Raw genomic sequence first — 42,101 nt, forward strand, 5'->3', positions numbered from 1 at the left:
CGACACCTCCAGCGAATAATAATGGAGGTCAAGGAACTCCAACCCCACCTGCAACAGTACAACCAAATAATGGTGGAAATGCAGGAGAGGTTCCTGCCAATAATGGACAATAAGAAAAATTTATAGAAAAGTTTTCAAAAGAGCACTTAAGATTTGTAGGAATTTACAATCTTAAGTGCTCTTTTCATTTTGCTACAGAAAATGTAATGTTAAGGGCTGGATAGAAAAAGAGTGAATGTAGTTTATGTGAAATATAACGTAAAGAGAGAAATGATTGTACGTGCGGGTTATCCCGGAAAGGGACTAACTGTGATGGATTACATAAACCATTAAATGAGTGGGAATTATATTCAAATCTTTAATAAATGTCTTTCTTTAACGGTTACTTTAGTTTGGAAAACAATTAAAAAGTCGAATTTCTTATTTAAGGAATTCGACTTTTTATGTTGAAACTGGATTAAAGGTTCGCCTTATTAAAATGTAGGGGTAATACAGTGATAGCTATTAAATGTTAAACGTACCATAAAAATTTTGAAAAAAAATTGAAGGGAAATGATAAAAGACTTGAGTCGGAGGTAGTGGAGGATAACTATGGCTATGAATGGGAGTACTACTGGGGTGTGTACCATGATGCCAAAATGATGGGGTAACTTGACCGGGAATTTGATATTGCTGCCAAGTTGCGGGAAGTTCAATTCCTACATCGGAGCTAGCTGTATGAACTGCAGGAACATGTATTCCAGGAGTCGAAGGAACTACGGCAGTTACTCTTAATAATACCCACATGAAATATTCACTCCTAAGTTGTGATAATAAATTAGTATATTCTTTTCACACATATAAAGGCACATATATAGGACTTTCGTTTAAAACATGCGTACAAAGTCTTAAGACTAATGTAAGCTGATGGTGGACTATTTAATATGAAAAGATACGTCTATTTGCGGAGGGAAAAGAGATAAAAAAAATGTACAATGAGGGTGTTAATCGTAATATTTTACGAGTGTATGGAGGTATTTTTATGGAACGATTATGGACGAAATCATTTATTCAAATGACTTTCGCAATGTTATTTTTATTTACAGGATTTTATTTACTTGTTCCAACGCTCCCGCTCTTTATTAAAGAGATAGGTGGCAATGAATCGCAAGTTGGACTCATGATGGGAATGTTTACAATAGCTGCTGTTGTAATACGACCGATTATTGGAGGAATGTTAGATCAATATGGTAGAAGATCCTTTATTATTTTCGGACTCATCTTTTTTGGATTAACGATGTATTCCTATAATATAGCATCGACTATTGTCCTTTTAGCTGTTTTACGTGTTATTCACGGAGTAACATGGGCTGTTTCTACAACAGCTGTTGGAACAGCAATAACGGATATTATTCCAGATTCACGCCGTGGTGAAGGTATGGGCTGGTACGGGATGGCGATGACAATTGCAATGGCGATCGGACCAATGATTGGACTATGGGTTGTACAAAATTATTCATTTCATGGTCTATTTTTATTAGCGACGTTGTTATCTTTTATGGCAGTCGTATTATCACTAATAACGAAGATGCCATTTACGCCACAAAAAGAAAAAGGGAAAATTCAGCTATTTGAGAAATCTGTATTAACAATCACGATTGTAGTATTCTTTTTATCGTTTGCATATGGAGGAATAACAACCTTTTTACCGTTATTTGCATCATCAATTCATGTGAATCCAGGAACTTTCTTTCTTGTATATGCAATTGCATTAACAATTGTAAGACCAATTTCAGGGAAACTATTAGATAAGTATGGAGAAGTATTCATCATACTCCCAGCATTATGTATTACTATTTTAGCTATAGTTGTTTTAACTATTTCAAATGGTTTGTTAGGTGTAATTATCGCAGCAACATTATACGGTATTGGATTTGGTTCAGCGCAGCCAGCTTTGCAAGCGGCAATGCTTACAATTGTCGATCCGAGTAAAAGAGGAGTTGCAAATGCTTCATTTTTTACAGCGTTTGATTTAGGAATCGGGTTAGGTGCTATTTTACTTGGAGTTGTTTCACAAATGTTTGGTTATCGTATTTTATTTTCAGGGAGTGCAATTTCGGCATTAATAGCCTTAATCATTTTCGTCTTCTTTGTAAAACAACGATTAGGAAAAAAAGAGTTTGCGTAAACTGGAGGAATAAAGATGAGAATTTCAATTGATCGTAAAGCTCTGCAATGGTTCCAGGAAGAATTACGTATAAAGCACGGTGAATCTGTACGTTTTACTGTAAGGTACGGAGGGGATAGTTCAATTCAGCCCGGATATTCTTTAGGGGTTGTTGCTGAGAAACCAGATGGGGAAATAGTGTCAGTTGAGAAGGAAGGTATTATATTTTTTGTAGATTCTGATGATCTTTGGTATTTTCAAAACTATGATTTATTTGTAAGTTATCATGAGGAAATGGAAGAAATTCAATTTAATTATGTAAAATAATAACTTTATTAAAAATGAATAAGTTTTATATAAAAATTATATTTAAGAGATAGTGAAATAAATATCATATAGCAACGAGCTGTATTTATGTACAGCTCGTTTTTTTTATTTCTCAAATAAAATTAGAATAATTGTATATTTGGCGGTGTTATATGAAAAATCTTTATATCTTGTTTTTGAAAATACGCAAAAAAGTCTATTCTTTCTTTATAAAATATAAGAATTATTTTCAAAAAATTGTATTGTTACAGTAAGAAAAGTGTAGGAAACTTATCATTATAAAATAAATTGAAATCTTCTAAAAACTCTGATACATTGAAATAGAAATGTAGTTTCACAATATTGTAAAGGCTTACAGTTATGTGCACGAAGATCTATTAGGATTGGAGGAAATAATGATGAAAGCTGAAGAAAAATTTTCCCCGGGATTAGATGGTATAGTGGCAGCGGAGACGAAAATCTCGTTTCTTGACACAGTAAAAGGTGAAATTGTAATTCAAGGGTATGACTTAATCGAACTCTCAAAAACAAAAGAGTATTTAGACATTGTGCACCTTTTATTGGAGGAACATCTACCGAATGAAGATGAAAAAGCAACACTTGAAAAGAAATTAAAAGAAGAATATGCAGTACCAGAAGGTGTATTCAACGTACTAAAAGCATTGCCTAAAGAGACGCATCCTATGGATGGATTACGTACAGGTGTGTCAGCGTTAGCTGGTTACGATAATGATATCGAAAACCGCTCGTTAGAAGTGAATAAAAGCCGAGGGTACAAGCTGTTAAGTAAAGTGCCAAACATTGTAGCGAATAGCTATCATATTTTAAATAATGAGGAGCCAATTGAACCTCTTAAAGAATTATCTTATAGTGCGAATTTCTTCTATATGTTAACTGGTAAAAAACCAACTGAACTTGAGGAGAAGATCTTTGATCGTTCCCTTGTTTTATATAGTGAGCATGAAATGCCAAACTCTACATTTACAGCGCGCGTTATTGCATCAACACAATCAGATTTATACGGTGCTTTAACAGGTGCAGTTGCATCTTTAAAAGGAAGTTTACATGGCGGTGCAAATGAAGCGGTTATGTACATGCTTTTAGAAGCTGGTAATGTTGAGAAATTTGAAGAGTTATTACAGAAGAAACTATATAACAAAGAAAAGATTATGGGCTTTGGACACCGTGTTTATATGAAGAAGATGGATCCAAGAGCACTTATGATGAAGGAAGCTTTAAAACAGTTATGTGATGTAAAAGGTGATTATACACTATATGAAATGTGTGAAGCTGGAGAAAAGATTATGGAAAAGGAAAAAGGAATTTATCCAAATCTTGATTATTATGCAGCTCCAGTATATTGGATGCTAGGTATTCCAATTCAACTTTACACACCAATCTTCTTTAGCTCTAGAACAGTGGGATTATGTGCGCACGTTATTGAGCAACATGCAAATAATCGTTTGTTCCGTCCACGTGTAAATTATATTGGCGAGCGACATGTACTTAGTAAATAAGAACAACTGGGGAGTTGTTAGCGCCGCCCGCCAGATGGGTGTTTGACCGACACCCATCATTAATAATAACGAATTTTCGACAGAAAGGGAAGGATAGCATGATTAAAACAAATGAAATTAAGCAAAAAGATGCATTATTAGAAGAGATTACGGATTATGTATTAAATAAAGAGGTTACTAGTGCAGAAGCATTCAGTACAGCTCGTTACGTATTACTTGATACACTTGGATGTGGAATTTTAGCACTACAATATCCAGAATGTACGAAATTATTAGGACCAGTTGTGCCAGGAACAGTCGTGCCAAATGGTACACGTGTACCAGGTACGTCTTATGTACTAGATCCAGTAAAAGGTGCATTTAATATCGGATGTATGATCCGTTGGTTAGACTATAACGATACTTGGCTTGCAGCAGAGTGGGGACATCCATCTGATAACCTAGGCGGAATTTTAGCGGTCGCAGATTATATTAGCCGTGTTCGCATTTCAGAAGGAAAAGAAGCTTTAAAAGTACGTGAAGTATTAGAAATGATGATTAAAGCACATGAAATTCAAGGCGTGCTTGCTTTAGAAAACAGCTTAAACAGAGTTGGTCTTGACCATGTATTATATGTAAAAGTAGCAACAACTGCAGTAGTTGCGAAAATGCTTGGCGGAACACGTGAAGAAATCTTTAATGCATTATCACATGCGTGGATTGATAATTCTAGTCTTCGTACATATCGTCATGCTCCAAATACGGGCTCACGTAAATCATGGGCTGCAGGTGACGCAACGAGCCGCGGTGTTCATCTTGCAATGACTGCTCTAAAAGGTGAAATGGGTTATCCAACAGCATTATCTGCGCCAGGATGGGGATTCCAAGATGTATTATTCAATAAACAAGAATTAAAATTAGCAAGACCACTAGAGTCATATGTAATGGAAAATGTATTATTTAAAGTGTCATATCCAGCAGAATTCCATGCACAAACAGCTGCAGAATGTGCAGTGAAGTTGCATCCGGAAATTAAAGAGAGATTGGATGAAATTGACCGCATTACAATTACGACTCATGAATCAGCAATTCGTATTATTGATAAAGAAGGCCCATTAAATAACCCAGCTGATCGTGATCATTGCTTACAATACATTACGGCAATTGGTTTATTAAAAGGAGATATCGTTGCAGACGATTATGAAGATGCAGTAGCAAACGATCCACGTGTAGACGAATTACGTAATAAGATGGTTGTTGTTGAAAACAAACAGTACAGTTTAGATTACCTTGACCCGAACAAGCGCTCAATCGCCAACGCTGTTCAAGTTCACTTTAAAGATGGCACAGTAACAGAAAATGTGGAATGTGAATATCCACTTGGTCACCGTTTCCGTAGAGACGAAGCAATTCCAAAAGTTGTTCAAAAATTCACTGCAAATATGGCAGGTCATTATTCTAGTAAGCAACAAGAACAAATTCATGAAGTTTGTTTAAATGAAGAAAAGCTAGAAAATATGAATGTAAATGAATTTGTAGATCTATTCTTAATTTAATAATAGGGGGAATTTAGAATGGCTTGGGTTGTGAAAAAGCAGTCAACACAAGAGGAGCTTGCGAATCGATTCCGAGCTTTAGTAGAAGCAAATGAAATTTTGCAAATTCCAGGTGCTCATGATGCAATGGCGGCTTTAGTTGCAAAAAATACAGGTTTTTCAGCTCTTTATTTATCAGGAGCTGCTTATACTGCAAGTAAAGGCTTACCAGATTTAGGTATCGTGACGTCTACTGAAGTGGCTGAGAGAGCAAGAGATTTAGTAAGAGCTACAGATTTACCTGTTCTTGTTGACATTGATACAGGATTTGGTGGTGTACTAAATGTGGCGAGAACAGCTGTAGAAATGGTGGAAGCGAAAGTAGCAGCTGTCCAAATTGAAGATCAGCAATTACCAAAAAAATGTGGGCATTTAAATGGTAAGAAACTTGTTACTACAGAAGAATTGGTTCAAAAAATTAAAGCGATTAAAGAAGTTGCACCGAGCTTATACATTGTAGCACGTACTGATGCTCGTGGCGTTGAAGGATTAGATGAAGCAATTGAAAGAGCAAATGCATATGTAAAAGCAGGTGCAGACGCAATTTTCCCTGAAGCGCTTCAATCAGAGGAAGAATTCCGTCTATTTAATAGTAAGGTAAATGCACCTTTGCTTGCGAATATGACTGAATTCGGAAAAACTCCATATTATAGTGCAGAGGAATTTGCGAATATGGGTTTCCAAATGGTTATTTATCCTGTAACTTCACTTCGCGTTGCAGCGAAAGCGTATGAAAATGTGTTTGCTTTAATTAAAGAAACAGGTTCTCAAAAAGATGCACTTTCTAATATGCAAACGAGAAGTGAATTATACGAAACAATTTCATATCATGACTTTGAAGAGTTAGATACTGGTATTGCAAAAACAGTATTATCAGAAGATCAATAGATAAAGCAGCGAAGGCGATGAAAATACATCTTTGGCAAAATAAAATGCTTGATGTGAAAAATCATCGCCTTCTATTTTCAAAAAAAGATATTCCACTCATCGTAGACGAGCATAAGCAAAAAGCTATGAAAGCCGAATGATAGGGGGATACATATGGAAAAAACGAAGTTACCATGGGATGAATTTTTTTCACTTAATAAAGGTATAAATCATACTTACTTTACACCAGAAGATTTTTCAGGTGATGAAGATTTAATCGCAAAAACGACAGAACAATTCGTTAAACAAGAAATTGTTCCACAAATGGAGAATATTGAACAACATAACTATAAAGTTTCTCGTCAATTATTTGAGAAAGCTGGGGAACTTGGATTATTAGGCATTGAGGTACCAGAAGATTATGGTGGGTTCGAGTTAGGAAAGGCTGTCTCAGGTCTTGTAGCAGAGAAAATGGGTTACGCTGGTGCGTTTAGCGTTTCTTTTAATATACACGCTGGTGTCGGTACATTGCCTTACATATATTATGGAACGAAAGAGCAAAAAGAAAAATATTTACCGAAAATCGCATCGGGAGAATGGATTGGTGCTTATGCTTTAACTGAGCCAAATGCTGGTTCGGATGCATTAAGTGCAAAAACAAGCGCCGTATTGAATGAAGAGGGAACAGCTTGGAAGTTAAATGGTGAGAAGCAATGGATTACAAATGCTCATATGGCAGATGTATACGTTGTTTTTGCGAAGACAAATAAAGGAATGACAGCATTTATTGTCGAAAGAACATGTGAAGGTGTATCTATTGGATTAGAAGAAAAGAAAATGGGGATTAAAGGTTCTTCAACAGCGACTCTTATTTTAGAAGATGTTGTCATCCCTGCTGAAAATGTTTTAGGGGAAGTTGGGAAAGGGCATCACGTAGCCCTTAATATTCTTAACTTTGCTAGACTTAAACTTGCTTTTGGAAATATTGGAACAGCAAAACAAGCAATTGGTTTGTCGGTTCAATATGGAAAAGAGCGAAAACAGTTCCAAACGGAATTAGTAGACTTTACGATGATTCAAGAGAAAATTGCAAATATGATCATTGCTACATATGGAGCAGAAAGTGCAGCTTATCGTACGGCAGGTGTAATCGATGAAGCAATTCATGAGAGCGATGAAGATCTTATGAAGAAAATGTCCCAATTTGCAATTGAATGTGCACTGAATAAAGTAAATGCTTCTGAAACACTTGCTTATATCGTAGATGAAGCTGTACAAATTCATGGTGGTTACGGTTATATGCAAGAGTATGAGGTAGAACGATTATATCGTGATGCTAGAATTAGTCGTATTTTTGAAGGAACGAACGAAATTAATAGATTAACAGTTGCCAAAATGTTAATCAAGCAAATCGAACAATTAGAAGATACTGAAGTAGAAAGTGATGTAGCAAATGTAGGAAGAAACCCTCGTTACATTTTATTAGCGAAAAAATTGTTGAAACAATCTTTGAAAACGCTCTCTAAAACTCCAGGCCTAAAAATTGACCAAGAACAAGAATATTCACGTGTAATTTCAAATATGTTGACGGACGTGTACGTCATGGAATCAGCGTTTTTACGTACGAGAAAAGCGGTAAGTAAAAATGGTGAGGAAAAAGAACGTACGAAGCAACTCATAACGGATGTTATTTGTGAAGAAGGATACCGTAAAGTAGAAGAAGCAGCGATTTCTGTACTTTCGGCGGCTGTCACAGAAGAACAAGATAGACATGTGATTTTAGCTGAAATCCGTCAATTATTAGTACCTTTATACACGAACGTATTTACGAAGAAGAGAGAAATTGCGAAAGCTATTATAAATCGCGGGAAATATATTGTGTAAATAGGAGGAAAGTGATATGAAAAAGATTGGTTTTATCGGTTTAGGTAACATGGGTCTTCCGATGTCAAAAAATCTAGCTAAATCAGGTTACACAGTATATGGCGTGGACTTAAATAAAGAGGCAGAAGCGTCCTTTGAAAAAGAAGGCGGAATTATCGGTCTATCAATCTCAAAACTAGCAGAAACATGTGATGTAGTTTTTACAAGTTTACCTTCACCTCGCGCTGTTGAAGCGGTATATTTTGGAGCAGAAGGATTATTTGAAAATGGTCACTTGAATGTAGTTTTCATTGATACAAGTACGGTATCGCCGCAGTTAAACAAACAATTAGAGGAAGCTGCAAAGGAAAAGAAAGTAAACTTTTTAGCAGCACCTGTGAGCGGCGGTGTAATTGGAGCCGAAAATCGTACATTAACGTTTATGGTTGGTGGATCAAAAGAGGTATATGAGAAAACGGAATCTATCATGGGCGTTCTAGGCGCGAACATTTTCCATGTTAGTGAGCAGATTGATAGTGGTACAACTGTTAAGTTAATTAATAACTTATTAATTGGTTTTTATACAGCTGGTGTAAGTGAAGCTTTAACATTAGCGAAAAAGAACAATATGGATTTAGATAAAATGTTTGATATTTTAAATGTAAGTTACGGCCAAAGCAGAATTTATGAACGTAATTTTAAAAGTTTTATAGCACCTGAAAACTACGAGCCAGGATTTACTGTGAACTTATTGAAGAAAGATTTAGGGTTTGCAGTTGACTTAGCTAAGGAAAGCGAACTCCATTTACCGGTAAGCGAAATGTTATTAAATATATATGACGAAGCGAGTCAAGCTGGATATGGTGAAAACGATATGGCTGCTTTATATAAGAAAGTTAGCGAGCAATTAATTTCTAATCAAAAATAAATTATACAAAGGAGAGAATACAATGATTACAACTGAAATTAAACGAGTGAAAAATCACATTAACGGTGAGTGGGTTGAATCGACAGGTACGGAAGTAGAAGCAGTTCCAAATCCAGCGACTGGAAAAATTATCGCTTACGTTCCACTATCTCCAAAAGAGGATGTTGAAAAAGCTGTTGAAGCGGCAAAAGCAGCATTCGAAACATGGTCTAAAGTACCAGTTCCGAATCGTTCAAGAAATTTATATAAATATTTACAGCTATTACAAGAAAACAAAGATGAGCTTGCAAAAATCATTACGCTAGAAAATGGTAAGACGCTAACGGATGCAACAGGTGAAGTACAGCGTGGTATTGAAGCGGTAGAACTTGCCACATCGGCACCTAATTTAATGATGGGACAAGCGCTTCCGAATATTGCTAGCGGAATTGATGGATCAATTTGGCGCTACCCAATCGGAGTTGTTGCTGGTATTACGCCGTTTAACTTCCCGATGATGATTCCGTTATGGATGTTCCCACTTGCAATTGCTTGCGGTAATACATTCGTATTAAAAACATCTGAAAGAACGCCACTTTTAGCGGAGCGACTTGTAGAATTATTCTATGAAGCAGGTTTCCCAAAAGGCGTATTAAATTTAGTACAAGGCGGAAAAGATGTTGTAAATAGCATTTTAGAAAATAAAGATATTCAGGCTGTTTCGTTCGTTGGCTCTGAGCCGGTAGCTCGTTACGTATATGAAACAGGTACGAAACACGGAAAACGTGTACAAGCGTTAGCAGGTGCGAAAAACCATGCGATTGTAATGCCAGATTGCAATCTTGAGAAAACAGTACAAGGTGTAATTGGATCTGCATTTGCAAGTAGTGGAGAGCGCTGCATGGCATGCTCAGTAGTAGCAGTAGTGGATGAAATTGCTGATGAATTCATTGATGTATTAGTAGCAGAAACGAAAAAATTAAAAGTAGGCGATGGCTTTAACGAAGATAACTATGTTGGACCATTAATCCGTGAATCTCATAAAGAGCGCGTTTTAGGCTATATTAATAGCGGTGTAGCAGATGGGGCAACTTTATTAGTAGATGGCCGTAAAATTAATGAAGAAGTTGGAGAAGGTTACTTTGTAGGTGCGACAATCTTTGATGGCGTGAATCAAGAAATGAAAATTTGGCAAGATGAGATTTTTGCTCCAGTATTAAGCATTGTACGAGTTAAAGATTTAGAAGAAGGTATTAAACTAACAAATCAATCTAAATTTGCAAATGGTGCAGTTATTTATACGTCAAACGGTAAACATGCCCAAACGTTCCGTGATAACATCGATGCTGGTATGATCGGTGTAAATGTAAACGTTCCAGCACCAATGGCATTCTTCGCATTTGCAGGAAATAAAGCTTCATTCTTTGGTGATTTAGGTACAAATGGTACAGATGGCGTTCAATTCTATACACGTAAAAAAGTTGTAACTGAGCGCTGGTTTTAATATAGAGTAAATAACCAAATCAGTTATTAAATGAAACCACCACTATTAATAGTTTCGTCTTGTTAATTATTTTTTTCAAAAGCTAGTTTAATACCAAATGTAACTGAGCGCTGGTTTTAATATAGAGTAAATAACCAAATCAGTTATTAAATGAAACCACCACTATTAATAGTGGTGGTTTTCGTCTTGTTAATTATTTTTTTCAAAAGCTAGTTTAATACCAAATCCAATTAGGACGACTCCTGTTAGCCCTTGAATATAACGTTGCGTCTTCGGTTTTTTCATAAAAGCACTAATTTTATCAATTAAAAATATATAAAATGCAAACCAAATGACTGTTAAAACGAGGTAAGTAAGGCCCATTACAAGAAGTTGAATAAATGTATTATGATTTGGATTTAAAAATTGCGGTAAAAAAGTTAAAAAGAAGACTGCAACTTTAGGGTTTAATAAATTTGTAAGAAATCCTTGGCGAAAGCAAGAAGTATGTTCGTTTTCATTATTCAAAGATAGATCATTTGTATCTAAGTTTTCTTTGTTTCTTACTGCTAAAAGGGCTTTAATACCGATATAAATTAAATAGAGAGCCCCAACGTACTTGAAAATAGAAAATAATAGAGCTGACTTTACAATAAGTGCAGAAAGACCAATTACAGCAGCTAAAGTATGAATTAATAGTGCAATACATGTACCAAACACTGTTTTCACTCCACCGACTTTACCAGCAGCCAATGTATTTTTCGTAGCCATTGCTGTATCTGGACCAGGTAAAATGATAAGGCAAATAGACATAATGATGAAAAGAAGATAATTTTCTATCATAGCCGCCCCTCCTTTTTATTTTTAGAATATTTGATTAAAAATAGTGTAGCACAAAAATGGATTTAATAAAATTAAATTTTGTTAAAAATAATTAAATAAAAAAGGCTATATAGTAGCTGTAATTACACTACTATATAGCTTCGATTTTATACCGCTATTTGCGGGTAGTAAGATTTTCACCGCACAAGATTTAGCTGAAGCAAAGAAGTTAGGTAGGGGATGAACAAAACATCCCCTCATGACAATTTCATTTTATGCATTAAGTAAGTTAAAGAAACGATTCACATCTTCTTCTGAAACGTCACTTAACTGTTTATATTTATAATTCGGATTTTGATCTTTATCAACGACAACGGAGCGTACTCCTTCGAAGAAATCTTCATGTCTCATGAAATTTTTAGCAAGTATAAGGTCCGTAGCGAAACATTCTTCAACGGATTTATCTTTTCCATCAATAAACTGTTTTAATGTTACTTTTAGTGAAATAGGGGATTTTGATAACAGTGTTTCTTTCGTTTTTAGAGCAAAGGAACTTTCATCTTTCTCCAATGAATGGATGATTTCTTCAATTGTATCGAAAGCAAAATGTGAATTGATTACTTCTAATGAAGGAGCGAGCTCGCTTTCTAAGTTTGGAGCAGTTGCAAATGTACGAATAACTTCTTTTAAATTAGTATGTACATCATCTTCTTTATGCCAATTTACACTTTCAAGTTCAGTAAGAAACTTTGGTAATGAATCAGATGTCATAAAGTAATCAGCAGCATTAATAAATAATACGTCAGAAGCTTTTAAAATAGATGCTGTTAAAGCAACGAATCGTCCTGTATATCCAGGCGCTTTATTTAAGAAATATGCAGCTCCGACGTCTGGGAAGAAGCCGATATTCATCTCTGGCATTGCCCATTTCGTACCCTCAGTTACAATGCGATACTTCGCACCATTTGTAAGACCGACACCACCGCCCATTACAATTCCATCTAAACAAGCAATAATCGGTTTTGTATATTGATAAATATATGTATCAATTTCATACTCTTCTTCAAAAAAACGTTCTGCATGTTGCAATGCCACTTCATTGGAACGCGCTTCATAAAGAGTTTTAATGTCGCCGCCTGCACAAAAACCTTTTGTGCCAGCTCCTTTTAACACGATAAGTGCAATACGCTCATCGTGTTCCCACTCTTTAAGTTTTTGTCCGATAGGTTGTAACATGTCATAAGATAAAGAATTAAGTGCTTTTGGACGGTTTAAAGTAATTGTCGCAACGCCGTTTTCACTAACAGAAAATAAAACTTGTTCAGTCATAATGCATCCTCCCTTACATATCTTCTTATTCTTAATTCTTGATATGTACTGAAATGTCCTTTATAAATTTTGTCAAAAGTTGACGGTAAATATTAATTTGGTCACCGCATATTTTGACGAGTTATCTTTGCAGGATTTCAGAGACTGAGGGGGAATATTACAACATTACTGTAAGTGTAATTATTTGAAGTTATAATGATAAAAGCGCTATTATATAGGTGTGAATTGTTCATTATCAATTCTAAAAAGAGTGTTTGAAGAAAAAATGAATCGTACAATTGTAATAAAAAATTTTACACTGAATTAGAAATAGAGAAAGGAGAAATCGGAATGCCAGGACCTTTACTATTGTCGGTTATTATTTTGTCTTCTTTAATGATAGGGATAACGCAGTATTTTCATCATACAGATACGACAGAAGAAGTGAAGGATAAAGTACGTCTCGTATTTCCGATTTTTATAATATCTATTTCATTCTGTATTTTATTAAATAAAGATGGGTACATTGTCGCAGTGTTCTCATTTTTCGTCGCAATCGTTTTAATTACCGTTTTATATTATGTAATGAAAGACTTTATACAAAAATAAAGATGTCACAATAGGCATTTTTATTTTGGAGAAAATATAAAATTTCACATACCGTATTTTATATAAAATACATAAAACATATAACCATAGAAAAGTGTGTACTTTGCTGTGTATGTACTTGTCAATCTTGCATAGCCACTATACTATTAAAATGTAGAGATTATAAAAAGGGGTTGTATCTATCATGAAATTTGAGATGCACACAAAAATTATTTCAAATGAAAAAGAAGTAAGATTACATATTGAAGAAAATATATTTCAATTAATATTGGATGGTTATCACTTATTTACAATTCAAGAAATATTGCCTTTATATAAATCAAATGAAGAAAGAATTGGAAGTGCAACGATATTGAAGCTAGAGTGGGAGAACGGAAAAACTACAATAAACTATCAACTCGTTTCACTAAAATCAGTAAATTAAAAGGAGTAGAAAAATATGAAGTTATTTCATACAGCGGATTGGCATTTAGGTAAGCTTGTTCATGGCGTGTATATGACTGAAGACCAAAAGATTGTATTAGATCAGTTTGTACAGGCTGTTGAAGAAGAAAAACCAGATGCTGTAATTATTGCAGGGGATTTATATGACCGAGCAATTCCACCTACAGAAGCAGTAGACTTATTAAATGATGTGCTGCAAAAAATAGTTATTGATTTACAAACACCAGTTATTGCAGTAGCTGGTAATCATGATAGTCCGGATCGTATCCATTTTGGGAGTAGTTTAATGAAAAAACAGGGATTACATATTGCAGGCCAATTTCAATTCCCGTATGAACCTGTTGTACTAAATGATGAATATGGAGAGGTTCACTTCCATCTAATACCGTATGCAGACCCAAGCATAGTTAGACACGTGTTGAAAAATGAAGACGTACGTTCTCATGATGATGCGATGCGCATTTTTATGAATGAGCTCTCTGAAACAATGGATAAAGAAGCTAGACATGTATTTGTTGGACATGCATTTGTAACTTCTTCAGGAGAAGCGGAGGAGAATACAAGTGATGCAGAACGACCACTTTCAATTGGTGGTGCTGAATATGTAAATAGTCATTATTTTGATAAGTTTCATTACACTGCGCTTGGACATTTACATCAAGCGCATTTCGTACGTAATGAGACCATTAGATATTCAGGTTCACCACTTGCCTATTCAATTTCTGAAGAGAAACATAAAAAAGGTTATTACATTGTAGAACTGAATGAAACTGGTGAAGTAGCAATTGAAAAAAGGTTACTTTCACCACGTCGTAAAATGCGAACAGTAGAAGCGAAAATAGATGAATTATTACAGCACCCAGTAAGTGAAGATTACGTATTTGTAAAATTATTAGATGAAAACCCTGTCTTACAGCCAATGGAGAAAATACGATCTGTATATCCAAATGCAATGCACGTTGAAAGAGCGATGCAAAGGCGAGAACTCACAGATACAAATGAAGTAACGGTTTCAAGACATAAAACGGATGATTTATCTCTTTTAAAGGCTTTCTATAAAGAAATGAAAGGGTTAGATTTATCAGAAGAGAAAGAACGCCTATTTATAGATGTATTACAAACAGTGCAAGAACGGGAAGGTGAACGAGGATGAGACCGATTCAGCTTATTATGACAGCATTCGGGCCATATAAACAGAAAGAAGTAATCGATTTTGAAGATCTTGGAGAACATCGTATTTTCGCTATTTCTGGGAATACGGGAGCTGGAAAAACAACGATTTTTGATGCGATTTGTTATGTGTTATATGGTGAGGCTAGTGGAGAAGAACGTAGTGATACGAGCATGCTTCGAAGTCAATTTGCTGATGATGATGTTTATACAAGTGTAGAATTAACCTTTCAATTAAAAGGGAAACGCTATGAAATAAAAAGACAACTTGGACATAAAAAACAAGGGAATAAGACCATTACAGGACATGCAGTAGAATTATATGAAGTTATTGATGGAGAAAACGTTCCAGCCGTCGATCGTTTTCATGTAACAGACGTAAACAAAAAAGTGGAAGATTTAATTGGTTTAAGTAAACATCAATTTAGTCAAATTGTTATGTTACCACAAGGTGAATTCCGAAAACTATTAACATCTGAGACGGAAAACAAAGAAGAGATTTTACGTCGTATTTTTAAAACGGATCGTTATAAATTAATGCGTGAGTTACTTGATCAAAAGAGAAAACAATGGAAAGATGTTTTACAAGAAAAACAAAAAGAGAGAGAGCTCTATTTCCGTAATGTTTTTAAATTACCAATCCGTGATGGAGCATTATTAGAGACATTAGCGGCACAAGAACATGTAAATACGCATCAAGTAGTAGAAGCGTTAGAACAAGAAATAACAGTGTATAAGGCAGAGGTTGAGCAATTACAAGTAGAACAAGATGTTCAAACGAAGCAATTAAAGGATGCAGAAACACGTTTTCATGCAGCAAAATCTGTAAATGAGAAATTTATAGATTTACAACAAAAGAATGAGAAATATAACACTTTACAAGAGAACCGTGCAGCAATTGAAAGGAAAGAAAAATCCTTTAAACGTGCGGAACAAGCAAAGCGCTTATTACCATTTGAACAATGGTATGAAGAAGCGATGCAAAATGAGCAGAAAGCTGAAAGTTTGTTAAAACAGATAATCGTCAAACAAGAACAGATAATGAACAGCTTTGAACTTGCTCAGGAGAAGTATGAAGTAGTAAAGAATAAAGAAGCTGAACGAGAAGAGGCTAAAAAACTTGTTCAAAGATTAGAAGAGTTACAAGCAATCATTGAATCATTAGCTGAGAGAAAGCTGAATTTACAAAATGCCGAAATTCAAATAGGGAAATTAAAAGAAAGTATGCAAAAGTTGGATCAACAACTAGAAGAGCATACAAGCCAAAAACAGAGAATGTCTGATGAATTGCATCAATTAGAACAAGCACTTGAGCAATATGTAGCTAAAGTAGAAGAACTAACGAATATGCGAGAAGATGCAAAAGTTTTAAAGCAAGCATACGATGTTTGGCAAGAAAAACAAAAATTCGAGCAAGAAAAAGAAGTGGCAAATAATAAAATGCACGTGGCAGTTCGTGCATATGAAAACATGGAGCGCCGCTGGTTAAGTGAACAGGCTGGTATATTAGCTCTTCATTTACATGACGGTGCATCTTGTCCGGTATGTGGTAGTACGAATCATCCGCAAAAAGCTACAGAGCAAAGTAATGCGATCGATGAAAAAGAGTTAAACGATTTAAGAGATAAGAAGAACATTGCTGAAAAATTACATGTGCAAGTAGAGGAGAAATGGAATTTTTATCGACTACAATATGAACAAGTGATAGAAGAAGTTGTGAAGCGTGGCTATAACTCCGAAAAATTAGTTGAAACATATAGTGCACTTGTTCAAAAAGGAAAACAATTAGCAGCAGACGTTAATACGTTAAAAGCAAGTGAAGAAACACGTAAGCAGATTGCTGCGAACATGAAAAGCGTAGAAGAAAAAATAGAAGAACTTCAGAAACAAAAACGGGAAGTAGAAACAATGCAGCACCGTACAGAAATAGAGTGCATGCAACTTCGTACGTCATATGAACATGATAAACGAAATATTCCAGAAAACTTGCAAACAGTACAAGCTTGGAAATCACAGTTTGACCAAGCTATGCACGAACTTAGGTTAATGGAGGACGAATGGAAGAAAGTGCAGGAAGCGTATCAACATTGGCAAAATGAAAATATACGTATTCAAGCAGAACAGAAAGGTGCTTCTAATCAATTTGAAAGTGCAAAATTGAAGAAAGAAGAGACTTTCGCACGCTTTATGAAAGAGCTAGAACAAAGCGGATTTACAGATCAATTCACGTATAAAGAAGCCAAATTAAGCGACGCCGAGATGGAGATGTTACAGAAAGAAATTCAAGGTTATTATTCATCTCTTGAAGTGCTTGCAAAACAAATTGAAGAGCTAAACTCAGAATTAAAAGATAAAGAGTACATGGATATTACATCTTTAGGTGAACACATAAAAGAACTAGAAATTAATCTCGATATCATTAAAGAAAAACGTCAACGTGCGCAAAATGCGGTAACATATATTTCTGATTTACATGAAAACATTAGACGTATTGACGAACAAATTCACGAGGAAGAAAAAGCCTTCCAAGAACTTGTTGATTTATATGAAGTAATGAAAGGTGATAACGAAAGTCGTATATCATTTGAACGTTACATTTTAATTGAGTATTTAGAACAAATCGTTCAAATCGCAAACGAACGACTACGTAAATTATCAAATGGACAATTTTATTTAAAACGAAGTGAACGAGTTGAAAAAAGAAACCGTCAAAGTGGATTAGGCTTAGATGTGTACGATGCATACACTGGCCAAACGCGCGATGTAAAAACATTATCCGGCGGAGAGAAATTTAACGCATCACTTTGCTTAGCGCTAGGAATGGCAGATGTCATTCAAGCATATGAAGGTGGTATTTCCATCGAAACGATGTTCATCGATGAAGGGTTCGGTTCATTAGATGAAGAATCATTAACGAAAGCAGTAGATGCCTTAATTGACCTACAAAAATCAGGCCGATTTATCGGTGTCATTTCACACGTACAAGAACTGAAAAACGCAATGCCAGCTGTATTAGAAGTAACGAAGCAGAAGGATGGATGTAGTCAGACTAGGTTTGTGGTGAAGTAAGCTTAGAAAATGGAGTAGGGAATCTACCGATACTTTTAGTGTCATATGTATGAATCATAAAACGTCGTCTCTTCATATTGGAGGCGACGTTTTATTTTATAAAATATCTATGAATTATCTGTAGAAGGCGGCGTATTCTCCAAACGATTATAAGTTTTAAAGGCTGAAATTGCTGAGATAACCCCGCCTACTAAAAATAAAGCGGATCCTCCAACTAAGATGATACGACTGACATATGTTTCCCGTGCTTCTTCGACTTCTTCTTGTAACGCTGTAGGCATATGAATTCCCCTTTATAAAAGTTGTTTTATAAATAGTATATACAAACGCCTAAAATGTGTTAAAATAACTGATGATTTTATGCAGTGGGTAATTAGATGAGTAGGATGCGAGTGGCTAAATAAATCTTCATCACAAATTTATGCGAACTTCACATAGAGCACATATTAACATTGTATTATGTATATGTACCAAATAAATAAAGTGAATGTAAGTTCTGTTTTCAAAAATTTAAAATCCTTTTATTTCTATATGAAAGTTTTAATCGAGGGTTTTAAAAATTTTGGAAATAGATCTTATAAAAATGGAATTCATATAAAAGGGGAATGTCTTATGACAACATATACAAGTGAAATGAAAAAAACTTTAGTTTCAGAAGAAGATGTAGATATTTTAAAAATTATGGCGCATCCAATCCGACTGCAAATTGTAAATGAATTAAGTACAAGAAAAACTTGTAATGTAACACAATTAACAGAGTTACTGAACATCCCGCAATCTACTGTTTCACAACATTTATCAAAAATGAAGGGTAAAGTGTTACGAGCAGAGAGAAGAGGTTTAGAAATTTATTATCATATTAACAATTTAAAAGCGAGTAAGATTGTTAATGTTTTAGGGTATATAAACTAGTGAAATATTTTTATATAAAATAGCCCCTGCTGTTTAGCAGGGGCTATTTTGTGTTGTTTTATGTATTTGTATTTAAAACTTTATAGTTTTTATGATTTACAATTGTTCGATCAAATTCAAAAGTACCACCGCTTACATTTGTAATTTCAACTAAGACCGATTCAGTATAAAGTTTTAGTACAGATCCTGTAATCTTTAAATTGTTTCGTTGAAAAAGTATAGTATCCCCTACGTTTGCTTTCATAGTACCTCCTCATTAAAGACAGAAATATTTTTTTATTATATATATTAAACCACGGATAGATATATTAGTGAATATTTAGTTTTATTTATTGGAAAAAAATTTGTGATTTTATAAAAAATAAGGTGAATCGAAGTATAAAAATTTTTTTCTATTGTATTTAATCAGTAGTTTTTTGTATTTCATCCTTCGTTTTTTGTAACTGATTCCATGTTTTTGACGCTCTATCTTGTAAGTGCTTACATAAACAAAAACATCTTATACAATGAAGGTGTCAAATCAAAAGAGGTGACCAAAATGAACATAAAAAAAGTAAATTTAGCGAATAGCATTGAAATAGAAAGAGGAGGCGGAAAGGTATGAAAAAATCAACTGTTAATCCATGGTTTGTTGTCCTTGGCACAGTCATAGTACAAATGGGGCTTGGGACGATATATACATGGAGTTTATTCAATCAGCCTTTAGTTAGTAAATACGGTTGGAGTCTTAACGCTGTTGCGATAACTTTTTCAATTACTAGTCTTTCTTTAGCATTTTCAACTTTATTTGCGAGTAAATTGCAAGAAAAATGGGGACTTCGTAAACTTATTATGATAGCTGGATTAGCATTAGGACTAGGGTTAATACTTAGTTCACAAGCTTCTTCATTAATATTGCTTTATGTACTAGCAGGAGTTGTTGTAGGTTATGCAGATGGTACAGCATATATCACTTCACTATCAAATTTAATAAAGTGGTTTCCAGAGCGTAAAGGTTTAATTGCTGGTATTTCTGTCTCTGCATATGGTTCAGGTAGCTTAATCTTTAAATACGTTAACGCACAGTTGATTGAATCAGTTGGTGTATCGCAAGCATTTATATACTGGGGTTTAATTGTTACAGCTATGATTGTAATTGGTGCTTGTTTAATCCATCAAGCTGCAGATCAAGGAGCAGTTCATGAAACAAAAACTAAGGAATACACAACGAAAGAAATGTTAGGCACAAAACAAGTATACTTATTATTTATCATGTTATTTACATCATGTATGAGTGGCTTATACTTAATTGGTATGGTAAAAGACATTGGTGTTCAACTTGTAGGACTTAGCGCAGCAACAGCAGCTAATGCGGTGGCTATGGTTGCAATCTTCAATACATTAGGTCGTATCATTTTAGGACCGTTATCGGATAAAATTGGGCGTTTAAAAATCGTTACTGGTACTTTTGTTGTTATGGCGAGTTCAGTCTTAGTTCTAAGTTTTGTAGATTTAAATTATGGTATTTACTTCGTATGTGTAGCAAGTGTAGCGTTTTGCTTTGGTGGAAATATCACTATTTTCCCAGCTATTGTTGGTGATTTCTTCGGTATGAAAAACCATAGTAAGAACTACGGAATTGTGTATCAAGGATTTGGATTCGGGGCGCTTGCAGGTTCCTTTATCGGTGCACTTCTAGGTGGATTCAAACCAACGTTCATGGTGATCGGTGTATTATGTGTCGTGTCATTCATTATCGCAATTTTAATTCAAGCACCTAAACAGAAAAAAGAACACGAAGAAGAGTATCGCAGCGTAGCGTAAGTATACAAATCTTCTATAACGCTATGATTACGAAAAAGCATCCTATTCTATTAATTAGGATGCTTTTTTTATGAGTTATTTTAACAAGGTTAAATTATTTTTGGGATTTTTATAGATGTAAAAGTGAGTGGGATATATTGGAATATAATGAATTGATACATCGCATTTGAAATATATATTAAATCTTAAATGATAAAGAAGACATTCGTTAGTATTTGTAAGATATATTTTCAGAAAAATATTGAGAAAATATATACTTGAGTTTTTCATAAAGCATTGTAAATGAACGTATCTCTAGTTTGTCTTCTTCAATTTTAAAAAGAGGATTTGGAATTTTATTTATAATATAAGTACATTTAATACGTTTACATATGATTTTATTAAGAAGCATTAAAATACTTTGTCTGAAAAATAAAAAAAGATTGACAAGTTTATTGAGAAACATTATCATTTCGGTGTAAGATAGTAAATGAAAAACATTATCAATAAAATGGATTTTAAAGTAATGCGCACTTGACCAATTAGTTTAGTAAGTGTATTATTTTTTACAACACCACTGATAATGAAAATCAATATCAGTGGTGTTGCTTAATGAAATTAATGTTTATGTGAAAGGATAGAGAAAATGAACTTAGGGGAATTTGATGGGAAAACAGTTTTAGTAACAGGTGCAGCACAAGGCATAGGCAGTGTTGTTGCCAAAATGTTTTTAGAAAGAGGAGCCACAGTTATTGCGGTTGATCAAAATGAAGAGGGGTTAAATGTACTCTTAAATCAAAATGAATTAAATAATACACGTATGAAAACGTTTCGTTTAGATGTGAGTGATAGCGCTGCTGTTGAAGACATGGTAAATCATATTGCAAATGAAATAGCGCCAATAGATATTTTAATAAATGTTGCAGGGGTTTTACGTATGGGACCAATTCATTCGTTAAGTGATGAAGATTGGAATAAAACATTCTCTGTAAATACTACAGGGGTTTTCAATATGTCCCGAGCGGTAAGTAAAAATATGATGTTAAGAAAATCAGGGGCAATTGTTACAGTCGGTTCAAATGCGGCAAATACGCCGAGAATGGAGATGGCTGCGTATGCTGCGTCAAAGGCTGCAACGACAATGTTTATGAAATGTTTAGGACTAGAGCTTGCGGCATACAATATACGCTGCAACTTAGTTTCTCCAGGTTCTACTGAAACTGAGATGCAAAGATTACTATGGGCTGATGAGAATGGAGCTAAAAATATAATTACTGGTTCTCAAAATACATATAGACTCGGAATTCCATTACAAAAAATTGCACAACCTTCAGAAGTTGCTGAAGCAGTGTTATTTTTAGCCTCAGATAGAGCAAGTCATATTACAATGCACAATTTATGTGTCGATGGCGGTGCTACGTTAGGAGTTTAATAAAAATTCAGGAGGTTATTATATTATGAATGAACATATAGCTGTAAAGGAATTGTCAGAAAAACTTTTAGAAGATTATAAGACTGAATCTTCATTCTTTTTCGCTTCACCAACTCGAACTATATTAGCAGAAGGAGAGTTTACTACAGTAAAGCATCGTGAAATTGAAAATTTCCCAGAGCTTGTGCAAGCGACATTAAGTAATGCGAAACAAGCTGGAAATCCAAATCCTATCGTTGTGGGTGCTTTGCCATTCGATCGTAGAAAAGAAGTCCAACTTATCGTACCAGAATATAGTAGGATTTCTGAGCGTTTACAATTGGATACAACAAATCAGCTTGAAACAAATGAGAACGTAACATTTGAAATGACGCCAGTACCAGACCCTGAAGTTTATATGAATGGTGTGAAGCAAGGAATTAAAAAAATACAGGACGGTGATTTAAAGAAAATCGTTCTATCTAGATCGTTAGATGTTAAATCTTCGGAAAAGATTGATAAGCAAAAACTTCTGCGAGAATTAGCAGAACATAATAAGCATGGTTATACATTTGCTGTGAATTTACCGAAAGATGAAAAAGAGAACAGTAAGACGCTAATTGGAGCAAGTCCTGAATTACTTGTTTCACGTAATGGTATGCAAGTTATTTCTAATCCGTTAGCTGGTTCAAGGCCACGTAGTGAGGACCCAGTAGAAGATAAAAGAAGAGCAGAGGAATTACTTTCTTCTCCAAAAGATTTACATGAACATGCGGTAGTAGTTGAAGCGGTTGCCGCTGCACTTCGTCCGTATTGTCATACATTACATGTTCCAGAAAAGCCATCAGTTATTCATAGTGAAGCGATGTGGCATTTGTCTACAGAAGTGAAAGGTGAACTGAAGGATCCAAATACTTCTTCTTTACAATTAGCAATTGCCCTTCATCCTACGCCAGCAGTTTGCGGAACTCCGATGGAAAAAGCAAGAGAGGCTATACAGCATATTGAGCCATTTGACCGCGAGTTCTTTACAGGAATGCTAGGATGGAGCGATTTAAATGGAGATGGAGAATGGATTGTTACAATTCGTTGTGCTGAAGTACAAGAAAATACACTGCGTTTATATGCAGGAGCTGGAGTTGTTGCTGAGTCAAAACCAGAAGATGAGTTAGCAGAAACATCAGCTAAGTTCCAAACAATGCTAAAAGCTTTAGGGTTAAGAGATAGTTCACTTAATGAAAAATAGGGGGAAGAAAGAATGCTAGTAGGTTATACAGAATGGCCAAAAGAATTTGCCGATCATTATCGAGATGAAGGATGTTGGCTTGGTGAAACATTTGGAGGAGTGTTAAGAGAGCGGGCTGAGAAATATGGAGATCGAATCGCGGTTGTAAGTGGTAAGAAGCATATAACATATAGTGAACTTGATAAAAATGCAGATCGTTTAGCAGCAGGTTTACTGAATTTAGGAATAAAGAAAGAGGACAGAGTTGTAATCCAGTTACCTAACATTATCGAGTTTTTCGAAATATGTTTTGCACTATTTCGAATTGGAGCGCTTCCTGTCTTTGCACTACCTTCACATCGAAGCAGTGAAATTAGTTATTTTTGTGAGTTTGGCGAGGCGAGCGCTTACGTTATTTCAGATAAGGCTCTCGGTTTTGATTATCGAAAACTAGCAAGAGAAGTGAAAGAGAAAGTGCCAACTTTACAACGTGTAATTGTAGTGGGGGAAGAAGAAGAGTTTGTGAACATAAATGATCTGTATATGGATCACGTCTCATTACCAGAAGTTCAGCCAAGTGATGTTGCATTTCTCCAATTATCAGGAGGGACAACAGGTCTTTCTAAATTAATTCCTAGAACACATGATGACTATATTTATAGTTTACGTGTAAGCGCTGAAATTTGTAATTTGAATGCAGAAAGCGTCTATATGGCAGTTCTTCCAGTAGCACACAATTACCCAATGAGTTCTCCAGGGACATTTGGAACTTTCTATGCGGGTGGAAAAGTGGTATTGGCAACTGGTGGTAGTCCAGATGAGGCATTTGCTCTTATTGAAAAAGAAAAAGTTACAATTACAGCGCTCGTTCCGCCATTAGCAATGATTTGGCTTGATGCTGCATCTTCTCGTAATACCGATTTATCGAGCCTAGTGGTTATTCAAGTAGGTGGTGCTAAGTTTAGCGCTGAGGTTGCAAGACGTATACGCCCTACATTTGGATGTACGTTACAGCAAGTATTCGGTATGGCGGAAGGATTAGTGAACTATACAAGATTAGACGATCCGGAAGAAATTATTATTCATACACAAGGTAGACCAATGTCTGCACTCGATGAAGTACGAGTTGTTGATGAAAATGACAACGATGTACAACCTGGCGAAGTAGGTAGTTTATTAACAAGAGGTCCATATACAATTCGTGGTTACTATAAAGCTGAAGAGCATAATGCACGATCATTTACAAAGGATGGATTTTATCGCACAGGTGATCTTGTAAAAGTAAATGAACAAGGATACATCATTGTAGAAGGAAGAGATAAAGATCAAATTAACCGTGGTGGTGAGAAAGTTGCTGCGGAAGAAGTTGAAAATCATTTATTAGCACACGATGCGGTCCATGACGTAGCAATTGTATCTATGCCTGACGATTATTTAGGTGAACGCACCTGTGCTTTTGTTATAGCTCGCGGACAAGTTCCGGCAGTAAGTGAATTAAAAATGTTTTTAAGAGAACGTGGTATAGCGGCTTATAAAATTCCAGATCGAATTGAATTTATTGAATCATTCCCGCAAACAGGAGTCGGAAAAGTCAGCAAAAAAGAACTACGTAAAGTCATTGCTGAAAAACTTATTACAGTAAAACAATAATAAAAACCGGAAGGAAGTGATTAGATGGCTATCCCATCTATTTCAGTATATAAAATGCCAATTGAATCAGAACTACCAAAAAATAAAGTGAATTGGACACCAGACCCGAAACGTGCAGTACTTTTAATTCATGACATGCAAGAATATTTTCTTGATGCATATAGCGATAAAGAATCACCAAAAGTAGAACTTATTTCAAATATTAAAATGATAAGAGAAAAATGTAAACAACTTGGTATACCAGTTGTTTATACAGCGCAACCTGGTGGACAAACGTTAGAACAAAGAGGTTTATTACAAGACTTTTGGGGTGACGGTATTCCTGCTGGACCAGATAAAAAGAAAATTGTTGATGAACTTACTCCTGATGAGGATGATATATTCCTAACAAAATGGAGATATAGTGCATTTAAAAAGACAAATCTATTAGAAATTTTAAATGAACAAGGAAGAGATCAACTCATTATTTGCGGTATTTATGCGCATATTGGATGCCTTTTAACAGCTTGTGAAGCATTTATGGATGGTATAGAGCCGTTCTTTGTAGCAGATGCAGTTGCTGATTTTTCACTAGAGCATCATAAACAAGCATTGGAGTATGCATCTAATAGATGCGCAGTAACGACATCAACAAACCTACTGTTAAAAGATTTACAAAGTGTAAAAGGTGATGAGAGTGAAGGAATCACTATACAGCAAGTACATGAACTAGTTGCACAACTACTTCGTGAGTCAGTAGAGAGTATTGATATTGATGAGGACTTATTAAATAGAGGGCTTGATTCGGTCAGAATTATGAGTTTAGTAGAGAAGTGGCGTCGTGAAGGGAAAGAAATCACGTTTGCAGATTTAGCAGAACGTCCAACTGTTGCAGGTTGGTACAGCTTATTATCTTCACAAACAGCACAGGTGCTGTAACAAATAGACTACATAATAAAGGGGTAGTAAAGAATGCCTAACAGTCAAAAGATTCGTCATTCGTTATCATCTGCGCAGTCTGGTATGTGGTTTGCGCAACAATTAGATCCGCTTAATCCGATATATAATACTGGGGAATATGTAGAAATAAACGGGAATATTCATCAAGACATTTTTGAATTAGCTGTACGTAAAGTTGTAATGGAAGCAGAAGCACTTCACGTTCGCTTCGAAGAGGATGAAATTGGCCCATGGCAAGTTATTGAAGAATCACAGTTTCATATGCATTTTATTGACGCTCGGAAAGAAGAAAACCCTGAAGAAGCTGCTAAAGTATGGATGAAAAATGATTTATCTATACCAGTCAATTTGAAAAAAGATACATTATTTACTGAAGCACTTATTCAAGTTGAAAATAATCGTTTCTTTTGGTATCAGCGCATCCATCACATTGTGATGGATGGCTATGGATTTTCACTTCTTAGCCAAAAGGTAGCGAATGAGTATACATCACTTATAGAAGAAACAAACAAGAGTGAAAAGCCATTTGGTTCTCTTGCAAAAGTCGTGCAAGAAGATATCGAGTATCGTGAGTCTAAACAATTTCAGGAAAATCGTACTTTTTGGTTAGAAAAGTTTGCAGATGCCCCAGAAGTTGTAAGTTTGGCAGAACGAGCACCGAGAACATCAAATGGATTTTCACGAGAAACAGCTTATTTATCTAGTTCTAGCACGAAAACTTTACTAGAAGATATCAATATTTCGTTAACAAGTTGGCCGGAATTCATTGTGGCTGTAACAAGTATTTATATGCATAAATTAACAGGTGAAAATGATATTGTTTTAGGTTTACCGATGATGGGACGTCTAGGTTCTGTATCTATTCATACACCAAGTATGGTAATGAATTTAGTTCCACTTCGTATTACAGTAACTCCAAATATAACTCTTGCGGAATTATTGCAGCAAGTTTCTAAAGAAATCCGAGATGTACGTCACCATCATAAATACCGTCATGAGGAATTAAGAAGAGACTTAAAGTTACTAGGTGAAAATCAAAGGTTGTTTGGACCGTTAGTGAATGTTATGCCTTTTGATTACGGGCTTAATTTTGCTGGAAATCGTGGTATTACGCATAACTTATCAGCAGGACCTGTAGATGATTTATCGATAAATGTATATAAACGTTTTGATCAAAATGAGCTAATGATTCATTTTGATGCGAATCCCGAAGTATATAATGGCGCAGAGCTAGCATTGCATAAAGAAAGATTTATGAATCTATTTGAATTAGTAATAAATAATTATGAGAAAAACGAGCCGATTGGAAAAATAAACATTACTCTGCCTGAAGAAAATCATAAAGTTTTATTGGAATGGAATGAAACGAAGGAAGACGATGAGTTAATCAGTTTACCTATATCATTTGAAAAACAAGTGCAAAAAAATCCAAATAAACTAGCGATTACTTGTGACGGTGTAATCCTTACGTATAAAGAGCTAAATGAACGAGCGAATGAACTAGCACATTATTTAGTAGAAGAAGGAATACGACCAAATCAGTTTGTAGCTTTAGTATTCCCTAGATCAATAGAAATGGTAGTTAGTATGCTAGCAGTCTTAAAGGCTGGTGCAGCGTATTTACCAATAGATCCAGAATACCCAGCAGAAAGAGTTAATTATATAGTAAATGATGCAAAACCAGTTTGTATCATAACACATTCATCTGTTTCATCTAAGTTAGTTATAGAAAAGGATATGAAAAAAATTGTATTAGATGACGAAGAAACGAAACTAGCGTTACATACATATTCTCGTATGAATATAGCATGTAAGAATGATGTATCACTTTTAAACCCAGCCTATACAATATATACTTCAGGCTCAACAGGAAACCCAAAAGGTGTAATTGTTCCTATGAGAGGTTTAAGTAACTTTTTAATGGCTATGCAGCAAAAGTTTTCATTAAATGAAAATGATCATTTATTAGCAGTTACAACGTTTGCGTTTGATATTTCTGCTCTAGAAATTTATTTACCTCTTATTAGTGGTGCAAGTTTAACAATTGCGCAAAAAGAAGACATACAAGAGCCATCAGCATTAACGACACTTTTACAAGAAGAAAGAGTGACAATTATGCAGGCTACACCGACGCTTTGGCAGGCGTTAGTAACTGATTATCCAGAGAAGCTACAAGGGCTAAATATACTTGTTGGTGGTGAAGCTCTCCCAGCGCATTTAGCAAATAAATTAAAAGAATTAGGTTGTTCAATAACTAATTTATATGGACCAACTGAAACGACGATTTGGTCTACTTTCATGAACATTGATGAAGGTGAAAAGGGTATACCACCTATTGGAAAGCCAATTTGCAATACAGAAGTGTATGTATTGGATGCAGGGCTACAACCAGTTCCACCTGGAATTATTGGTGAATTATATATTGCAGGGGAAGGACTTGCAAGCGGATATTTAGGAAAACCTGAGTTAACAGCTGAACGGTTTGTTGCAAATCCTTATGGAGAATCAGGGAAGCGCATGTACCGTACAGGAGATCTTGTGAAATGGCGTAGTGATGGTGCGTTAGAGTACATTAGTCGCGCAGATCATCAAATTAAAATTCGTGGATTCCGAATTGAATTAGCTGAAATTGAAACGGTATTACAACGACATGAAAATATTCAACAAGCGGTAGTAATGGTACGAGAAGATCGTGCAAATGATAAACGCATCATTGCGTATATCATTGCAGAAGAAAAGGAACCGATTAATCTTTCAGAAATTCGTTCTTATGTTTCAGAAAGTTTAGCGAATTATATGATACCATCGGCATTTGTTGTGCTAGAAGAATTACCATTAACGCCAAATGGTAAGGTTGACAGAAAGAAATTACCTGCTCCTGATTTTAATGGAATGAACAACGAGAGAGTTGCTAGAAATCCGAAAGAAGAAATATTATGTGATTTATTTGCAGAAGTACTTGGTGTTTCTCGAATTAGCATTGATGATAATTTCTTTGAAATGGGTGGACATTCACTTCTCGCATCTCGTTTAATGGCAAGAATTCGTGAAACGTTAAGTGTGGAATTAGGAATTGGGAAACTATTTGAATCACCAACTGTTGCCGAACTGGCGAAACAATTAAACCATGCAAAAAGCGCAAGACCAGCTATTCAGAAAGCAAGTAGGCCAAATGAAGTTCCACTTTCATTTGCACAGCGCAGGTTATGGTTCTTAAATTGTTTAGAAGGTCCAAGTCCTACTTATAATATTCCGCTAGTCATTCGTATGAATGGAATATTGAATCGGGAAGCATTACAAGGTGCTTTTTATGATGTAGTTGAGAAACATGAAACACTTAGAACAATTTTCCCTAACGTATTAGGTAGTTCCTATCAGAAAATTTTAGATATGGAAAATTTAAATCTAGAAATGGTTATAACTAATACATGTAAAGATGAATTAGAAAGTGTACTTTCAGAGGCGGTAAGATATAGCTTTAACCTCGATATTGAGCCGGCAGTTCGTTTGCAACTTTTTACAGTGAGTGAAAACGAACATGTATTATTAATTTTATTACATCATATTGTAGGTGATGGCTGGTCATTACAGCCGTTAACGAGAGATTTTACAGCGGCGTATAAAGCACGATGTCAAGGTGACAGAGTTCAGCTGGAGACACTACCAGTTCAATACGCAGATTATGCACTTTGGCAACAGCAATTGCTAGGTGATGAAACGACACCAGAGAGTCTTATTTCAACACAATTAGATTTTTGGAAAGAAGAACTTAAAGGTTTACCAGACCAAATGGAGTTACCTACAGATTTCCAGCGTCCAATTGAGACGAGTTACCGCGGGGAAACAATTCATTTTCATATAGATGAAGGTATGCATAGTAGGTTAGTAGAGCTTGCACGTAAAAATGGAGTTAGTTTGTTTATGGTATTGCAAGCAGGGCTTAGTGCACTATTTACAAGATTAGGTGCAGGCACTGATATACCAATTGGAAGTCCGATTGCTGGAAGAAATGATGATGTACTTTCAGATATCGTTGGTTTATTTGTAAATACATTAGTGTTACGTACAAATACGTCAGGAGATCCAAGTTTTAAAGAATTATTAAATAGAGTGAAGCAGGTAAATCTTGCAGCTTATGAAAATCAAGATGTTCCATTTGAAAGGCTTGTTGAAGTGTTAAATCCAGTACGTACTCGAAACAGCCACCCGTTGTTTCAAGTTATGTTAGCTTTTCAAAATACACCAGAAGCAACGTTTAATGCACCAGATTTAGAAGCGAGCCTTGAAATTCAAAGCGTTGGTTCTGCAAAATTTGATTTAACATTTGAAATTAGTGAGAGTAACGAGGTTGATGGTACTCCGAACGGTTTATATGGATTACTAGAGTTTAGTACCGATTTATATAAACGTGAAACGGTTCAAAAACTAATAGAACGATTCATTTTGTTATTAGATGATGCAGCTACAAATCCGGATCAATCAATTGGCAGATTAGAAATATTAACTGTAGCAGAGAAAAATACAGTGTTAGAAAAGTGGAATGGTGGTTTTCAAATTGCACCAGAAATGACATTGCCACAATTGTTTGAAAAGCAGGCTTATATAAATCCAAATTCTATAGCTGTTGTCTTTGAAAATAAGAAATTAACTTATGAAGAGTTAAATAGAAAAGCAAATAAAATAGCTCGATTCCTAATAGCAAAAGGGATTGGTCCTGATCAACTCGTTGCTTTAGCGATGCCAAGATCATTAAACATGGTTGTAAGCTTATTAGCTGTTCTTAAAGCTGGTGCCGGATACCTTCCGTTAGATCCAGATTACCCAGCAGACCGCATTTCATTTATGCTACACGATGCGAAACCATCATGTGTTTTAACGAATTCAGAAGTGGAAATTGAATGTGATGAGGCACTAAAAGTTTTAGTTGATGATGTGAAAGTAATAGCAGAAGTTGAGAAATATAGTGATGACAATATTGATGAAGTGGAACGAATTAAGCCATTATCTCCATCACATATTGCTTACGTTATTTATACGTCAGGCTCAACGGGTAGACCGAAAGGCGTTATGATACCTCATCAAAATGTAGTAAGACTTTTAGGAGCAACTGATCATTGGTTCCAGTTTGACGGAAACGATGTTTGGACGATGTTCCATTCATACGCTTTTGATTTCTCGGTTTGGGAAATTTGGGGACCTTTATTATACGGAGGGCGTTTAGTTGTAGTGCCACATACTGTAAGTCGCTCACCGAAAGAATTTTTACAGCTTCTTGTTAAAGAAAAGGTTACGGTTTTAAACCAAACTCCATCAGCGTTCTATCAATTGATGCAAGCAGATCGTGAAAATGAAGAGATTGGCCAAAAATTATCTTTACGATATGTTGTTTTTGGAGGAGAAGCACTTGAGCTAAGTCGCTTAGAAGATTGGTATAGTCGACATCCTCATAACGCACCAAAGCTTATTAATATGTACGGTATTACGGAGACGACAGTACATGTTAGTTATATTGAATTAGATGAAACTATCGTCTCTTTACGAGCAAATAGTTTAATTGGGTGCAGTATACCTGACCTTAAAGTGTATGTGTTAGACAACTATTTACAACCAGTGCCACCTGGAGTAGTTGGAGAAATGTATGTTGCAGGTGCAGGGCTTGCGCGTGGATATTTAGGAAGAGCAGGATTAACGGCTGAACGCTTTATCGCAGATCCATTTGGCAAGCCAGGTACAAGAATGTATCGTACAGGAGACTTAGCTCGCTGGCGTAAAGATGGGACGCTAGATTATATAGGACGTGCAGATCATCAAATAAAAATTCGTGGATTCCGAATTGAATTAGGAGAAATAGAAGCAGTCATAATGAAGCACCCTAAAGTTGAGCAAGTAGCCGTTATTGTACGGGAAGATCAACCAGGGGATAAACGGTTAGTTTCTTATATCGTTGCATCAAATAATGAAGCGATTGATACGAATGAAATGCGTCAGTTTGCTAGTGGTAGTTTACCAGATTATATGGTTCCATACGCTTTTGTAGTAGTAAATGAGTTACCTTTAACTCCAAACGGTAAGTTAGATAGAAAGGCATTGCCAGCTCCAGAATTTATCGCATCATCTTCTAGTCGTGGTCCAAGAACACCGCAAGAAGAAATGTTATGTGACTTGTTTACAGAAGTGCTAAGTGTACCTCAAATTGGAATTGATGACGGATTCTTTGATCTTGGTGGCCATTCACTCCTTGCAGTGCAGCTTATGAGCCGCATTAAAGAGGCGCTTGGAGTGGAACTAAACATTGGTACTTTATTTGCAGCACCGACTGTTGCAGGGTTAGCTGAAAGACTTGAGATGGGGAATGGTCAAAGTGCACTTGATGTGTTGCTTCCATTACGAGCAAGCGGGGAGCAATTACCACTATTTTGTGTACATCCAGCAGGTGGATTAAGTTGGTGCTATGCAGGACTTATGAAATCTTTAGGAACAGATTATCCAATCTATGGTGTACAAGCACGTGGTATCGCTAAAAATGAAGAACTTCCAAAAAGTTTAGAGGAGATGGCGGCGGATTACTTGAAACACGTTCGCGAAGTACAGCCTCATGGACCATATCGTTTATTAGGTTGGTCGCTTGGAGGAAATGTTGTGCATGCAATGGCGGCGCAACTACAAAATGAAGGGGAAGAAGTAGAATTACTCGTTATGCTTGATTCTTATCCTGGACACTTCTTACCGAATACGGAAGCGCCTACTGAAGAGGAAGCGTTAATCGCATTACTCGCTTTAGGCGGATATGACCCAGATAACATGGATGGTAAACCACTTACAATGGAAAGTGCAGTTGAAATCCTTCGTAAAGATGGAAGTGCATTAGCAAGTCTTGAAGAAGAGACTATATTGAACTTGAAAGAAACATATGTAAATTCAGTAGGGTTGTTAGGGAAATATGTACCGAAAGTTTATAACGGAGACATCTTATTCTTTAGATCTACTGTTATACCAGACTGGTTTGATCCTATTTCTCCAAATACGTGGCTAAATTATTTAGATGGGCAAATTGTGCAGCATGATATTGACTGTAGACATAAAGATTTATGTCAGCCAGGTCCACTTACGGAAATTGGACAAGTATTAGCGAAATATTTGCAGAATAAGAAAGGGGTAAGTAGAGTATGACGAATCCATTTGAAAATGATAATTACACATATAAAGTATTAATAAATGAGGAGGGCCAGTATTCTCTCTGGCCTGCTTTTCTCGATGTACCTATTGGCTGGAGTGTCGTATATGAAGAAGCTAGTAGGCAGAGTTGCTTAGAATATGTTGAATATAACTGGAAAGATTTGAATCCAAAAAGTAATCAAGTTCGTGAAAAAACATTAGCAGGAAAACGATAATGAAAGCAAAACTAAATCCAAAAGTAGTCGTAAGTATCGTTTATATAACTGCGATGTTTATGGCTGCGATGGATGCAACGATTGTAAATGTAGCACTACAAACGATAAGTAAAGAACTACAAGTACCTCCATCTGCAATGGGGACGGTTAATGTTGGGTATTTAGTTAGTTTAGCTGTTTTCCTTCCGATTTCTGGTTGGTTAGGAGATCGATTTGGTACGAAAAGAGTATTTTTAATTGCTCTTTTCGTATTTACAATTGCCTCTGCTTTATGCGGAATGGCTAACGATATTACTTCATTGAATATTTTCCGTATTATTCAAGGTGCTGGTGGAGGGCTTTTAACACCGGTCGGAATGGCGATGTTATTTCGAACATTTTCACCAGAGGAAAGACCGAAGATTTCTCGGTTCATTGTACTTCCAATTGCTGTAGCACCAGCAATTGGTCCTATCATCGGTGGTTTCTTTGTAGATCAAATGTCTTGGCGTTGGGCATTTTATATTAATCTACCGTTTGGAATCGTTGCATTGCTCTTTGGACTTCTATTTTTAGCAGAGCATGTTGAAAAATCAGCTGGTCGCTTTGATTCTCTCGGCTTTATTTTATCAGCACCAGGATTTGCGATGCTCATATATGCACTCAGCCAGGGACCATCAAAAGGGTGGATTTCTCCAGAAATTATGAGTACTGGGATAGCTGGGGTTGTATTCATTACATTGTTTATAATCGTAGAACTGAAAGTAAAGCAACCAATGTTAGATTTACGCTTATTAAAAGAACCAGTCTTTAGAAAGATGAGCCTTATATCATTATTTTCATCAGCTGGTTTACTAGGAATGTTATTTGTTTTTCCACTTATGTATCAAAATGTGATAGGAGTTTCCGCGCTAGAATCAGGACTTACGACATTTCCAGAGGCGATTGGATTAATGATTTCTTCACAAATTGTGCCATGGTCATATAAGAAATTAGGAGCTCGAAAGGTAATTTCTATAGGATTAATTTGTACGGCGATTATCTTTGTTTTATTAAGTTTTGTAAATCACGATACGAATCCGTGGCAAATTCGGGCATTATTGTTTGGTATCGGTATTTTCTTAGGTCAATCTGTCGGTGCGGTTCAATTTTCTGCCTTTAACAATATCACGCCGCCTTCCATGGGGAGAGCGACTACTATATTCAATGTGCAAAATCGATTAGGTTCAGCGATAGGAGTAGCTGTTTTAGCTAGTATACTAGCTGGTTTTGGAAGTAATAACGTTCAATCCGATTTTTTACCATATCAAGCAGCATTAATTGGATCAGCAATATTTTTGCTCATAGCACTACTATTTTCTTTACGTATTTCCGATAAAGAGGTAATGTCAAATAAGAAAGAAAAAACATTATCTGTATCAAAAAAAGAGAAAGCACTCGTCAATGAATAACAATATACGTATGCTTTTTTATGAAAATTGATATTCGTTGAATAAAGGAGAGTTTACATGATAGAAAGTAAAGTTGCAGATTCTGTTCCAACTTTGAATGAGAATGATTGTCAAATATGGTGGGCAAGAATTTCAGATTTACAATCATGGCATTACAATTTACTAAATGATATAGAGCGAGAGAAAGCAAATTCGTATCATCATTCGGCAGATCGAGCTCGTTTTATAATAGGTTGCGTAATTAGTAGATTAGTTCTCGGCAAAATACTTTCTATGTCACCAGTCCAAGTACCAATTGATCGAATGTGCTCAGTATGTAAATTGCAACATGGTAGACCACAATTACCAGAAGGTATGCCGCAATTATCTGTTTCGCATTCAGGTGAGTGGGTTGTCGTTGCATTTACAAAATCTGCACCTGTTGGCATAGATGTAGAACAAATGAATCCAAATGTAGATGTTATGAAAATGGCAGAAGGTGTATTAACAGACATTGAAATAGTGCAAGTTATGAAACTACCAAATGAACAGAAAATAGAAGGTTTTTTAACATATTGGACTCGAAAAGAAGCGGTGCTGAAAGCGACAGGCGAAGGACTATTGATTCCACCAGTACATATTACAGTATCAGCTCCAAATACTCCTCCAAAATTGTTAGTTTTTAAAGATAAGCAAGAGTTGGCAGATAATACAATGATGGAAGATGTAAGGCCTAGTTTAGATTATATGGCTTCTGTTGCAGTATTCAGTAAGGAAGTGACTGAAATTACGCAATTAGACGCGGTAGCACTTTTAAATCTTAAATAAAAAAATTATAGAAGAGGTGTTCCTCATGTTAGTGGCGGAAAATAGAAAGAATGAATTCACTTATAACATACAAGCAATTAAAAATATTTTATTTTCTGGAGATACATCATCCATTCATGCTTTAGAAAAGCTTTTAAATGATACAGTTCAGTTTGATGTTCTTGAACAAGAGGCACTTGGTAGACAGTACATTCCGAAAGAAGCAAAGAATTTCTTTGATAAAGATGGAACATTTCTTTACCGTGTATCTAATGTTAGTTATAAAGGCAAGGTGTTATCTGAAAATCTAATTTTTGCAGACACTTCGTTTTTACCGGACGCAATAAAGAGTGAATTAGAGAGTGGAAATATTCCTGTTGAAAAGCTTATAGAAAAGATGGAAGTAAGAAGAAACGTATTATATGAAGGATATCAGCCATCTGGAAATATTATCGAATTGTTTGATGGATGTTCTGTTACAGCGAATGTGTATCCAACTAGAAAGTATCAAATTGTCAGTAACTGCAAATGTGTATTTTATATTTGTGAAGTGTATCATGCAGAGAATATAAAGCAATTGCTTAAATAAAAACAAGAAACCAGCCTATAAAATGGCTGGTTTCTTGTTTATTTAACAGCTTCTTTTAATTCTTTACCTGCTTTAAATGCAGGAACTTTACCAGCTGCGATTTGAATTTCTTCGCCAGTTTGCGGATTACGTCCTGTACGAGCAGATCTTTCGCGCACTTCAAAAGTTCCAAATCCGATTAATTGAACTTTATCGCCAGATTGTAATGCATTAGCAATTGTGTCAAATACGGATTGTACAGCTGCAGAAGCGTCCTTTTGAGAAATATCAGCTGATTGTGCTACGTTTTTAATTAATTCTGTTTTGTTCATGTTTTCACCTCATAAAAAAATTTTTGGAATGAATGTTTTAGTATAATAGATAGTAAAGATAAAGCTATCACTATGATTAGAAAGAATACTATATAATTATGTTAATTTCGTTGCAAGAGACTGAATCCCTTCTATTATTTGGGGATTAATTAAGAATCGATGCATATAAAAAGCTTTAGTATGAGGATGAGGGGGAGTATACGAATGATTTTTCGTGAAAAAAATGAGAAGGAAAGTATATTAATTCGTCAACATGATCATGGTTTTTTAGCTGGAGAGATTGCAAAGCATATAAAAGAACACTTTTTTGAAGGTAAAACATATTTAAAAGAAACAGTTGATGCAATATATGAGCATGACAGAGGATGGATAGAGCTTGATAAAGTACCAATTTTAAATGATGCTAAAAATATTCCATATACATTTATGGATTGTCCAAGCCCATTACGTTTTGTTTTTTATACGATTGGTTTGAATGAAATTGAAAATTCTAATCCATACGGGGCATTGCTTTGTAGTAAACATTTTTTATCATTTCCACTAAACGAGGAAGATGAAGAGATGATGTCATTTTATAAACATGAATTAGAACGACAAAAAAGAATCTTGAAAACGTTAACAAAGGAACAGTTTGCGATGTTCGATAAACATTATAGATTATTAAAGTTTTGTGATGAACTTTCTTTATACGTATGTATGAATAAGCCTGGTGTCAAAAAGAAAGATGAAATTGATTTATTTAAAGATGGTTTTGAAGGAACAGAAATGTTTAATAGTAAAGAGGAGAAACTTATTCAAGCTGAATGGGTGGATGAGGAAACAATTCGGATTACACCATTTCCATTTCAAACGGAATTTTATACGTATGTAAAATATAAAACGATAAATAAGCATGAAATGAAAGAAAAAGGGATTGCAAAGGCTGATAGAGAATCAGAAATGAAGAAACAAACCATTCGTTTCATACAATAAGGAGGTAATATAAATTGAAAGATTATATATTAAAACAGTGTGATTATCATGCTTGGGCTAATACAAGATTATTCAATCGATTAAAAGAGTTACCAAACTATGAGACCATTTTTAAGGAGCAGATACAGAGTGTATTTCCATCCATTAAGGATACTTTTGTGCATATTTATATTACAGATCAAGTGTGGTTACACATATTGCATGGTAAAAGTATGAATGAAGCAATACAAGACCGAGAAGATTTACGAAAACAAATTGAAACTAAATCGTTACATGAATTAGAAAAAATGTTTGAAAACATGGCAAATCAATATAAAGATTTTTTAATTACAATACAAGATGTGAATGCTGTATTTGTTATTGAGAATCCATATGTAGGGAAATTAGAAACTTCGATTTTAGAATTAGTGCAACATGTCGTAAATCATGGTACATATCATAGAGGAAATATAACAGCGATGATCCGTCAACTTGGTCATTCGTCGACAATGATGGATTTTGTACTGTATTTACATATGGTTAAAAAGCAGGGAGAGTAATATAGTTTGTAAGAAGGAGAGGCTTTAATTATAGAAGTCTCTCCTTCTATTTTATTCCGCATTCATGGTAGATTGACTGATTAAAGTTTTCTTAAGAAGCTTTATTTTCTTGTAATTGCTTAGCGTATTGTACAGCCTTATATGCATTGACTCTACCGTTTTTCCAGTACGTACCTGTACCACTAATTTTATCAGAAGTTGACTCAATAATTTGGCGAATTTGTGTATTACTATATCCTTGATTTGCTAAAAGAGCAGCGACTCCTGCAACATGAGGTGTTGCCATAGATGTACCACTTAATGATTGATACGTGCTTCCTTTATATGTTGAATATATATTTGAACCTGGTGCTGCAACATCTACCCAGCTACCATAAGTAGAAAATGAAGATTTTCTATCTGATTGATCTGTAGAACCAACTGCAATTACTTCGCTGTAATAAGCAGGGTAATTAGCTTTTGTATTTCCAGCATTTCCAGCAGCTGCAACTATAACAGAGCCTTTATTCCATGCATATTGAACGGCTTGTTGTAATGCAGTACCACCATTTGGAGCTCCTAAACTTAAACTAATTACTTTTGCACCCGAATCAGCAGCTTCTCGAATACCTTGCGCTACAGCATCAAGAGTACCACTTCCTTGATTATCTAATACGCGGACAGCATAAATTGAAGTTTGTGGGGCAACACCAGCAATTCCGACACTGTTATTCGTAAGTGCTCCAGTAATTCCAGCGCAATGTGTACCATGACCATTACCATCATCAGATGTATTGTCGTTATCAACATAATCATGCCCGTAAATTACTTTCGAAGCCAAATCAGGATGTGAACCTTGAACTCCTGTATCAATAATAGCTACTTTTACACCAGGATCACTTCGTTGGCTATCCCAAGCTTGTGGAGCTTGAATCTTTTGTAATCCATATTGATTTTTAAAATATGGGTCGTTTGGAGTCCAAAAGGCGTGAACGTAATAATTCGGTTCTGCATATTCTACATCTGGATTATTTTTATAACTCTTTATTTTTTCTTTTACAGTACCCTTTGAAAATTGTACGACTTCAAAACCTAACTTATCATCTTTAGATAAGACATTAGCTCCGACAGATTTATGAAAAGATTGCACATTACTTAAAGATGCATTTTGCTTGAACTTAACGATTAATTGGTTAGGAACGTAATCAGTAGATGATGTTTCAGCGCTTGAAGTATTTGTGTTAAAGAAGAAACCACCAATAATAAATGATAAAACAGATAGGAAAACAATGATTTTGTTTTTCAAAAGATTTTTCCTCCCTTTTCTTGGATGAGTTTTTCAGCGACACTTTAATGTCGCATTCCTTTTCAACTATATAGTTAGACCATACGATTTATGACATTTATGTGAAAAACTTTTGGAGGAATAAAAAGGAGTAAACATTGATATAAATATATTTTTAATGATAGTAATTAAGTAAAAGAGGGGATGAAAAAAGGAATGCTCATCATGTATGAGTCATTCCTTTTTTCATAGATTAACTTGCCTGTTTTTTATTATTTTCTTTCAATTTCTCTGCTTGTAAAAAGCGATTCGTTTCAGCAACAACAATACTACTTAATCCAATTAGACCAATTAAGTTTGGAATGGCCATAAGTCCATTTGCAATATCAGCAAATGTCCATACGATTCCTAGCTTTAAATTAGCACCAATTGCAATCATGACGATAAAGATTGCTTTATAATATTTAACAGCACTTTCTCCGAATAAATAAGCTACACATTTTTCTCCATAATACGACCAGCCTAAAATAGTAGAGTAGGCAAATAAAATAATTGCGATACCGAGAATCATACTACCAGCAGTACCAAATACAGATTGGAATGCAAGTGTTGTAGCTTCAACGCCAGTTTTACCAGATTTCCAAGCACCTGTAGTAATTAATACTAGTCCTGTAATTGTACATACAATAAACGTATCTAGAAAAGTACCAGTCATTGAAACTAAAGCTTGTTTTGCAGGTGAATCAGTTTTTGCAGCCGCAGCAGCAATTGGTGCACTCCCTAAACCAGCTTCGTTCGCAAATACACCACGCGCCATTCCAATTTGAATAGCTGATGCAACTGTTGACCCAATAAAACCACCAGCAGCTGCTGTACCATTAAATGCACCAGAAAAAATAAGTGAAAATGCTTCAGGAATTTGGTCGTAGTGATAGAAAATAATTATAAGACCAGCAATTATATAAAAGAAAGCTTTAATAGGAACGACATATCCCGTCACTTTCCCGATTTTTTTTACACCGCCTAAAATAACAATTGCGATTAAAAATGCCATTAGTATACCAGTTAAAGCAGGAGGGAAAGAGAAATTAATTCGCATTGCCTCTGCAACTGAATTAGATTGCACCATATTACCAATACCGAAAGAAGCAGTTGTACCGAATATAGCGAATAATAATGCTAGCCATTTCTTACCCAAACCACGTTCTAAATAATACATTGGCCCACCTGAATATTCACCATTTTCATTACTAACACGGTATTTCACTGCAAGTATTGCTTCAGCATACTTTGTTGCCATACCGAACAATGCGGTAATCCACATCCAAAATATTGCACCAGGTCCACCTATAGTGACAGCTGTTGCAACACCGGCTATATTTCCCATACCAATCGTTGCGGCCATAGCTGTCATGAGTGCTTGGAAGTGACTAATATCTCCAGAAGAAGAAGTATCTTCTGATTTTTTAAACGCTAGTTTGTGAGCGTATAATAGTTTACTAAACTGTAAACCTTTCAAACGCATTGTGAGAATGACACCAGTTCCAACGAGTAGCAACAAAGTTGGTAATCCCCACACGTATTGATTTAGTTGTTCTAATACTTTACTTACTGTCTCCATCTTTATTCTCCTTTTTTAGAAAAAATAAAAACCACTTCAAGTAAATGAAATGGTCTCTGGAGAAACAAGGGATAGAAAAATAAACCGATACAATCGGCTTTTTCTTTCGCTTGTCTCTGTCCTTTTACCTGAGAGATTATCCGCTAAAGTAGCGGATTTGCTCCTTCGGTGCTCGTTTTCCTCCGCGCTCTATAAAAGCGAGAGGGAGTCTCTCCAGAGATTCGTCCCCATGCAGTTCTACTTGTAACCAAGACCTGAGAGTTTCAAAGTTGGTATAACAACTTTTTGCCCCGTCGGTAGATCAATAGACCTTCTCCTGAATGGTTCATCCGAATTATAAAATTTATAAACACATTGATTGTAAATCAATAAAAATATTATAGACATACAAATTGTGAATTGCAATCATTTTTTATTTTAAAATAGTAAATAGTTTTATTTTTTTGTAAGTCCTAATTTATCTTCAACTTCATTTAAAGTAGATAAAGCGATGACAATATGTTGATCCGCAAGTCCTAAAGCTTGTTTTGTTTTTTCAATAGTTTCATTGGTTGGAATAGAGTTATTTGTTCCGTCTATAATCAAATTTGCTGCATTTTTCATGAAATTTGATGCGGATTTAAACTGAGTTGTGAATTGAATTAGTTGTTTTTGTATATCTATATCTGTGATGTTTTCTTCAATTTTAAGTGTGTCTATTTCGTTCATAATTGTTTCATACTGCTTGGAAACGGCATTCATTGTAACTAATAGTTTATTTCGATCTACTGAATCTCCATTCGTGTTAATCTCTTCCCAGGCAGGCAACCAATCTTTTTCAATGATTTCATTATAATTAGTAGTCAATTCATTAATTTTAGGTTGTAATTTCGTTTTGAAAGTTTTTGTATCCGCTGTTTCTACAGGTGCTTTTTCGTTGTTATTTTTAACATTAGTAACGTAGAAAATTGTACCGAAAATGATGAAAATAGAAATAATAACTGTCCATTTAGTAAAAAGTAATTTCTGCAATATGTAACGCCTCCAAAATTTAAAAACTTATAATTATAATATATAACAATAATGTTGTTTGGAGTAGAGAAAATAGGTTGGAAATGATTTAAATTATATCTTTTCTATACATAAATAATTAAAGTTAGTAAAATGATGAAAGTTATATGTGAGAAAAGAGGG

General features: G+C 35.2%; 35 protein-coding genes and 1 riboswitch. Of the genes, 26 read left to right on the top strand and 9 right to left on the bottom strand.

Annotation, left to right across the window (positions count from 1 at the left end):
- Positions 1-504: 504 nt before the first annotated feature.
- On the bottom strand, positions 505-786 hold the full coding sequence (locus tag DN400_RS21755) for a hypothetical protein (protein ID WP_000270089.1): 282 nt from the start codon (positions 784-786) through the stop codon (positions 505-507).
- A gap of 235 nt (positions 787-1,021) precedes the next feature.
- Between DN400_RS21755 and DN400_RS21760 the strand changes: the two genes are divergently transcribed.
- The 9 genes from DN400_RS21760 (at position 1,022) to DN400_RS21795 (ending at position 10,705) form a co-directional block, all read left to right on the top strand.
- Entirely contained in the window at positions 1,022-2,167 is a 1,146-nt protein-coding gene (locus DN400_RS21760; protein WP_014482022.1) for an MFS transporter, read from the top strand.
- A 15-nt stretch (positions 2,168-2,182) separates the two neighbouring features.
- A complete protein-coding gene (locus tag DN400_RS21765; RefSeq protein WP_001222842.1) occupies positions 2,183-2,473 on the top strand; it encodes a HesB/YadR/YfhF family protein in 291 nt (96 codons plus the stop codon).
- A gap of 395 nt (positions 2,474-2,868) precedes the next feature.
- Entirely contained in the window at positions 2,869-3,990 is a 1,122-nt protein-coding gene (mmgD, locus tag DN400_RS21770; protein WP_001987369.1) for a citrate synthase, read from the top strand.
- 98 nt (positions 3,991-4,088) lie between these two features.
- Positions 4,089-5,525: a 2-methylcitrate dehydratase gene (gene prpD / locus DN400_RS21775; RefSeq protein WP_000598139.1), complete on the top strand. Its 1,437-nt coding sequence runs from the start codon at positions 4,089-4,091 to the stop codon at positions 5,523-5,525.
- Between the two features lie 18 nt (positions 5,526-5,543).
- Positions 5,544-6,452: a methylisocitrate lyase gene (gene prpB, locus DN400_RS21780; protein WP_000312639.1), complete on the top strand. Its 909-nt coding sequence runs from the start codon at positions 5,544-5,546 to the stop codon at positions 6,450-6,452.
- Between the two features lie 17 nt (positions 6,453-6,469).
- The gene (locus tag DN400_RS29990; RefSeq protein ID WP_000690878.1) at positions 6,470-6,592 is read left to right on the top strand and encodes a hypothetical protein; all 123 of its coding nucleotides are present in this window, start codon (positions 6,470-6,472) and stop codon (positions 6,590-6,592) included.
- 13 nt (positions 6,593-6,605) lie between these two features.
- Positions 6,606-8,315: an acyl-CoA dehydrogenase family protein gene (locus DN400_RS21785; RefSeq protein WP_147801921.1), complete on the top strand. Its 1,710-nt coding sequence runs from the start codon at positions 6,606-6,608 to the stop codon at positions 8,313-8,315.
- A gap of 16 nt (positions 8,316-8,331) precedes the next feature.
- Positions 8,332-9,222 (top strand): NAD(P)-dependent oxidoreductase, encoded by an 891-nt coding sequence (locus DN400_RS21790; RefSeq protein WP_000719399.1) that lies wholly within the window; start codon positions 8,332-8,334, stop codon positions 9,220-9,222.
- A gap of 22 nt (positions 9,223-9,244) precedes the next feature.
- A complete protein-coding gene (locus DN400_RS21795; RefSeq protein ID WP_000633339.1) occupies positions 9,245-10,705 on the top strand; it encodes a CoA-acylating methylmalonate-semialdehyde dehydrogenase in 1,461 nt (486 codons plus the stop codon).
- A gap of 189 nt (positions 10,706-10,894) precedes the next feature.
- On the opposite strand, the gene DN400_RS21800 is transcribed toward DN400_RS21795, so the two are convergent.
- Both DN400_RS21800 and DN400_RS21805 read right to left on the bottom strand, forming a co-directional pair.
- Positions 10,895-11,527 carry a LysE family translocator gene (locus DN400_RS21800; protein ID WP_000572345.1) on the bottom strand — a complete coding sequence of 211 codons (633 nt, stop codon included), beginning with the start codon at positions 11,525-11,527 and terminating at the stop codon, positions 10,895-10,897.
- A gap of 252 nt (positions 11,528-11,779) precedes the next feature.
- Positions 11,780-12,835: an enoyl-CoA hydratase/isomerase family protein gene (locus tag DN400_RS21805; RefSeq protein WP_147801922.1), complete on the bottom strand. Its 1,056-nt coding sequence runs from the start codon at positions 12,833-12,835 to the stop codon at positions 11,780-11,782.
- Between the two features lie 330 nt (positions 12,836-13,165).
- On the opposite strand from DN400_RS21805, the gene DN400_RS21810 reads away from it, so the two are divergent.
- The 4 genes from DN400_RS21810 to DN400_RS21825 all read left to right on the top strand — a co-directional run bounded on the left by DN400_RS21810 (position 13,166) and on the right by DN400_RS21825 (position 18,106).
- The gene (locus tag DN400_RS21810; protein ID WP_001119409.1) at positions 13,166-13,423 is read left to right on the top strand and encodes a hypothetical protein; all 258 of its coding nucleotides are present in this window, start codon (positions 13,166-13,168) and stop codon (positions 13,421-13,423) included.
- Positions 13,424-13,607: 184 nt separating this feature from the next.
- Positions 13,608-13,847: a DUF2584 family protein gene (locus DN400_RS21815; RefSeq protein ID WP_000667344.1), complete on the top strand. Its 240-nt coding sequence runs from the start codon at positions 13,608-13,610 to the stop codon at positions 13,845-13,847.
- 15 nt (positions 13,848-13,862) lie between these two features.
- Positions 13,863-15,020 carry an exonuclease SbcCD subunit D gene (locus tag DN400_RS21820; protein WP_000765150.1) on the top strand — a complete coding sequence of 386 codons (1,158 nt, stop codon included), beginning with the start codon at positions 13,863-13,865 and terminating at the stop codon, positions 15,018-15,020.
- A complete protein-coding gene (locus DN400_RS21825) occupies positions 15,017-18,106 on the top strand; it encodes an AAA family ATPase (protein ID WP_147801923.1) in 3,090 nt (1,029 codons plus the stop codon). The genes DN400_RS21820 and DN400_RS21825 overlap by 4 nt, the downstream gene beginning before the upstream one ends.
- Before the next feature lie 107 nt (positions 18,107-18,213).
- Here the strand turns inward: DN400_RS21825 and DN400_RS29605 are convergent, their stop codons facing one another.
- Entirely contained in the window at positions 18,214-18,387 is a 174-nt protein-coding gene (locus DN400_RS29605) for a hypothetical protein (RefSeq protein ID WP_001141667.1), read from the bottom strand.
- A gap of 331 nt (positions 18,388-18,718) precedes the next feature.
- On the opposite strand from DN400_RS29605, the gene DN400_RS21830 reads away from it, so the two are divergent.
- Positions 18,719-19,018: an ArsR/SmtB family transcription factor gene (locus DN400_RS21830; RefSeq protein WP_000214794.1), complete on the top strand. Its 300-nt coding sequence runs from the start codon at positions 18,719-18,721 to the stop codon at positions 19,016-19,018.
- Between the two features lie 58 nt (positions 19,019-19,076).
- Here DN400_RS21830 and DN400_RS21835 read toward each other — a convergent pair whose 3' ends face one another.
- Positions 19,077-19,262, bottom strand: coding sequence for a YkvS family protein (locus tag DN400_RS21835; protein ID WP_000646793.1), 186 nt, complete (start codon positions 19,260-19,262; stop codon positions 19,077-19,079).
- Between the two features lie 356 nt (positions 19,263-19,618).
- On the opposite strand from DN400_RS21835, the gene DN400_RS21840 reads away from it, so the two are divergent.
- The 10 genes from DN400_RS21840 (at position 19,619) to DN400_RS21890 (ending at position 36,221) form a co-directional block, all read left to right on the top strand.
- Complete coding sequence (locus tag DN400_RS21840; protein ID WP_000750109.1) at positions 19,619-20,821, top strand: L-lactate MFS transporter; 1,203 nt, start codon at positions 19,619-19,621, stop codon at positions 20,819-20,821.
- A gap of 625 nt (positions 20,822-21,446) precedes the next feature.
- Complete coding sequence (gene dhbA, locus DN400_RS21850) at positions 21,447-22,232, top strand: 2,3-dihydro-2,3-dihydroxybenzoate dehydrogenase (protein ID WP_001048431.1); 786 nt, start codon at positions 21,447-21,449, stop codon at positions 22,230-22,232.
- Between the two features lie 25 nt (positions 22,233-22,257).
- Positions 22,258-23,457: an isochorismate synthase DhbC gene (gene dhbC / locus DN400_RS21855; protein ID WP_001002071.1), complete on the top strand. Its 1,200-nt coding sequence runs from the start codon at positions 22,258-22,260 to the stop codon at positions 23,455-23,457.
- Positions 23,458-23,469: 12 nt separating this feature from the next.
- Entirely contained in the window at positions 23,470-25,086 is a 1,617-nt protein-coding gene (locus DN400_RS21860) for a (2,3-dihydroxybenzoyl)adenylate synthase (protein ID WP_147801924.1), read from the top strand.
- A gap of 24 nt (positions 25,087-25,110) precedes the next feature.
- Positions 25,111-26,004: an isochorismatase family protein gene (locus tag DN400_RS21865; protein ID WP_016512869.1), complete on the top strand. Its 894-nt coding sequence runs from the start codon at positions 25,111-25,113 to the stop codon at positions 26,002-26,004.
- 33 nt (positions 26,005-26,037) lie between these two features.
- Positions 26,038-33,195, top strand: coding sequence for an amino acid adenylation domain-containing protein (locus DN400_RS21870; RefSeq protein ID WP_147801925.1), 7,158 nt, complete (start codon positions 26,038-26,040; stop codon positions 33,193-33,195).
- Positions 33,192-33,416: an MbtH family protein gene (locus DN400_RS21875; RefSeq protein ID WP_000184060.1), complete on the top strand. Its 225-nt coding sequence runs from the start codon at positions 33,192-33,194 to the stop codon at positions 33,414-33,416. The genes DN400_RS21870 and DN400_RS21875 overlap by 4 nt, the downstream gene beginning before the upstream one ends.
- Entirely contained in the window at positions 33,416-34,846 is a 1,431-nt protein-coding gene (locus DN400_RS21880) for an MDR family MFS transporter (protein WP_000644934.1), read from the top strand. Before DN400_RS21875 ends, DN400_RS21880 begins: the two co-directional genes overlap by 1 nt.
- Positions 34,847-34,903: 57 nt before the next feature.
- On the top strand, positions 34,904-35,653 hold the full coding sequence (gene sfp, locus DN400_RS21885) for a 4'-phosphopantetheinyl transferase Sfp (protein WP_000572987.1): 750 nt from the start codon (positions 34,904-34,906) through the stop codon (positions 35,651-35,653).
- 25 nt (positions 35,654-35,678) lie between these two features.
- Positions 35,679-36,221, top strand: coding sequence for a hypothetical protein (locus tag DN400_RS21890; protein WP_000959120.1), 543 nt, complete (start codon positions 35,679-35,681; stop codon positions 36,219-36,221).
- A gap of 38 nt (positions 36,222-36,259) precedes the next feature.
- Here the strand turns inward: DN400_RS21890 and DN400_RS21895 are convergent, their stop codons facing one another.
- Positions 36,260-36,532, bottom strand: a complete 273-nt coding sequence (locus DN400_RS21895) for an HU family DNA-binding protein (RefSeq protein WP_001043905.1) — start codon at positions 36,530-36,532, stop codon at positions 36,260-36,262.
- Between the two features lie 204 nt (positions 36,533-36,736).
- On the opposite strand from DN400_RS21895, the gene DN400_RS21900 reads away from it, so the two are divergent.
- Complete coding sequence (locus DN400_RS21900; RefSeq protein ID WP_000577301.1) at positions 36,737-37,504, top strand: DUF3891 family protein; 768 nt, start codon at positions 36,737-36,739, stop codon at positions 37,502-37,504.
- 14 nt (positions 37,505-37,518) lie between these two features.
- The gene (locus DN400_RS21905) at positions 37,519-38,043 is read left to right on the top strand and encodes a DinB family protein (RefSeq protein WP_000656263.1); all 525 of its coding nucleotides are present in this window, start codon (positions 37,519-37,521) and stop codon (positions 38,041-38,043) included.
- 91 nt (positions 38,044-38,134) lie between these two features.
- Here DN400_RS21905 and DN400_RS21910 read toward each other — a convergent pair whose 3' ends face one another.
- From DN400_RS21910 to DN400_RS21920, 3 genes are all read right to left on the bottom strand, one after another.
- Complete coding sequence (locus DN400_RS21910; protein WP_000790932.1) at positions 38,135-39,328, bottom strand: S8 family peptidase; 1,194 nt, start codon at positions 39,326-39,328, stop codon at positions 38,135-38,137.
- A gap of 232 nt (positions 39,329-39,560) precedes the next feature.
- Positions 39,561-40,928 (bottom strand): alanine/glycine:cation symporter family protein, encoded by a 1,368-nt coding sequence (locus DN400_RS21915; RefSeq protein WP_147801926.1) that lies wholly within the window; start codon positions 40,926-40,928, stop codon positions 39,561-39,563.
- A gap of 106 nt (positions 40,929-41,034) precedes the next feature.
- Positions 41,035-41,155: riboswitch (glycine riboswitch) on the bottom strand.
- Positions 41,156-41,363: 208 nt separating this feature from the next.
- The gene (locus tag DN400_RS21920) at positions 41,364-41,939 is read right to left on the bottom strand and encodes a hypothetical protein (protein WP_001170865.1); all 576 of its coding nucleotides are present in this window, start codon (positions 41,937-41,939) and stop codon (positions 41,364-41,366) included.
- Positions 41,940-42,101: the final 162 nt, after the last annotated feature.

The sequence above is a fragment of the Bacillus sp. AR8-1 genome, from assembly GCF_008042345.1.
Classification (GTDB): domain Bacteria; phylum Bacillota; class Bacilli; order Bacillales; family Bacillaceae_G; genus Bacillus_A; species Bacillus_A cereus.

Coding starts and splice junctions, on each gene's coding strand:
- DN400_RS21755 (WP_000270089.1), bottom strand. CDS start 786: ATGTGGGTATTATTAAGAGTAACTGCCGTAGTTCCTTCGACTCCTGGA.
- DN400_RS21760 (WP_014482022.1), top strand. CDS start 1,022: ATGGAACGATTATGGACGAAATCATTTATTCAAATGACTTTCGCAATG.
- DN400_RS21765 (WP_001222842.1), top strand. CDS start 2,183: ATGAGAATTTCAATTGATCGTAAAGCTCTGCAATGGTTCCAGGAAGAA.
- mmgD (WP_001987369.1), top strand. CDS start 2,869: ATGATGAAAGCTGAAGAAAAATTTTCCCCGGGATTAGATGGTATAGTG.
- prpD (WP_000598139.1), top strand. CDS start 4,089: ATGATTAAAACAAATGAAATTAAGCAAAAAGATGCATTATTAGAAGAG.
- prpB (WP_000312639.1), top strand. CDS start 5,544: ATGGCTTGGGTTGTGAAAAAGCAGTCAACACAAGAGGAGCTTGCGAAT.
- DN400_RS29990 (WP_000690878.1), top strand. CDS start 6,470: ATGAAAATACATCTTTGGCAAAATAAAATGCTTGATGTGAAAAATCAT.
- DN400_RS21785 (WP_147801921.1), top strand. CDS start 6,606: ATGGAAAAAACGAAGTTACCATGGGATGAATTTTTTTCACTTAATAAA.
- DN400_RS21790 (WP_000719399.1), top strand. CDS start 8,332: ATGAAAAAGATTGGTTTTATCGGTTTAGGTAACATGGGTCTTCCGATG.
- DN400_RS21795 (WP_000633339.1), top strand. CDS start 9,245: ATGATTACAACTGAAATTAAACGAGTGAAAAATCACATTAACGGTGAG.
- DN400_RS21800 (WP_000572345.1), bottom strand. CDS start 11,527: ATGATAGAAAATTATCTTCTTTTCATCATTATGTCTATTTGCCTTATC.
- DN400_RS21805 (WP_147801922.1), bottom strand. CDS start 12,835: ATGACTGAACAAGTTTTATTTTCTGTTAGTGAAAACGGCGTTGCGACA.
- DN400_RS21810 (WP_001119409.1), top strand. CDS start 13,166: ATGCCAGGACCTTTACTATTGTCGGTTATTATTTTGTCTTCTTTAATG.
- DN400_RS21815 (WP_000667344.1), top strand. CDS start 13,608: ATGAAATTTGAGATGCACACAAAAATTATTTCAAATGAAAAAGAAGTA.
- DN400_RS21820 (WP_000765150.1), top strand. CDS start 13,863: ATGAAGTTATTTCATACAGCGGATTGGCATTTAGGTAAGCTTGTTCAT.
- DN400_RS21825 (WP_147801923.1), top strand. CDS start 15,017: ATGAGACCGATTCAGCTTATTATGACAGCATTCGGGCCATATAAACAG.
- DN400_RS29605 (WP_001141667.1), bottom strand. CDS start 18,387: ATGCCTACAGCGTTACAAGAAGAAGTCGAAGAAGCACGGGAAACATAT.
- DN400_RS21830 (WP_000214794.1), top strand. CDS start 18,719: ATGACAACATATACAAGTGAAATGAAAAAAACTTTAGTTTCAGAAGAA.
- DN400_RS21835 (WP_000646793.1), bottom strand. CDS start 19,262: ATGAAAGCAAACGTAGGGGATACTATACTTTTTCAACGAAACAATTTA.
- DN400_RS21840 (WP_000750109.1), top strand. CDS start 19,619: ATGAAAAAATCAACTGTTAATCCATGGTTTGTTGTCCTTGGCACAGTC.
- dhbA (WP_001048431.1), top strand. CDS start 21,447: ATGAACTTAGGGGAATTTGATGGGAAAACAGTTTTAGTAACAGGTGCA.
- dhbC (WP_001002071.1), top strand. CDS start 22,258: ATGAATGAACATATAGCTGTAAAGGAATTGTCAGAAAAACTTTTAGAA.
- DN400_RS21860 (WP_147801924.1), top strand. CDS start 23,470: ATGCTAGTAGGTTATACAGAATGGCCAAAAGAATTTGCCGATCATTAT.
- DN400_RS21865 (WP_016512869.1), top strand. CDS start 25,111: ATGGCTATCCCATCTATTTCAGTATATAAAATGCCAATTGAATCAGAA.
- DN400_RS21870 (WP_147801925.1), top strand. CDS start 26,038: ATGCCTAACAGTCAAAAGATTCGTCATTCGTTATCATCTGCGCAGTCT.
- DN400_RS21875 (WP_000184060.1), top strand. CDS start 33,192: ATGACGAATCCATTTGAAAATGATAATTACACATATAAAGTATTAATA.
- DN400_RS21880 (WP_000644934.1), top strand. CDS start 33,416: ATGAAAGCAAAACTAAATCCAAAAGTAGTCGTAAGTATCGTTTATATA.
- sfp (WP_000572987.1), top strand. CDS start 34,904: ATGATAGAAAGTAAAGTTGCAGATTCTGTTCCAACTTTGAATGAGAAT.
- DN400_RS21890 (WP_000959120.1), top strand. CDS start 35,679: ATGTTAGTGGCGGAAAATAGAAAGAATGAATTCACTTATAACATACAA.
- DN400_RS21895 (WP_001043905.1), bottom strand. CDS start 36,532: ATGAACAAAACAGAATTAATTAAAAACGTAGCACAATCAGCTGATATT.
- DN400_RS21900 (WP_000577301.1), top strand. CDS start 36,737: ATGATTTTTCGTGAAAAAAATGAGAAGGAAAGTATATTAATTCGTCAA.
- DN400_RS21915 (WP_147801926.1), bottom strand. CDS start 40,928: ATGGAGACAGTAAGTAAAGTATTAGAACAACTAAATCAATACGTGTGG.